Annotated in this window: 46 protein-coding genes (2 of these 46 only partly in view); 23 read left to right on the top strand and 23 right to left on the bottom strand. The window is 58.2% G+C overall.

The window, feature by feature from the left end; translation table 11 throughout:
- The 6 genes from VK574_RS04300 to VK574_RS04275 form a co-directional block, all read left to right on the top strand.
- Positions 1 to 3,197, top strand: the 3' portion of a protein-coding gene (locus tag VK574_RS04300) for a CHAT domain-containing tetratricopeptide repeat protein (RefSeq protein ID WP_472798576.1). Its footprint begins 208 nt before the window's first position; only the last 3,197 of its 3,405 coding nucleotides appear in the window; its start codon lies off the left edge, out of view; its stop codon occupies positions 3,195 to 3,197.
- A gap of 140 nt (positions 3,198 to 3,337) precedes the next feature.
- Positions 3,338 to 4,360, top strand: a complete 1,023-nt coding sequence (locus VK574_RS04295) for an acetamidase/formamidase family protein (protein WP_472798575.1) — start codon at positions 3,338 to 3,340, stop codon at positions 4,358 to 4,360.
- Between the two features lie 82 nt (positions 4,361 to 4,442).
- On the top strand, positions 4,443 to 7,781 hold the full coding sequence (locus VK574_RS04290) for a DUF3857 domain-containing protein (protein ID WP_472798574.1): 3,339 nt from the start codon (positions 4,443 to 4,445) through the stop codon (positions 7,779 to 7,781).
- Between the two features lie 88 nt (positions 7,782 to 7,869).
- The gene (gene hemE, locus VK574_RS04285; protein WP_472798573.1) at positions 7,870 to 8,952 is read left to right on the top strand and encodes a uroporphyrinogen decarboxylase; all 1,083 of its coding nucleotides are present in this window, start codon (positions 7,870 to 7,872) and stop codon (positions 8,950 to 8,952) included.
- Positions 8,945 to 9,907 (top strand): ferrochelatase, encoded by a 963-nt coding sequence (gene hemH, locus VK574_RS04280; protein ID WP_472798572.1) that lies wholly within the window; start codon positions 8,945 to 8,947, stop codon positions 9,905 to 9,907. The genes hemE and hemH overlap by 8 nt, the downstream gene beginning before the upstream one ends.
- Before the next feature lie 417 nt (positions 9,908 to 10,324).
- On the top strand, positions 10,325 to 11,185 hold the full coding sequence (locus tag VK574_RS04275; RefSeq protein ID WP_472798571.1) for an N-acyl homoserine lactonase family protein: 861 nt from the start codon (positions 10,325 to 10,327) through the stop codon (positions 11,183 to 11,185).
- 465 nt (positions 11,186 to 11,650) lie between these two features.
- Here VK574_RS04275 and VK574_RS04270 read toward each other — a convergent pair whose 3' ends face one another.
- Both VK574_RS04270 and VK574_RS04265 read right to left on the bottom strand, forming a co-directional pair.
- Positions 11,651 to 12,616: a hypothetical protein gene (locus VK574_RS04270; protein ID WP_472798570.1), complete on the bottom strand. Its 966-nt coding sequence runs from the start codon at positions 12,614 to 12,616 to the stop codon at positions 11,651 to 11,653.
- 113 nt (positions 12,617 to 12,729) lie between these two features.
- A complete protein-coding gene (locus tag VK574_RS04265; protein ID WP_472798569.1) occupies positions 12,730 to 14,694 on the bottom strand; it encodes a winged helix-turn-helix domain-containing protein in 1,965 nt (654 codons plus the stop codon).
- A gap of 236 nt (positions 14,695 to 14,930) precedes the next feature.
- On the opposite strand from VK574_RS04265, the gene VK574_RS04260 reads away from it, so the two are divergent.
- Positions 14,931 to 15,482 carry a cupredoxin domain-containing protein gene (locus tag VK574_RS04260; protein ID WP_472798568.1) on the top strand — a complete coding sequence of 184 codons (552 nt, stop codon included), beginning with the start codon at positions 14,931 to 14,933 and terminating at the stop codon, positions 15,480 to 15,482.
- 70 nt (positions 15,483 to 15,552) lie between these two features.
- Here the strand turns inward: VK574_RS04260 and VK574_RS04255 are convergent, their stop codons facing one another.
- Positions 15,553 to 16,479, bottom strand: coding sequence for a proline dehydrogenase family protein (locus tag VK574_RS04255; protein WP_472798567.1), 927 nt, complete (start codon positions 16,477 to 16,479; stop codon positions 15,553 to 15,555).
- Between the two features lie 149 nt (positions 16,480 to 16,628).
- Positions 16,629 to 18,014 (bottom strand): glycoside hydrolase family 27 protein, encoded by a 1,386-nt coding sequence (locus VK574_RS04250; RefSeq protein WP_472798566.1) that lies wholly within the window; start codon positions 18,012 to 18,014, stop codon positions 16,629 to 16,631.
- A gap of 185 nt (positions 18,015 to 18,199) precedes the next feature.
- On the opposite strand from VK574_RS04250, the gene VK574_RS04245 reads away from it, so the two are divergent.
- Positions 18,200 to 18,694 (top strand): c-type cytochrome, encoded by a 495-nt coding sequence (locus tag VK574_RS04245; protein WP_472798565.1) that lies wholly within the window; start codon positions 18,200 to 18,202, stop codon positions 18,692 to 18,694.
- Positions 18,695 to 18,762: 68 nt separating this feature from the next.
- Here VK574_RS04245 and VK574_RS04240 read toward each other — a convergent pair whose 3' ends face one another.
- Positions 18,763 to 19,287, bottom strand: coding sequence for a VOC family protein (locus tag VK574_RS04240; RefSeq protein WP_472798564.1), 525 nt, complete (start codon positions 19,285 to 19,287; stop codon positions 18,763 to 18,765).
- 1 nt (position 19,288) lies between these two features.
- Between VK574_RS04240 and VK574_RS04235 the strand changes: the two genes are divergently transcribed.
- The 3 genes from VK574_RS04235 to VK574_RS04225 are packed head-to-tail and all read left to right on the top strand — an operon-like array spanning position 19,289 to position 23,501.
- The gene (locus tag VK574_RS04235; protein WP_472798563.1) at positions 19,289 to 20,635 is read left to right on the top strand and encodes an alkaline phosphatase family protein; all 1,347 of its coding nucleotides are present in this window, start codon (positions 19,289 to 19,291) and stop codon (positions 20,633 to 20,635) included.
- Positions 20,636 to 20,642: 7 nt separating this feature from the next.
- Positions 20,643 to 21,560 carry an N-acetylglucosamine kinase gene (locus VK574_RS04230; protein ID WP_472798562.1) on the top strand — a complete coding sequence of 306 codons (918 nt, stop codon included), beginning with the start codon at positions 20,643 to 20,645 and terminating at the stop codon, positions 21,558 to 21,560.
- A gap of 60 nt (positions 21,561 to 21,620) precedes the next feature.
- On the top strand, positions 21,621 to 23,501 hold the full coding sequence (locus VK574_RS04225) for a VWA domain-containing protein (RefSeq protein ID WP_472798561.1): 1,881 nt from the start codon (positions 21,621 to 21,623) through the stop codon (positions 23,499 to 23,501).
- Positions 23,502 to 23,518: 17 nt separating this feature from the next.
- On the opposite strand, the gene nagA is transcribed toward VK574_RS04225, so the two are convergent.
- Positions 23,519 to 24,676 carry an N-acetylglucosamine-6-phosphate deacetylase gene (gene nagA / locus VK574_RS04220; protein ID WP_472798560.1) on the bottom strand — a complete coding sequence of 386 codons (1,158 nt, stop codon included), beginning with the start codon at positions 24,674 to 24,676 and terminating at the stop codon, positions 23,519 to 23,521.
- Positions 24,677 to 24,795: 119 nt separating this feature from the next.
- Between nagA and VK574_RS04215 the strand changes: the two genes are divergently transcribed.
- The 7 genes from VK574_RS04215 (at position 24,796) to VK574_RS04185 (ending at position 34,923) form a co-directional block, all read left to right on the top strand.
- Entirely contained in the window at positions 24,796 to 27,624 is a 2,829-nt protein-coding gene (locus VK574_RS04215) for a beta-propeller fold lactonase family protein (protein WP_472798559.1), read from the top strand.
- 311 nt (positions 27,625 to 27,935) lie between these two features.
- On the top strand, positions 27,936 to 29,312 hold the full coding sequence (locus VK574_RS04210) for a Gfo/Idh/MocA family protein (RefSeq protein WP_472798558.1): 1,377 nt from the start codon (positions 27,936 to 27,938) through the stop codon (positions 29,310 to 29,312).
- Positions 29,313 to 29,499: 187 nt separating this feature from the next.
- Entirely contained in the window at positions 29,500 to 30,354 is an 855-nt protein-coding gene (locus VK574_RS04205; protein WP_472798557.1) for a deoxyribonuclease IV, read from the top strand.
- Between the two features lie 70 nt (positions 30,355 to 30,424).
- On the top strand, positions 30,425 to 30,850 hold the full coding sequence (locus VK574_RS04200; protein WP_472798556.1) for a TA system antitoxin ParD family protein: 426 nt from the start codon (positions 30,425 to 30,427) through the stop codon (positions 30,848 to 30,850).
- Positions 30,850 to 31,428 carry a zeta toxin family protein gene (locus VK574_RS04195; protein WP_472798555.1) on the top strand — a complete coding sequence of 193 codons (579 nt, stop codon included), beginning with the start codon at positions 30,850 to 30,852 and terminating at the stop codon, positions 31,426 to 31,428. The genes VK574_RS04200 and VK574_RS04195 overlap by 1 nt, the downstream gene beginning before the upstream one ends.
- A 28-nt stretch (positions 31,429 to 31,456) precedes the next feature.
- Positions 31,457 to 33,964, top strand: a complete 2,508-nt coding sequence (leuS, locus tag VK574_RS04190; RefSeq protein ID WP_472798554.1) for a leucine--tRNA ligase — start codon at positions 31,457 to 31,459, stop codon at positions 33,962 to 33,964.
- Positions 33,961 to 34,923, top strand: a complete 963-nt coding sequence (locus tag VK574_RS04185) for a hypothetical protein (protein ID WP_472798553.1) — start codon at positions 33,961 to 33,963, stop codon at positions 34,921 to 34,923. The genes leuS and VK574_RS04185 overlap by 4 nt, the downstream gene beginning before the upstream one ends.
- Positions 34,924 to 34,942: 19 nt before the next feature.
- On the opposite strand, the gene VK574_RS04180 is transcribed toward VK574_RS04185, so the two are convergent.
- The 4 genes from VK574_RS04180 to VK574_RS04165 all read right to left on the bottom strand — a co-directional run bounded on the left by VK574_RS04180 (position 34,943) and on the right by VK574_RS04165 (position 38,011).
- Positions 34,943 to 35,527 (bottom strand): DinB family protein, encoded by a 585-nt coding sequence (locus tag VK574_RS04180; protein ID WP_472798552.1) that lies wholly within the window; start codon positions 35,525 to 35,527, stop codon positions 34,943 to 34,945.
- Positions 35,528 to 35,544: 17 nt separating this feature from the next.
- The gene (locus tag VK574_RS04175) at positions 35,545 to 36,183 is read right to left on the bottom strand and encodes a cytochrome P460 family protein (RefSeq protein WP_472798551.1); all 639 of its coding nucleotides are present in this window, start codon (positions 36,181 to 36,183) and stop codon (positions 35,545 to 35,547) included.
- 86 nt (positions 36,184 to 36,269) lie between these two features.
- Positions 36,270 to 37,346 (bottom strand): MlaD family protein, encoded by a 1,077-nt coding sequence (locus tag VK574_RS04170; protein WP_472798550.1) that lies wholly within the window; start codon positions 37,344 to 37,346, stop codon positions 36,270 to 36,272.
- Positions 37,347 to 37,627: 281 nt separating this feature from the next.
- Entirely contained in the window at positions 37,628 to 38,011 is a 384-nt protein-coding gene (locus VK574_RS04165; protein WP_472798549.1) for a holo-ACP synthase, read from the bottom strand.
- Between the two features lie 242 nt (positions 38,012 to 38,253).
- Here VK574_RS04165 and VK574_RS04160 point away from each other — a divergent pair, with 242 nt between their 5' ends.
- Positions 38,254 to 38,565 (top strand): hypothetical protein, encoded by a 312-nt coding sequence (locus tag VK574_RS04160; protein ID WP_472798548.1) that lies wholly within the window; start codon positions 38,254 to 38,256, stop codon positions 38,563 to 38,565.
- A 5-nt stretch (positions 38,566 to 38,570) separates the two neighbouring features.
- Here the strand turns inward: VK574_RS04160 and recG are convergent, their stop codons facing one another.
- Complete coding sequence (gene recG / locus VK574_RS04155; RefSeq protein WP_472798547.1) at positions 38,571 to 40,886, bottom strand: ATP-dependent DNA helicase RecG; 2,316 nt, start codon at positions 40,884 to 40,886, stop codon at positions 38,571 to 38,573.
- 119 nt (positions 40,887 to 41,005) lie between these two features.
- Here recG and VK574_RS04150 point away from each other — a divergent pair, with 119 nt between their 5' ends.
- The gene (locus VK574_RS04150; protein WP_472798546.1) at positions 41,006 to 41,722 is read left to right on the top strand and encodes a DNA alkylation repair protein; all 717 of its coding nucleotides are present in this window, start codon (positions 41,006 to 41,008) and stop codon (positions 41,720 to 41,722) included.
- Positions 41,723 to 41,742: 20 nt separating this feature from the next.
- On the opposite strand, the gene VK574_RS04145 is transcribed toward VK574_RS04150, so the two are convergent.
- The 12 genes from VK574_RS04145 to VK574_RS04090 form a co-directional block, all read right to left on the bottom strand.
- Positions 41,743 to 42,186, bottom strand: a complete 444-nt coding sequence (locus tag VK574_RS04145) for a Crp/Fnr family transcriptional regulator (RefSeq protein ID WP_472798545.1) — start codon at positions 42,184 to 42,186, stop codon at positions 41,743 to 41,745.
- A gap of 274 nt (positions 42,187 to 42,460) precedes the next feature.
- Positions 42,461 to 44,041, bottom strand: coding sequence for a hypothetical protein (locus VK574_RS04140; RefSeq protein WP_472798544.1), 1,581 nt, complete (start codon positions 44,039 to 44,041; stop codon positions 42,461 to 42,463).
- A gap of 92 nt (positions 44,042 to 44,133) precedes the next feature.
- A complete protein-coding gene (locus VK574_RS04135; RefSeq protein ID WP_472798543.1) occupies positions 44,134 to 45,033 on the bottom strand; it encodes a Nif3-like dinuclear metal center hexameric protein in 900 nt (299 codons plus the stop codon).
- Positions 45,034 to 45,094: 61 nt separating this feature from the next.
- Entirely contained in the window at positions 45,095 to 46,006 is a 912-nt protein-coding gene (rfbD, locus tag VK574_RS04130; RefSeq protein WP_472798542.1) for a dTDP-4-dehydrorhamnose reductase, read from the bottom strand.
- The gene (gene rfbC, locus VK574_RS04125; protein WP_472798541.1) at positions 46,003 to 46,548 is read right to left on the bottom strand and encodes a dTDP-4-dehydrorhamnose 3,5-epimerase; all 546 of its coding nucleotides are present in this window, start codon (positions 46,546 to 46,548) and stop codon (positions 46,003 to 46,005) included. The genes rfbD and rfbC overlap by 4 nt, the downstream gene beginning before the upstream one ends.
- Entirely contained in the window at positions 46,545 to 47,441 is an 897-nt protein-coding gene (gene rfbA / locus VK574_RS04120) for a glucose-1-phosphate thymidylyltransferase RfbA (RefSeq protein ID WP_472798540.1), read from the bottom strand. Before rfbA ends, rfbC begins: the two co-directional genes overlap by 4 nt.
- Positions 47,438 to 48,526 (bottom strand): dTDP-glucose 4,6-dehydratase, encoded by a 1,089-nt coding sequence (gene rfbB / locus VK574_RS04115; protein ID WP_472798539.1) that lies wholly within the window; start codon positions 48,524 to 48,526, stop codon positions 47,438 to 47,440. Before rfbB ends, rfbA begins: the two co-directional genes overlap by 4 nt.
- Positions 48,527 to 48,733: 207 nt before the next feature.
- Positions 48,734 to 49,801, bottom strand: coding sequence for a tRNA preQ1(34) S-adenosylmethionine ribosyltransferase-isomerase QueA (queA, locus tag VK574_RS04110; RefSeq protein WP_472798764.1), 1,068 nt, complete (start codon positions 49,799 to 49,801; stop codon positions 48,734 to 48,736).
- Positions 49,802 to 49,806: 5 nt separating this feature from the next.
- Entirely contained in the window at positions 49,807 to 50,472 is a 666-nt protein-coding gene (locus VK574_RS04105; protein WP_472798538.1) for a lysophospholipid acyltransferase family protein, read from the bottom strand.
- A 481-nt stretch (positions 50,473 to 50,953) separates the two neighbouring features.
- Positions 50,954 to 52,201: an ABC transporter permease gene (locus VK574_RS04100; RefSeq protein ID WP_472798537.1), complete on the bottom strand. Its 1,248-nt coding sequence runs from the start codon at positions 52,199 to 52,201 to the stop codon at positions 50,954 to 50,956.
- Positions 52,194 to 53,096 (bottom strand): ABC transporter ATP-binding protein, encoded by a 903-nt coding sequence (locus VK574_RS04095; RefSeq protein ID WP_472798536.1) that lies wholly within the window; start codon positions 53,094 to 53,096, stop codon positions 52,194 to 52,196. Before VK574_RS04095 ends, VK574_RS04100 begins: the two co-directional genes overlap by 8 nt.
- A 128-nt stretch (positions 53,097 to 53,224) precedes the next feature.
- The gene (locus VK574_RS04090; RefSeq protein ID WP_472798535.1) at positions 53,225 to 54,160 is read right to left on the bottom strand and encodes a hypothetical protein; all 936 of its coding nucleotides are present in this window, start codon (positions 54,158 to 54,160) and stop codon (positions 53,225 to 53,227) included.
- Positions 54,161 to 54,624: 464 nt separating this feature from the next.
- On the opposite strand from VK574_RS04090, the gene VK574_RS04085 reads away from it, so the two are divergent.
- The 3 genes from VK574_RS04085 to VK574_RS04075 form a co-directional block, all read left to right on the top strand.
- Positions 54,625 to 55,143, top strand: coding sequence for an A24 family peptidase (locus tag VK574_RS04085; RefSeq protein ID WP_472798534.1), 519 nt, complete (start codon positions 54,625 to 54,627; stop codon positions 55,141 to 55,143).
- Between the two features lie 91 nt (positions 55,144 to 55,234).
- Positions 55,235 to 56,434 (top strand): AAA family ATPase, encoded by a 1,200-nt coding sequence (locus tag VK574_RS04080; protein WP_472798533.1) that lies wholly within the window; start codon positions 55,235 to 55,237, stop codon positions 56,432 to 56,434.
- A 52-nt stretch (positions 56,435 to 56,486) separates the two neighbouring features.
- On the top strand, positions 56,487 to 57,671 hold the 5' portion of the coding sequence (locus VK574_RS04075; RefSeq protein ID WP_348262200.1) for a CpaF family protein. The gene runs 87 nt beyond the window's last position; the window shows 1,185 of its 1,272 coding nt (coding positions 1-1,185); its start codon is at positions 56,487 to 56,489; the stop codon falls past the right edge of the window.

The raw sequence follows: 57,671 nt of genomic DNA, 5'->3' as shown, positions 1-57,671 counted from the left end.
ACGTCGCAACCGCGCTGAACAATCTGGGATTGCTCTACGAGAAACAAAGCCGGTATTCGGACGCCGAACCATTGTTCCAGCGCGCACTGATCATCCGCGCGAAGGCGCTTGGGCCAGATGATCCGCAGGTTGCGCGGTCGATGAGCATGCTGGCGCAGGTGTTCGAGGCTGAGGCGAAATATGACGATGCTGAGGAGCTTTATGAACGCGCCTACGGCATCGACAAGAGGACCCTTGGACTAAACAACTCGGATGTTGCCACAATCCTCACTAATCTCGGCAATCTTTTAAGTAAGGAAGCGAAGTATGCAGATGCGGAGCCATTTCTGCAACTGGCGCTCTCCATCGATGAGAAAGCCCTCAAGCCAGATGATCCAGATATTGCTGCAGACTTGAACAATCTCGCCGAACTCTACGACGCCCAGGGGAAGTTTGCGAACGAAGAACCGCTCCTCGTGCGCGCACTTGCAATCAACGAGAAAGCGTACGGCCCCGACCATCCTTACGTTGCCAAAGCCTTGAACAATTTGGCCGAGGACTATCAACAGCAAGGCAACTACGCAAAGGCAGAACCACTTTTGCTTCGCAGCCTCGCGATCAAGGAGACGAAATTTGGTCCCCATAACCCCGAAGTCGCAGAAGCTCTGAATAACCTGGGGGAATTCCGCATCGCACAAGGGCGGTACACAGAAGCGGAGCAGATACTGAGGCGCGCTCGCGAGATCGATGAACAAGCTCTTGGACCGGACGATCCCACTGTCGCAGTTGATCTGAACAATCTAGCAGAGTTATACCAAACGCTTGGTAAGTTCGCTCTTGCCGAGCCATTGTTTCAACGTAGCATTGCAATTCGCGAAAAAACGGACGGGCCCGAACACCCGGATGTCGCGACGGCGCTGAACAATCTGGGCGATTTCTACGTACAAGAAGGTCGCTATAAGGAAGCACGGCCGCTGTTGATGCGCGCTCTCGCGATCGACCGCAAGATGCTGCAGCCCTACGCGCCCGAGATTGCTACCGACCTCAATAACCTGGCGGAACTCTCTGAGAACCAGAGCGACTACGTCGATGCCGAAGAGGGATTCAAGCTCGCGCTCGAGATCACCGAAAAAGTATATGGTCTCGAGCACCCCGTTGTTTCGACAGCGCTGAACAATCTTGCCCTGGTCGAGGTCGATCAGAACAAATACACCGAGGCGGAGCCGCTTTACAGGCGTAGCCTGAGCATCGATGAGAAGGCGCTAGGGCCAGAACATCCTGACTTGGCGCGAACGCTGAACAACCTGGGATCACTGCTCGATGATGAAGACAGATACACCGATGCCGAGCCACTGTTCGATCGCGCTTTAAAGATTGATGACGATGCGCTTGGGCCCGACCATCCCGATAATATCCTCACGTTGAACAATTTCGCGGGGCTATACGAGCACGAAGGCAAGTATGACAAAGCTGAACCGCTTTTTGACCGAGCGCTCAATATCCTGTTCCAACAATTCGAATACAACTTCACCTTTATGACCGAGAAGCAGAGATTGGACTTTCTGGGTTCGGTCGACTACTACTTTCCAACCTACTTCAGCTTCGTATATCGCAATCACGATAAGGACCCGAAGCTTGCAGGAAACATGTATAACCTTTTGCTCTGGGAAAAGGGATTCATAGCCGGCAGCATCACAGACATGCGCCGCAGAATTGAAGCCTCCGGAGACAAAGTGGCTCTGAAGTTGCTCGAAGATCTGGGCGCCAAGCGGACAGAAATTGCAGCTCTGCTGAATGCAAAGCCGTCAGATCGCAGTCTATGGCAGAAGCAGATCGATCAACTACGAACCGAGGCCGACGAACTGGAGAAGCATTTGGTGGAACGGTCCGCAGCGTTCGCAGAGAAAACCAAGCTCGACCGAGCTACCTGGCAGCAAGTGCGTGATGCATTGACTCCCGGCGAGGCCGCAGTTGAATTTGCGCGCTTTCGCTATTTCGACAAGGAATGGACACCGAAATCCTATTACGTTGCGCTCATAGTTACGAGCGAGACAAAGGACGCACCGCAATACATCGTGCTGGGCGACGATAAACAGCTCGACGGTGATGCCCTGACGCACTTTCGTCAGCAGCTCCAGACGCGCGGACTAGCTGCGGAAGAGGAAGCAGCGTTGCCGGGTGCAAATGAGTGGGACCTAGTCTGGAAGCCTCTTGAAACTGCGCTTGCCGGTACCAAGCGTGTTTATCTCTCGCCCGACGGCGCGCTGAATGAGGTCCCGTTGGGGATTATCGCCGCACCCGATGGCAACCTGGCAATGGAGAAATACGACCTGCGAATTCTTTCGAGCACGAAGGATATTCTCCGGAATGCATCTCCTTCGCGAGGGAATGGAACGGCACTGCTTTTAGGGGATCCCGCATTCGACCTCACCGGGGAGCAGGAATCGGCAGCAATGAACAAACTGGCGCTGAAGTCGAGCAATGCACAATCTAGCGTTGAATTGACATCCCAGATGGGTATCTCGCCGGGCACGGAAAGCGCTGCCGAACTTCCACGCTTGCCGGGAACAGGCGCGGAGATTGCTGCAATCGCAGACCTCATGAAGTCCAAAGGCTGGAAGACCAATCTCTACACCCGGGACGCTGCTTTAAAAGTTGTGGTTCAGCACGCAGAGAGTCCAGTTGTCGTGCATTTGGCCACGCATGGATTCTTCCTGCCCGATCAACAAAACAAGATCTCCAGAGGGGGCGCCGCCCAAAATCGAAGCGCAGCGCTCGAAGACCCGATGCTGCGTTCCGGGCTTTACTTTGCTGGTGCGGATCGCACACTTGCCGGAAGGTCAACTCCCGTCGGGTTAGACAACGGCATCCTTACCGCGATGGAAGCCGGCAATTTGAATCTGAGCGGCACGGAACTCGTGGTACTCAGCGCATGCAATACGGGCCAGGGCGACGTGAAGGCGGGCGAAGGCGTATTCGGCTTGAGGCGCGCGTTGCAGGAGGCTGGCGCGAAAGCGGTGCTCATGTCGATGTGGTCTGTGCCCGACAGGGAGACCACGGAACTGATGCAACGCTTCTACGCCAAGTGGCTTGCGGGAACAGAGATGCACGAGGCTCTGAAGCAGGCGCAAATGGAAATTCGTGAAGAGGTCAAGCGCGAGCACGGCGGCAAGGATCTTCCGTATTACTGGGGTGCTTTCGTTCTGGTGGGCCGCTGACCATTACGTACCGCTCTTCATCCTGAAGTGGATTCAGTGCAACTTCGGGTATGATTCCATTCTCGGCACTATTCAGGTCCGTTAAACCCAACGAAGATGTCCAGAATAAAATTGTCAGTTCGTGAACCGGAGGTGTGCGCATGAAATATTTTTCCCTTTGGGCAATGGCGGCGATGTTTGCAGCCGTCGCGGCGGCGCAGGCTGGACCGGTGTTCCTGCCGGCGGGTCCGTCAACAGTCGCGTGGGGCTACTACTGGTCGAAAGCAAAGCCAGTTCTGACGGTCCACTCCGGCGATGTGGTCCGCATTCAAACGCTCTCAACCTGCGGACCGAACGAGCGTCTCGAAGCTGGCGGAGTCGCAGCCAAGGACATTCCCGCCTACAACGCAACGATCTACGACCAGGTGAAGGACCGCGGCCCAGGCGGACACATCCTTACCGGTCCGGTCGCAGTCACCGAAGCCGAGCCCGGCGATGTGCTGGAGGTCCAGATTGAGAAGATTGACATCGACGTGCCTTTTGCCTGCAATGGGTTCTCAGTAGGGCGGGGATTTCTCCCCAATGATTTCCCCTATGGACGCCGCAAAATCATTCCCCTTGATCGCGAAAAGATGCTTGCACATTTCGCCCCGGGCGTTGAAATTCCATTGCATCCGTTTTTTGGAAGTATGGGCGTAGCTCCTCCGGAATCGGCCGGAAAGTATGACAGTGCTCCGCCATGGATGCATGCCGGCAACATCGACAACAAGGAACTCGTGGCCGGGACCGCGCTGTTTATTCCCGTTCATGCCCCGGGCGCACTATTTGAGGTGGGCGACGGCCATGCCGGCCAAGGCAACGGCGAGGTCGACATCACTGCCATGGAGACGTTTTTGACCGGGACTTTCCGCTTCATCGTTCATAAGGATCAGCATCTGCTATGGCCGCGTGCCGAAACACCGACCAGCTACATCAGCATGGGATTCAGCCCCGATCTAAAGACGGCGACCGAAATGGCGGTGCGCAACATGATCGAGTTTCTGGTGACGGAAAAGCACTTGTCGCGCGACGACGCCTACATGCTTACCAGCGTGGCCGTGGACGTTGACATTACCCAGCTAGTAGACGGCAATGTTGGCGTACATGCAATTTGCCCCAAAGGAATCTTCGTCGAGGCTCGATAGATTGAATTCCTATAACTAAGGTTAGGTTCGGATTTGAATAGATTGCAGCGAATTGATTCCGAATGGTATTAACATTCCCGGTATGCCTTCACCTGTGTGGTTTCTTGCCCTGGTTTCCGGTGCATTCTCTCTCTCGGTCCCGATGTTCTCTCAGGCCAAGCCGTCGCTACCCGATCCCTATGCGAATGAAGCGATTGTCTTTGAGCGTCTGCAGACGGTTTACAAAATGCACGGCGATGGCACAGGCGAGCGCGACCTGCTTGTCAAAATGCGCGTCCAGTCGGATGGAGCCGCACAGCAATTTGGCGTGATGTCGTTTCCATATGCTTCAGCCTACGAGACTCCAGTGATCAAGCTGATGCGTGTTCACAAGGCGGACGGCTCAATCGTCGACACCCCTGCATCCGATGCGGTGGACATGCCCACCGCAGTCTCGCGCGAGGCGCCCCTCTACAGCGATCTCAAGGAGAAACACCTGCCAGTTCGCTCGTTGACACGCGGAGACACACTTGAATACGAGGTGGATACCGCGATCACGAAGGCTGAAGCGCCGGGACAGTTCTGGGGTGCAAACCATTCGACTCCGCCAGGCACAATCATCGTTCTCGATGAAGTTCTCAAGCTGGAGGTTCCGGCTGACAAATACGTCCAGGTATGGAGCCCGAACCACAAGTTCACGATAATCGAACATGACGGACTGAAGACGTATTCCTGGAATTCGTCACAGCTGCAGACCGCGCCCAAGCCCACCGGGGACGACGATGCAAAACCGAAGCCGCCGAAGGATCCGGATGAAGATGCGGAGGGCCGCAAGTTGCCGTCAATGGCGTGGACGACGTTTCACAACTGGCAGGAGGTTGGAGAATGGTATCGCAATCTTGCCGAGGCGCAGGCAAAACCAACAGCGGCGGTAAAGATGCGTGCGGAGGAATTAGCCAAAGACGCGAAAACACCCGAAGAGCAGATTCGCTCGATCTACGCTTATGTCTCGGGTCATACCCGCTATGTGGGAATTGATTTCGGCATCGGGCGGTACCAGCCGCACAGTGCCGCAGATGTGCTCGCGAACCAATACGGCGATTGTAAGGATAAGGACACGCTGCTGGAGTCGATGCTGCAAGCCGAAGGATTCACAACGTCCCCGGCTTTGGTCGGAGCAGGAATCGCCGTGGTACCGGATGTGCCATCTCCGGCTGTGTTCAATCATGTCATTACCACTGTGAATTTGCCGTCAGGGCGCATCTGGCTGGACAGTACACCGCCGGCAGCTCCCTATCGGTTCTTGAGTGCACTCATTCGCGATCAGAAAGCTCTTGTAGTACCGGCGGAAGGAAAGGCGGAGCTTTTGGACACGCCGGCAAACGTTTCGTATCCCTTCACCGCTCGCTTTGAAGCGAATGGAGTTTTGGACAAAGACGGAAAAATGTCGGCAAAAATGGTTGCGACATACCACGATGATGACGAGGTGATTGTGCGTGCTCTGGCGCGGACGGTAGCCCCCGCGGAGTGGGACAGAGCCTCGCAATACCTGTCGTCGATAACAGGGTTTGGCGGTACTACGAGTAAGACCCAATTCCAAAACGCCGACGATCCCGCGGTGCCGATCGCGATGACCTATGACTACTCGCGACATCCCTATGGCGATTGGGACAACCTTCGTATCGTGCCGCTGTTTCCGAGCCTGGATTTTGCGGCTCTCGATAGTGACAAGAAAGAACCGGATGATGACATCCAACTAGGCGCTCCGCGAACTCTGACCGCCGTTACACATATCGAGTTGCCGGATGGTTATCGGCCTGATTTGCCCGATCCGATTCACGTCAAAACAGAATTCGCCACGTTCGACAAGACGTATCGATTCGAAGGCAAGACGATCATCTCCGAAAGAACGGTCGTGGTCCTGAAGAACAAGATCCCCAAAGCAGACTGGAAGAAGTACCAGAGTTTTACCAAGGACATCAGCCTTAACAATGAGAATTGGATCCAGTTGATGGCTCCCCCGAAGCCGATCACAATTTCAACGGCCGGCTCCAAGCCATCGCAATCCACGGTCGTGAAGAAAGAAGGGAATATAACGATCGTCCAGCTTCCGGTGCAAAGAGATGACGAGAAGACGAACGCAGCCGCCGGGAGCAATGCCGCGGCCCCTACCAATGCATCCGCCGCTGAGTTGATGGAGATGGCGCAGCAGAAGATGAAGTCAATGGATTGGGGAGGTGCGAAGCAGGCGCTGGACGAGGTAAAAGCGAAGAACCCTGATCAGAGGGGGTTATGGGTCAGCTATGGATACATTGCCGAGATATCGCACCGGGATTTGGATGAGGCGAAGACTGACTATCGCAAGGAACTTGCGATTCAGCCGGATAATGCATGGATAGCTCAACGTATCGTCGCGGTTCAGATGAGAACCGGGGACAAGGATGGGGCACGGCAAACTTTGCAGGAGTTCCTGGGCAAGCATCCCGATAATCTGCAGATTGCGATGTCCCTGGGATCGATGCAGTCGAATGGCGGCGACTACGCGAGTGCGTTGAAGACCTATGAAGACGCAACCGAGCACAACCCCGATAACCGGATTCTGCGCGTACAGGAAGGCGAGGCTCTTGTGCGTCTGAATCGTAATGACGAGGCAGCTGCCGCAGCGAAGAGTGCGCTTGATGGGGCGGATGACGCCAACGTACTCAACGACGCTGCGTATGTGCTGAGCGAATCCGGCATGAGTCTCGATGTCGCAGAAGAAGCATCGCGCAAGAGCATCACGAAGCTTGAGGAAGAGAGCGCCACGATTACGACCGCGCAAGTAAACAGCAAAGCATTTGCGGATGCCAACCTGCTGGTTGCGTCGTGGGACACGCTCGGTTGGATTCTCTATCGCGAAGGAAAGGTGGACCAGGCGGAGCCATTGCTCTCCGCCGCATGGCGTGCCGGGCTCCGTGCCGAAGTTGGCGATCATCTGGGTCAGGTGTACGAGGCAATGGGGAAGAAGGACGAGGCGCTAACGACTTACATTCTGGCCGAAGCCGCGAATACGCCCCCGGCACCACAGGAGGTGAAGGATCACATCAGGGAGAGCATCGCGAAACTGAGGGGCGCCCCGGCCAAGCCAGACAGCACGGGCGGGGGAACAATGGCCCTGCAAAACCTTAGAACCTACAAGATCGCAAAGCCAGAAGGGGCGAGCGGCTGGGGGACTTTCCGCCTGGAGATCACTACTGCGGGAGTAATTGAGTCGCAAAAGATGTCAGGTGAGCAGCACATTGAAGCTGCGAAACCGGCAATTGACGCCATGAAGTTTCCCGAGCTGATTCCTTCGGGATCCAAGGCACACCTGCTGCGCAGTGCGGTAGTGAGTTGTTCGATGGGCAAGACCTGCGAGGTGGTTCTGGTACCGGACGGCGGCCTCCACACCGAGCAGCAATAGAGCTTCATCGTTTCGACGCTTGACTCAATGCGATGGTTTCGGCCGATTTTCTCATCGCATGCCTCGGCGCCCGGTAAAATCAGCCCATATGGATATTGCTGAGAACAAACTCGCCGGCGAGGAGACGATCCTCGAGGGCACAAGGTTTGTGCGGGCATGCCTGCGCAAGCCCGTAGATCGGACACCCGTGTGGTTTTTACGCCAGGCCGGGCGTTATATGCAGGAATATCGCGACGTTCGTAAACACCACACGCTCGTCGAGATTTGCAAGCAACCTGAACTTGCCGCCGAAGTGACCATCACCGCAGCCGAAAAGCTTGGTGTCGACGCCGCCATTATCTTTGCCGACTTGTTGCTGCCGCTTGAACCGATGGGCCTGCCGTTCGAATTCCAGGCGGGAGAAGGCCCTGTTGTCCATCACCCGTTGCGGACAGCAGAAGATGTAAAAGCTTTGCGAACAGATCGTGCTGGAGATCTTGCCTATGTGGCACGCGCAATCGAGAAAGTGGCCGCGCACTTTGGCGATCGGCTCGGCGTGATTGGATTCTGTGGCGCTCCTTACACGCTGGCCAGCTACATGATCGAGGGTGGCGGGTCGCGGAATTATATTCACACCAAGCAGATGATGTACGGCGACACCCTTGCATGGAACGGTCTTCTCGATAAGTTGGTTGTGGTGCTGACGGAGTATTGCCGGCTGCAGGTGCAGGCAGGCGCCGATGTGATCCAGATATTCGACAGCTGGGTCGGTTCGCTGGGCCTTGAGGACTATCGCGATTACGCGTTCGAGGCATCGAAGCGGCTGGTTCGCGCGGTGCAGGGGATGGGGGTCCCCGTCATCTATTTCGGGGTTGAGACGGCGGGGCTGCTGTCGCAGATGGCGGTTACCGGGGCAGATGTCATCGGTCTTGACTGGCGGCAACCGCTCGATGTGGGCTGGCGCGAAGTGGGCCACGCGCATGCTGTGCAGGGAAATCTGGATCCGATCACATTGTTCGCACCCCTTGAGGTGATCGAGCTTCGCGTGAAGGAGATTCTGCGCGCGGCGGCCGGACGGCCGGGACACATCTTCAACCTCGGACACGGAATCGTTCCGGAGACGCCTGTCGAAAACGTGCAGGCAGTCGTTCGCATGGTGCGAGAGTTCCGGCTGGAGAATCAGAATGCCTAAGAGAGCGGTCCTGCTCCTTGCGCACGGCACGCCGGAGACGATTGAAGAGATTCCGGACTACCTACGCAACGTGGTCAGCGGGCGACCGCTTCCCGCGCAGGTCATCGAGGAGATCAAGCACCGGTATTCGCTGATCGGACATAGTCCGCTTACCGAGATCACTCTGGCGCAGGGGCGGCTTGTCGAAGCGGAACTCGTTGCAGAGGGCATTGACGCGCAGGTCTACGTGGGCATGCGGAACTGGAAGCCTTACATCCCAGACGTGGTTCGCAAGATGCGGGTTGATGGCGTGACACAGACGGCAGTTATTTGCCTGGCGCCGCAGAATTCACGGACCAGCGTGGGGCTTTACAAGCGGGCAGTGCAGGCCGAGGCCGGCTCGGTGAAAGTCGATTTCACCGAGGCATGGGCGCAGGATCCGCTGCTTGCAGATGCATTCGCCGAGCGGTTGCGGACAGCCCAGACGCGCATGATTCAGGAAACTGGTGCGCCGGTACAAGTGCTTTTTACGGCACACAGCGTGCCCTCCAGAACAGTGGAGGTGACGGCCGCGACCGAGGGACAGCCGAAGCTGTGGCCAGGCGAAGGCGCCGATCCTTACGCGGAAGAAGCCAAGCGAACAGCGGAACTTGTCGCAGAGCGAGTTCCCGAGATTCCAAAGTGGTGGTTTGCCTTTCAGAGCCAGGGCGCGAGCGGTGGTCCCTGGATCGGGCCTACGGTTGAAGAGACTCTTACTGCTATCGCCAGTGAAGGCGTGACAACAGTCCTGCTGCAGCCGATCGGCTTTCTGTGCGACCACGTCGAGATTCTGTACGACATTGATATTGCATTCAAAGCCTTTGCCGGGAATCTGGGGATTCGCCTGGAGCGGCCAGAATCGCTGAATGCATCGCCCACGCTGGCGCGCGCAATCGCAGGACTTGCAAAACGTGGGCTCAGTCGGTTAGAAGAATAAGGAATTCTAGATCGTAAAAATTGAGCACTGGTTTTAGCCGTCAGGGCTTCGTCTCCTCGAATGCCTTCCCGCGCGAATGACTGTTGTGCGATGCGATGAAGGCCAGTCGATGTCGTTTGATGATTTTTCCAACGAAACGAATTCCTCTCCCGGACCATGTCCAGACTGTGGGAGGTCGCAGATGCGGCGTGTTCCACGCGCAGGCTTTCTGCAACTGCGGGTTCTACCGCTGTTTGGGTACTATCCGTGGGAGTGCCCGATCTGCAGAAAGCTGAGGTTCGTGCGGTATCGGGGACGGCGGGCAAAGCGCCCAGACACGGCCAGGTCCATGTAGGTGCTTCCCGGGTCGCGAGAGAATCGTGCAATTCCTGCCTCTCTATAATTGCTTGAACGTATCTTCCTTTCGCTGGAGGCGGCTTGATCTCGTCTACTGCTGCTGCAACCCGACTCTCCGCAATGTTCGTGCTCGCCTGGGCAATGTTTTCGGGCAAGGAAGCGCGGGCACAGGCACCCGAGTATTCGATTGAGGCGATCCGCTATGCGACTTCACCGGACGTTCCGGTTGCCGAACTAGTCGTGAACGGGCCGAAGGATCAGAAAGTCGATGTCGCGATGGTGGTGTGGCTGATTCGGGGCGGCGGACGCACCATCCTTTTCGACAGCGGATTTCATCGCGACACCTTTCTCAAAGATTTTCCGATGAAGGACTACTTGCGTCCGGACGAGGCGGTGAAGACGGCCGGCGTAAATCCACAGGACGTGACCGACATCGTGATCAGCCACGCACACTGGGATCACATGGGCGGGATTGATCTATTCCCCAAAGCCACAGTGTGGATCCAGCGCGAGGAGTACCGCTACTATACGGGCGACGCCTGGCAGAATAACGGCAAGCATGGCGGCATCGATCCGGCCGACGTCCAGGAACTGGTGAAACTGAATACCGAACATCGCGTGCGCTTCGTGGGCGGCGACGATGTTGAGATTTTTCCGGGCATCCGTACGTATACGGGTTCGCGGCATACGTACGCTTCGCAGTATCTGCGCGTGCAAGGGACGCCGACGTATGTGCTGGCTTCGGACAATGTCTACTTCTACCTCAACCTTTCCGAGCATCTTGCGAGCGCGACATTCAGCGATGCGGATCATGCGGCGAACATCGCACAGCAGAAACGGATGATCGAACTGGCGGGCTCTGTCGATCGGGTGGTGCCGGGGCACGACATTCTGCAGTTTCAGAAGTTCCCGACAGAAGGACGTGTGGCGAAGATCAAATAGGCGCGGCGTCGAGACGCGATCGAATTGTACGTATGCGGAGACCCTCCCCCCCACCCGGAATCTGGTGGTAGATTCCTGCATGGATTGATGTTAAGGAGGAGGGGTGGCGGCAAATTCTTCCAACGATTAACGATGGCCGTAGACTCGTCTGCCGATTAGGCTTAGCGGCGAGATAGGGGTGCCGGCGGGGTTAGCGTGCGCGAAGCACACGTTGGCGGAGCTGGCGGGTTCAATCACAATTCAATTGTGCGCCGGGAGGGGATAATTACCTGCAAAACGGCGGAAGTTTTTTGGCGAATGGAATGAGGGGGTTGGCGGGAATTTTAGTGGGAGCGGGGTTGACAGGCAGCGACCGGAACGGGAAATGCGCGTTCTCAGGAGAAAGCTGAGCCGGAAGCCAGTCGGGATTTTGAAACGGGAGACATTAACGGATCACGGCAAAGGCTCCCCAGTGGCCAACTGTTCCTAGTACTGCTGGTCGAGTTTGACGGCATAGATCTGGCAATCGAAAGAGAAGTCAACCTTTCTGCAATTGGGAAAGTAGAGGGTGGCACCGTCTTTCGACCACTTGGGCGCTGTCGCACGGCCCTCGCTATTTGCGATCTTCCGCACCCCGGTTCCATCCGGATTCATGATGTAGATTTCGTGATTGCCCGCGCGGTTAGAGGCAAATGCGATCTTTGTGCCCTTGGGAGACCAGGCAGGCCAGCCATCGAACGCGGGATTGTTGGTGAGATTTACAGCGGCAGATCCATCGCTGTTGGCGAGGAAGACCTCGGAATTGGTGGTTTCCACCATTCTGCGGAAGGCAATTTTCTTTCCGTCGGGCGAGACAGCCGGATAGGTGTTCACGCCTCCTGAAATGAGTTTTGTAATCTTCCTCCCGGCGAGGTTGATGGAATAGATCTCGGCGTCGTTCTTTGCGGGCGGACGCAGGTCGTCGTCTGTGCAGTACAGGATGTTTTGGCTATCCGGTGTCCACGAGGGGTGTATGGTCTTGTGTTCGGCAGGCGAAATGGCTTCGACACCGGATCCATCCGGATTCATGATCTGAATCTGCTCGAGCCCCGGGCGAATGAGGACGAAAGCTATTTTGCTGCCATCGGGAGACCATGCGGGGTCTTCGTGGTCTGCATCATCCCTGGTGATCTGAACGGGATTACTGCGGTCCAGTCCCATGCGAATGAACTGTTCCTTACCGGCGATCACAGAGATGTAGACAAGCTGTTTGCCGTCGGGCGCAAGGGAGAGGTCGGAGTTTTCAGAATGCGTGAATTGGTATGCAAGGCCGATCGGTCCGGATTGTGCGAGAAGGGTTGTCCTCGCGAGGAGCGTTGAGGAGAGGCAGAGCGCAGCAATGCGGAGTTTTTTGAATGTTGAGCACATGAATGCTGCAATGCTTAGCAGCTTCCATGCAGCTTCGTCCAGCATATGGTGACGGAATGCAGAACTGTGGTGGCGACTATTTCGGAACAGGCTCTTCGCGATGAAGAAACACTGGCGGGGACATCCCGGGGAGGGACATGGTTTAACGTTCGTCCGTTCTATCGAGCGATGCCCATCTTCTGCGATAGGGTCTGGAACCGCGGGTCGGAGCGGAGATTGTCGATGCGCGGGTCGGCTTTGAGGTGCCACGAGATATCGAGGGATCTCTCGTTAGACGCCTTTTCCAAGAACTGCATTGCTTTTTCTTTTTCGCCAAGTCCCGCGTAAACGGTTGCGACGATATACGGCGAAACTTCATTATCTTTCGATCTGTTCTGGAGGTCACGAAGGATTTGTTCCGCCTCGGCTCTCTTTCCGGTTACAGCGTACGCGTGTGCGAGCGAGGCGTTGGCGTCTTGATCGCCGTTCGATAGCTCGACGGCTTTTTGATATTCAGAGATCGCTTCAGAGAGCTTTCCGGTGCCTTCATAGCCGATGCCGAGATCCTGGTGTTCGACCCATTCATTGGGATTGGAGGCGACGCCTCGCTTCGCGGCATCGACGAGGGCGGAATAATCGCGAAGCTGGTAGTAGACGCCTGCCTCGGTCATAGCGGCGCTTGGGCCGAGATCGATCTGGTTGATCCGGGCCATTTCTGCCATGGCTTCGGCACGGCGGCCGAGAAAAGCCAGAAACTCAGCACGATCTTCGTGGGCGCAGGGATAGCTTGGGGCAGTTGCGATAGCACGGTTGAATTCTCGTTCGGCTTCATCTAAATTCCGGTCATACCGCCAACTGATTACGCCGAGCGTGTCGTGTACTTCGCCGATGCTGTCGTCGAGCTGCTGCGCTCTGCGGAGGGCTTCGTGTGCAGATTGAAAGGCGGTCTTCAGGGGTACATGGCGGAAAATCGCGAGATACAAATAAGCATCTGCCAAGCCGGAATAAGCCTCGGCGAAGCCCGGATCTTTGCGGATGGATTCTTCGAAATAGCTCTTTGCCTGCAGAAGCGGCTGCCCCATGGTGAACTGGGTCGAGAGGTTATATCGGCCTCTGAGATATGCATCAAATGCCTCGGGATTCACGGAGCGCGCTGAGCCGACCCTGGCCTGCTGTTCCGGGGTCAACTGAATGCGGATCTGGCGAGTGACCGCCTCAGCCACTTCGCGCTGCAAGTTGAGAACTCCATGGAGGGGGCGCTCATACGATTCGCTCCAGATGTGGCGGTCGTTGGGGCCGTCGAGCAACTGCACCGTGACGCGCACCTCGTCGTTTTCCCGGATGACGGATCCCTCGAGGACGCCGTCGACACCCAATTCATGCGCAATCTGGGGCAGGTGCTTCTTCGTGCCTTTGTACTCCATGACAGAGGTGTGGGAGATGACGCGCAACGACTGAATACGGGAAAGCTCCGTGATCAGTTCTTCGGTCATGCCATCGGCGAAGAAGTCCTGGGCCGGGTCTCCGGAGAGGTTCTGCAGGGGGAGCACGGCAATGGAGCGTATGGGGCTGCCCGCGCCTGCACCGTAGAAGTGATGCCATCCAATCCATGCGACAAGCAAGATGGCGCAACAGGAAAAGAGTGCAATCCAGAATCTGAGTTTTTGCCAGTGTGGCGCGGCAAGGGCCACTACCGGCTGATCCGTTTTGTAGCTCTGCTCAGAAACCAGATGCGGCCGCAGGGACACTTGTTCAGGGTGCTGCGCGGGCGTGCCGGCGGCCTGCGGCGAAACCGGCACACCATCGAAGACAGGAGCGATGAATCTGTATCCCCTGCCTGGGAGCGTTTCGACATAGCGCGGCTGCTGAGGATCGTCCTTCAGAGCCTGGCGGATTTTGCGGATAGCGCTGTTGATACTGTTGTCGGTATCGAGAAAGACGTCTTTGCCCCAGATCTTCCCGGCAATTTCTTCGCGAGTAACGAGCTGGCCTTTCTGCTCGATCAAGATGACCAGGACCTGCAGGGGTATGCGCTCGAGTTTCAACGCGCGGCCGAGATGGCGAAGCTCGAAGGCTCGTAGATCGATCTCGAAGTCCTTGCCAAATCTGACGGATTCGTGGGTCCCGGCTGGACTTGTTCCCACAGCAATACCCCCTGGAGGAGTGGACAGATTTTACACCGTGCGCTGTTTTTCCGTTATCCCTTTGAGGCTGTTGCATTTGAGAAGACAGGAAAAATTAAGACGCCCGACAGGTGTTCGCTATTGAGTGCATGGGCGGGTCGGCGCAAGATTCGCTTCGTCGCGTGCTCTGCCTTGTATATCGCGACTGGAAGGCGACATCCGCCAGCACACCATTTTCACCCCGAAGGAGATTCCCGATGAGAACCAACTTTGTATGCCGCATCGCAACCCCCCTGTTTGTCTCTGTCGCACTTGCCTTTGCGCAAGGTGCGCCGGCTCAGGAAAAAGCGCCGAGTGTTGTTCAGGTTGTGGCCCTGGATGAATGCGATCCCACCACATTTAATGGCGCTCTTGGACCTGACTTCTGCAAAAACGTGACGCTTGGAGCCTTCACGACGATTTCGGACTTGTTTGCCGCTGCAGCGGCGGGGAATCCCGACCCGGGCTGGGACTTCGAGCCTGATTCAGCCAAAATCAAGGACGGTACGATTCTCAGCGTCGTCGATCAGGGCGGCGAGCCACACACGTTTACTGAGGTTGAGCGATTCGGCGGCGGTTTCATTGCGCCTCTTAATGCGCCGGGAGAGGACACAGTCCCAGAATGTGTGGGCGGCTTCAAGAATATCAAGGTCGCGAGGACGCGCATCCTCCAGGGAAGCCAGCTGCAGATCACGAATCTGTCGAAAGGCGAACATCTGTTCCAGTGCTGCATTCATCCGTGGATGAGATTCAAAGTCACGGTGAAGTAAATCCTGATCGCAAGCGAGACAGCGGTGCGGCGGTAAGCGCTCGCTTTCTCGCTGAGCAGGCCCCGCTGACTTATTGCCGGAACAGTTGTTTGGCGATGAAGAAGACGTTGGCGGGGCGTTCGGCCAATCGGCGCATGAAGTAGGGATACCACTCGCGGCCGAAGGGAATATAGACGCGGACGTTGAATCCCTCGGCGATCAGCTTGCGCTGCAGATCGCGGCGCACGCCGAAGAGCATCTGAAATTCAAAGTGGCTGCGGTCGATGTTGCGCTGCGCGACAAATGACTTTGCCGCTGCGATCATGTTTTCATCGTGGGTGGCCAGCCCGTGGTAGATGGGGCTTTGCAGCAGCATGTTGGCGAGCTTGCTGTAGTTGGCGTCGACGTCCGATTTTTTTGGGAATGCAACCTCGGCCGGTTCCTTGTAGGCCCCTTTGCAGAGACGGACGCGGATGCCGTCGGCGATGAGTTGCTCAATGTCGGCCTGCGAGCGGTAAAGATACGACTGGATGACGATGCCGGTTGAGCCGCGCAACTCGGGCTGCGCATTGATGCGTCGCACAATGTCGAGCGTGACCTGGGTGACAGGGGAATCCTCCATGTCGATACGCAGGAAGTTGCCGGTCGCATGCGCGTGCTGGGCGAGGCTGGTGGCGATGGTTTCAGCGATGACGGGGTCGAGCGCGAGGCCCATCTGGGTGAGCTTGACGCTGATGTTGGAGTCGAGTTTGCGCGCGGCGATCTGGTCGAGGAGCTGGTGATAGATGTCGGCGGCCCTGTGCGCTTCTTCCGCGGTCGAGACGCTTTCGCCGAGCGAGTCGAGCGTGACGTGCATGCCCTGCTGGTTGACCTGCGCACAGACGCGCAGGGCGTCTTCAATTTCGAGTCCGGCAACAAACCGGGAGCTTAGCTTGCCTCCGATGGAGGAGTGCTCGGCAAATTTGCGGAGAGAACGGTTGCGGGAAAGTGCGATAAATGCGGAACGAAGAACGGGCATCGGTTAACCTTGCCGGGCGACCGTCGTGGGGAGAAGGGATTCGCGCGGGACACTTCAGTTTCGCACAGCAGGGTAGCGGCGGATAAGCGCCCAGATCCGAGGCAACGGGCTGAGTTCGCGTCGTTCCGGTGCCGCGGGATGGGAAGGTCTTACTCGATGCGGAAGAGCGCGCAGCCGTGTGCGGGTAGAACAACGTGCAGTGTCTTTGCGCTGGGGATGTGCTTCTGGTTCCAGACGTCGTAAATGGCGTGAGGTTTGTTTTCGAGGTGGAAGAGCATCCAGGGAAGGTTGGATGAAGTTGTTGCGTCGGCGAGGTTAAACACGGCGATGTAGCGCTTTGGGTTTGGTCCGCTTGTGTGCGCGTACCAGTAGCGCTGCGGGAAGGATGCCGAGTTGCCATGACTCTTAGGCAGGAGGCCCGGCGCGGATTCAACGGCTTGCTGGTTGATGTCGGTGACTTCCTTGTTAGTGATAAGGGAGCGGGTGAAATCGTCCAGCCTGGTGAGGTTGGCGCCGAGGATGAGCGGCGAACGGGAGATTGCCCACAGGGTGAATTCGGAGCGCTGCTCGTCGTGGGTGTAGTTGGACGGTCGGGGCTGGTCCTTGCCCGGGTGCGGGCCTAAATAGCCTTCGGGGAGCATGTCGGGATCGGGCCAGCTGCCGGGCTTGACGTACGGCGCCCACTTGGCAATGCGGTCGAATTCATCGTGGAGGCCGAAGGGGTATTCGGCCGTCGGCGGATTGTGAGGGAAGGTCCAGCCGTCCCAGTGGTCGTCGGTGATGCGCCACATCTGTGCGTACTTGGCGACCTCTGCGGCGTGCTCGAGTTGAGTGGGACCGGGGGAAAGGCTCAGCACGATGGGGCGGCCGGTCTTGCGGATGGCTTCGGCGATCTGGCGGATCTCGCTGGGCCGGTAGGGGTGGTCACTGATGCAGTCGACCTTGATGTAGTCGAGTCCCCAGTCGGCGTAGAGCTTCAACATCGAGTCGTAGTACGCCTGTCCGGCGGCGTTATCGGCTACGCCCCAGTTGCCGGCGTCCCACGGGCAAGGGGATGCGGTATCGGCGGCTTCGGCGGCGTGGAAGCTGGAGGCGGCGATGGGGAGGTTCTGCACGACGACCTGGCGGGGAATGCCGCGAACGATGTGGATGCCGAATTTGAGTCCCTGGGCATGGACCCAGTCGGCGAGGGGTTTGAAGCCTGCGTTATTAGTGGCGTCGGGGAAGCGGGCCGGGTCGGGGATGAGAATGCCGTTCTCGTTCCAGAGATATTTGCGGGCCTCGAGGGTGCTACCGAAGGGATCCTGCATATACCAGCCTTCGTCGACGACGGAGTATTCCCAGCCGAATTGGCGGATGCCGGCGAGGACCGTGGTATTGGCGCGGAAGTCGGCTTCGCTGATGGTGAGGCCGTAGGCGTCCCAGCTGTTCCAGCCCATGGGGGGGGTGGGGGTTGGGCCCTGGGCGAAAGCGAAACGAGCGCAGCCGGAGAGAAGGGCAAGACAGACGAGCAGGATCGAGCCGAAACGCAACATGTGGAAACGTATACCACAACCAGACGCGAAAACGGGGAGTGCGATGGGAGGCAGAGAGAGGCGTGAATTGTTCCGGCAAAACAACGTGATGCACCTCACTTTCAAATGCGCCTATAATGCTGTCGAATCTAAACAGAACAGCTGCACGATGCCAAACCCCGACACCTGCAACTGAGGAGACGATTATGCTCAAGTCCTTCTTGCTCTTCACGGCGGTTGTTTTGCTAGTGACTGCAGCCGCATCCGCGCCGGCCCGCCCACCGCAAGACGCATCTGCGAACGTCAAGAGTGGGGCCAAGCTTTCTCCCGAAGCACATGCCAGGGCCAAGAAGCTCTATGAGCTGGATTGCGCGCTTTGCCACGGTTCGTCTGGGGACGGCAAGACTGACCTGGCGAAGGACATGCAACTTACCCTGATCGACTGGACCGATCCGAAGGCACTGTCAGGTATGTCGGACCAGGCGCTGTTCGACGCGATTCGCAAGGGTAAGGGCAAGATGCCTCCCGAGGATGAAGGGCGCGCCAAGAACGACGACATCCACTACCTCGTCAATTACATTCGGAAATTTGCCCAGGATCGACCGGCTACGACGGTGGCGCCCGCAGCGCAACCTGCTGCAGCGCCCCCGACTGAGACTGCCCCGGCCACGCCGCCGGTGACTCCCTCACCCAGCAGATAGGTTTGGCTGCCCATCCCAGCGGTTGAGTCATGCCGCCCGGACAGGAGAATCACGGAGCAGAACTCAGGTCATGCCAGCGGGGTTGTGATGGTTGCGCCCCAGGCATCCGGGCTCACGTCGCTTGCGTGGCGCGCGAAGAGCCAGTGATGGCCTTCGAGGTCCAACACCCCATATTGGAATTCCCCGTATTCGGTTTCGTGAGGCGGTTCGACGATTCGGGCCGCGTCGCGGGTACGCGCGTAGTGGGCTTCAACGTCTTCAAGAAAGATGGTGAGGCTTTGCGTTTCGCTGCCGAGTTCAGCGGGGCTTGACCTGCCGGAGCGCGCGGAATTCACCATGATGAAGACGTTTCCGATGTGCAGTTGCGCACCCTGAACCGGATCGCCATAGCGAAAGTGTTCGACGAAACCGAAGGTTGCGGTGAGCCACTCAATCGCCTGGGCAAGATTCCTGTAGGTGACGTGGGGAAGCACGGTATCGACGGGAACGGAGCGATTCTTCAACATGGCCGTAAGATACGCCGGCTGGATGTCCGCATCAACGCAGTGCATGCGAAGGTCGGTGCTTGCGGTAAGCTGATGCAGGAGAATCAAGATGTTTCTCAGTGTCTTCAAGCGGGGCGCAACGGCGTGCCTGGCGTTGGCGCTGCCCCTGTTTGCGCAGCAGGCTGAACCGATTGCCGGCGGCAATCCGGCGTTGCCGCTGGTGCATGTTGAGAGCGAACCGAACTCAGCGGCAGCGCAGAAGGCGCACTATGTGGTGCTGGTTTCGCTGGATGGATTTCGCTGGGATTATGCGAAGCATGATGGGGCGGTGAACCTTCTGGCGCTGGGGAGGAAAGGCGTCTGGGCTCCGGAAGGGATGCTGCCGAGCTTCCCATCGCTCACATTTCCAAACCACTTCACGATTGTGACGGGGCTGTATCCCGAACATCACGGGCTGGTAGCCAACAGCTTTTACGATCCTGCCAAGCAGGCGCGCTATGGGATCTCCGATGCGGAGGCCGTGCGGGATGGAAGCTGGTATAGCGGCGTGCCGTTGTGGAGCCTGGCAGAGAGCCAGGGCATGCATGCAGCGTGCCTTTTCTGGCCGGGTTCTGAAGCGGAGATCGCGGGGCACAGGCCGACGTGGTACGCGGTGTTCGACAACAAGACGCAGGCTACCGATGATGTCGAGCAAGCGCGCATCGATGACGCTGTCGCCCTGTTGAAGATGCCGGAATCGGACCGTCCCCACTTCATCACGATCTATTATTCGGAGCCCGATCATGAAGGGCACGAATTCGGGCCGAATGCGTCGGAGACGAGAGCCGCGGTCCTGAAAATGGACGCGATGATCGGCAAGCTGAAGAAGGCCCTGGATGCAACAAAGTTGCCAATCGATCTTGTCGTGGTGAGCGATCATGGCATGGCGAAGGAGCAGGGCGGCTGGATCAACCTGGATGAGTTTGCCGATCTCAGCGATTTTGAAACTGCCGGTCCATTGCTTTACGGCAAGACGGAGGAAGATCGCGTTCAGGCATATGACAAGCTGAAGCATGCTTCTTCGCAGTTTGTGGTTTATCGGCGGAAGGACGTGCCGGCAGGGCTCGACTATAACCAGAATCCTCGCGAGGGTGACCCAGTTGTGATTGCGACGGGGCCGTATGCCATTCGCGCGCACAAGCCGCAGGGCGACCGGCCAGATGGTCCGCCTGAACCGGGGATGCATGGATTCGACCCGCACAGGATTGCGGAGATGAAGGCAAGTTTCTTCGCCATCGGACCGGATATCGTTGCCGGGAAAACCGTGGCACCGTTCGAAAATGTGAACCTCTATCCGTGGATCGCTCACATGCTTGGATTGCAACCCGGAAAGACCGACGGCAGCCTGAATGTGCTGGCCGGAACGTTGCGCGACGGCGGAGAGACGCCGGGCGCCGGTGAATCGAAACAGGAGTAAGGACACGATGAGCGCAGTGTTAGGAATCGATGGCGGAGGTACAAGAACGCGTGCCTCCATCGTCGATGGCGAGCGGGTACTGGCGTTTGGGGAAAATGGCTCGATCAAAAGGCTGCGCGTGGGCGCGGAGATTGCAGAGGAGAATCTGCGCGCGCTGCTGAAAGACGTTTTTGCGCAGGCGGGATTGCACGGCGTGAAGGCCGCGTCGGCGGGTGTGGCGAGCGCAACAATGCCCGGGGTGAAGAAGTGGGTCACCACAGTATTCGACGACTTTGGCGTGGAGCGATCCGAGGTGGTGGGCGACGAGGTGATTGCGCTGGACGGAGCCTTCAAAGGCGGCCCAGGCATTCTGCAAATCGCGGGAACGGGTTCAAACTGCATTGGCCGCGCACCGGATGGTGGGCGGGAAAGCGCCGGCGGGTGGAGTTCGCGTTTAGGCGATGAGGGCTCAGGGTATTGGATCGGATTGCACGCGGTGCGGCGGGGGCTGAGGGCGCTGGATCGCGAGGAGCCGACGCGGATTCTGGACGCTGTAAGTGGGCTCTGGGGAACGAAGTCGATTGAGGAATTGGTCAATCTGGGCGATAGCACACCTGGGCCGGATTTTGCGGCGATTGCCCCGGCGATCAGCCAGCTTGCCGAAGAGGGTGATGCGGTGGCGAAGGGCGTTCTGCAGCAGGCTGCTTTGGATCTTGTCGAAAGCGTGTTGCTGGTGCGCGCGAAGCTTCGGAGAAAGCGCAATCTCACAGTTGAAGTGCCGGTGGCGTGGATTGGAAGCGTGATTGGGAAGTCCCGGCTGGTACGCGAGCAGTTTTTCGCGGGATTGCACCAGGCGGCGCCGGAGATGGCGATTGGTAAAACCGAGGTTGCTGGAATCGAGGGCGCGGTGTGGCGCGCACAGCAACTGGCCAAGTCGGCTCGATAGTCGTCACACGCTGAAGACTTCCGCGCGGATTACAATGGCTGTCCTGATGGGAGGATTTAGATGGAACTCTTCCGATTTTTCCCGGCAAGGATTTTCGCCCGCTCAATCCATTGCGTTGTCTCGTTGCTATGCGCGCTCTGTCTGTGCAGTGTGGCGGTTGCGCAGGACGCTCCCGCTGCCGCTGCGGACCAGGCACAGCCGGCGGCGCCCGTCATTTCTGTTACCACGCACGAAGTTTTGCTCGATGTTGTGGTGACGGATGGCGGACGCGCGGTGACCGGGTTGAAGGCATCCGATTTCACAGTGCTGGAAGACGGCAAGCCGCAGGTGGTTGCGAGCCTGGAAGAGCACACGCCAATGGGCGCGGCGTTGAATGCGCAAGCGGCTTCGTTCCCAACGTTGCCTTCGAATACTTTTACGAATTTTGTGCCGGCAGCAAATACAAACGCGTACACGGTAATACTGTTGGACGCGTTGAATACGCGGCTGGATGACCAGATGTCGTTGCGACTGGCTCTCATCAAGTATCTGAAGAAGATGCAGCCGGGTCCGCCGGTGGCGATTTTCGAGCGCGATACAAAGATGCACCTTGTGCAGGGGTTTACTTCGGATCCTCAGGTGCTGCTGGCAGCGGCGGCGAGCGAACGCGACAAGCCCGCAGTGCCGAACGTGGTGCGGGTTACGCGGGAAGAGTATCTGGTATACAAGCTTGACGAAGTCTCATTGGGCTTCCAACTGCTTGGTCGTTATCTTGCGGCGTTTCCCGGGCGCAAGAACCTGATCTGGTTTACGGGCGCGCTGCCACAATCGAACATCCTTACGCCGATGGGCGATCCGTTCAACGACGATTTCAAAATCCTCGAAGGTGACCCTCACGATCTGACGGCAGCGCTGACGCTGAGCCGGGTTGCGGTTTATCCCATCGATTCGCGTGGGCTGCAGGCTGCGCCGCAATACACGGCGGCGGTGAAGGGGCCACCGGCTGCAAATGCGCCTGTTCAGTTCGAGACGGGGCAGGCATTCCAGCACCTGGCGCTGGACTCGATTGCGGAATCGACGGGCGGACGCGCGTATTACAACTCGAATGGATTGGGCGCGAAGATTACGGAGATTGAGGAGAACGGTTCGAGCTACTACACGCTGACGTACGCAACCACAAACAAGACGTGGAACGGCGAATTCCAGCATATCAAGGTGGCAGTGGACCGGCCGAGCGTGAAGCTGCAGTACCGGCAGGGCTACTACGCGGTGGATCGGACGAAACAGGAAAAGGCGCAGCTGGAGGACATCCAGAAGACTGGGAAGGCGGCGGATGCTGGCGGTCGCGAAACCGCGCCAAGCGCGACAACTCCGCTGTCAGTTCCCAATGAGAAAGTGCAGACGCAGACGATTCCCGCGTCGACGGCAAATGCGAAGTCTGCGACTCCGAAGGAAGGATTTGAGGAGGCGATGCAGCTTGGAGCCGTGCCGCCGACGGAGATTATCTTTATAGCGCGCGTGACGGAGAACGACAAGGTCGAGCAGTTGAAGAAGGAAGATGCGTGGCCGAAGGACAACTACCTGGCCGCGGACTGGAAGTACAAGCCATTCCACACCTATACCGTGGAATTCACAGCCGATGCGAAGACTTTGAAACTGGTGAAGGGGCCCGATGGATTGTGGCATGGGAGCATTGCGTTTGTGAGCGTGCTCTACGACCAGATGGCGCAGAATGTGAACTCCCGGCTGACCACGATCAACATGGACATCGACGATGCGCAGTACCAGGAGATTCTGGCGCATGGGTTGACCGAGCACCATGAGATTGCCGTCCCGGCGAAAGGGAATTACTTTCTGCGTCTCGGTTTGCACGATACGGCGAACGATCGGATTGGCTCGCTTGAAGTGGCTGTGGATCGCGTGAAGCCGGAGGTCCTGGGCGCGGTGGCGCAGGGTAAGTAGATTGGCTGGGCGGAATTTTACTTCGCCAGAACTCCACCGACAATTGAGCCGACGAGTTTTCCGGCGGAATCGATTGCAACAAGATTGGCAGCCTTGCCTGCTGCCAGGGTTCCTGCGCGATGCGCAAGACCGACCATCGCGGCGGGATTTGTAGAGAGCAGGCGCAGGCCCTGGTCAATGGTCGCGCCAGTGAAGCGCACAAAGTTTGAGAGCGCGCGATCGAGTGTGAGCACGCTACCGGCGAGAACGCCGCGGGCCGTGGCACGTCCATCCTTGACCTGTACGGGAAATCCACCGAGCTGATATTCGCCGTCGGGCATGCCGGCTGCGGACATGGCGTCGGTAACGAGGATGGCGCGTTCGGAGCCCTTGGCCCGCCACCAGAGGCGGACAATCTCGGGTTCAGTGTGGATGCCGTCGCAGATCAGTTCTGAAAAAAGTGTATCGGTGGTAAGGACGGTGCCGAGGATGCCGGGCTCGCGATGGTCGAGCGGACGCATGGCGTTGAAGGTGTGTGTGGCGCTGACGGCGCCTGCTGCAATTCCAGCACGGGTTTCGGCGGCGGTGGCGTTCGAGTGGCCGACGGAGACACGGACGCCGCGACTGGTGGCATGCGCGGCAAGCTCGACGGCTCCGGGCAACTCAGGCGCAAGCGTCATCAGGCGCACGTGGCCATGTGCAGCTTCGACGAGGCGATCGAAGGTAGCGATGCTTGGCGCGAGGAGATGTTCGGCAGGCTGCACACCGCGTTTTTCGTGCGAGAGGAATGGACCTTCAAGGTGGATCCCGAGAGGGCGCGCACGGCCGGGCTGCGGCAGCTTGGCGATTTCGTTGGCCAGGCCGTCTAGCGCGCGAAGCGTGGCATCTAGCGACGCGGTGACGGTGGTGGCGAGGTAGGCGCTGGTGCCCCGCGAGGCGAGAAACGTGCCCATGGTGTCGAGCGCCTGCGGCGTGGCTTCCATTACGTCGTGGCCGGCGGCGCCGTGGATGTGAACGTCGAAAAATGCGGGGCCGAGGGTGGTGCCGGGAAAGTCGAGCACCTGGGCGCCGGCAGGAAGCTGAGACGAATCGCGCGTTGCGATGGAGTCGATCTTGCCGTCTTCGATCAGGATGAGGGGATGCTGATGGAGGCTGGTACCGTCCCAAAGGCTCTCTGCAGTCACAACCGTTTGCATGGCTACCCATTATTGCAGGTGAGTCTGAAGACGCGCGCTTGTGGCATGCGGCGGTTTGGGACAGGTGCTTGTCATCGGAGTGTAACGCGCGGATAGGGCTCGTTTGTTATCGTTTTGCCATGCGAATTTCGGCGTTGTTTGTGATGGCTGGCGGTTTGTGGTTGGTTGGGGTGCAGACGAACGGGGCGCAGACGATCGATCTGCCCTCGAGCAAGCAACTGTTGGAGCCGGTCCCGGGCAGCCCGCAGCGCTTGAATAGCCTGCCGATGTCGATGGCGATCTCGCCGGACGGCCGGTATGTGGTTACTGTGAATTCCGGCTACGGGACCTACGAATCGAAGTACGAGCAATCGCTGGCGGTCTTCGATACGCAGACGGGAAAGCTGACGGATTTTCCGGATGACCGCACATCGCTGCGCGCAAAGCAGACGCTGTACTCCGGGCTGGCGTTCAGCCGAGATGGCAGCCACGTCTACGCGAGCATTGGGTCGGAGACGGATCCTGAAGGCAAGCTGCCGCCTTCTCGCGGTCTCGCCGACACGGGAAGCGGGATCGTGGTGTACCGGTTCGCCGAAGGAAAGATCGAGCCGGAGAGACTGATTCACCTGCCGCTTGATCCACTTGCGCCTGGCCACACAACGAAGCTGATTGGAGAGGTCGAGGGCAACCAGGGAGTGCCGTTTCCTGCGGCGATTACGGTTGTTGAAACTGGGGGTACGGAAAAGCTGCTGGTCGCGGAGAATCTGACCGACGATGTGCTGCTGATTGATCCTGCGACGGGGAAGATCGAGCATCGCTTTGATCTCACGGAGAGCGAAGTTGTGCCTTCGACATACCCAATTGCGCTCGAGGTATCGAAGGATGGACGACGCGCGTTTGTCGCGCTGTGGAACGCGTCGGAGATTGTGGAACTGGATCTCGATAAAGCTGCGGTCGGACGCAAGCTGGCACTGCTGAAGCCGACGAGCACCATCAAGCCAGGAACGCATCCATGCGCGTTTGCGCTGAGCGGAGATGGCAGGACGCTCTACGTGGCGCTGGCGAATCGTGATGCTGTGGCAGCGGTCAATGTGGGCGCGGGGCAGTTTGCGGTTAAGGGATATTTTGATACGCGACTGCCGGGGCAGAGTTACTTTGGCGCAGAGCCGGTGGCTTTGGCGTTGAATGCGTCAGGAACCCGCCTGTATGTGGCAAACATGGGCTCCGATGCGGTTGCGGTAATCGATACGAAAAAGCTGACGGAGAAGACGTCCAAAACAGGGATGGTGGAACCGGAGGGATTTGTTCCGACGGAGTGGATGCCGATTTCGATGGCGTATCAGAATGGAAAGCTTTTTGTCGCCACAGACAAGGGTAAGGGGACGGTGCCGAATCCGAATCCTCCGAAGGATCAAAAACCAGAAGAGGGGATGCCGAAGAAGACGAATTACATTGCGACCCTTCTCCACGGTTCCTTTGCCGCGTTGAACGAAGCGGAGATCGAACACAACCTTGCGCAATCGACGCAGGCGGTGCTTGAGACCAACCGGATGAAGGCAGCAGCGGAAAAAATCACTTTTGGCGACGGGACGCACAATCGCATCAAGCACGTGATCTATATCATCAAGGAGAACCGCACCTACGACCAGATCCTTGGCGATCTCGAGCAGAACGGAAAGCCGGTAGGCAATGGCGATAAGAGCCTGACGATGTTTGGCGCGGAGGTGACGCCGAACGAGCACAGGCTGGCACTGCAGTTTGGCGTGCTCGACAACTTCTACGATTCGGGCGAAGTTTCAGGCGACGGACACGTGTGGTCGAATGCGGCGATCGGGACCGATTACCTGGAAAAGACCTGGCAGCAGGCATATCGCGGCGGAGAACGGACGTACGATTTTGAAGGCGTTGTCGCGGAAGGATTGCCGCTCGAGCAGAAGATTCCCGACGTGAACGAGCCTGCAAGCGGGTATCTGTGGGGCAACCTGGCCGCGCACGGAAAGACCTACTACCACTTTGGCGAATTCATATCGAGTGTCTTTTGCGACGAGAAGCAAACGACCAATCCGCAGCAGGGGCCGGTGTTGCCGGGGCAGACGTGCGCGCGGGAGGCGATTGCACCGGGCCAGGAGTTTCCGGCAGAGTGGGGCGGCGGCGCGAACAAGTGGCCGTGGCCTGTTCCGCTCATCGCTTCGAACACGGCGACGAAGCCGGAGCTTGTGGGGCATTTTGCGAAAGAGTCGCCGGATTTCAATCTTGCCATTCCAGACCAGATTCGCGTGGAGATATTCCTGCTCCATCTGAAGCAGTGGGAAGCTGATTTGAAGAATGGCAAGGATACAATGCCTAACTTCATCCAGCTTCGACTACCGGACGATCACACCAATGGAACGGCGCCTTTCAAACCCACACCCAAGGCTAGCGTGGCCGACAACGATCTGGCGGTGGGGCGGGCTGTGGATGCCATTTCGCATTCGCCGTTCTGGGACGATACGGCGTTCTTTATTCTCGAAGACGATGCGCAGGCCGGCGCAGACCATGTGGACGCGCATCGCAGCGTTGCGCTCGTGGTCAGCAAGTATGCGCCCAAGGCGAAGGACGGGCGCGCGATTGTCGACAGCCGATTCTATTCGACGGTGAGCGTGATTCGCACGATGGAAACGCTGCTCGGGCTGCCCCCGATGAACAACAACGATGCGTTCAGTTCGCTGATTTCGATGCTGTTTACGGGGCCGGGTGACCAGCCGGCGTATTCGGCAGACACCATGAACCGCGACAATGGCCTGATCTATGCGGCGAATCCCAAGAAGGCCGTGGGTGCGGAAGAGAGTATGAAGATGGACTTCCGGCATGCGGACCGCGCGCCCACGCAGAAGCTCAACGTAATTCTGTGGAAGGACACGATGGGCTCGAAACCGGTTCCGGCGATGCTGACGGAGAAGCGCAAGCTGAAGAAGGATGATGACGACTAGTGCCGTTATTCTTTTTGGCGCCGTTATCCCAGGTCCAAAAAGCGGGACCTGAGGAATCCGCCAAAGTGCGCGGATTGGAAGGGCACCCGTCGGTTGAGGCCATCCAGGCAGAAGAGCAACTGCAGGTTCCTCCACTCCCCGTCGCTGCACTCAGGGTCGGTCGGAATGACAGATCTTGTTAGCCAGAGATACTGGAAAGTCGCGCGCGGGTTGAGCGTGGTCGAATGCCGCTGGGTTACCAATCGTGCAAGTCCCTCGACAGAGCCGTGTATGGTTATATGCGGCGTGAATTTGCGCCTTCGGGGTGAGCTGTGCAGATCTGGAATCGTCGAAATTTTCTTAAGGTCGCAGGAGCAGTTTCGGCCGCATCGCTGGCGGGGGCGGCGCGCGCTGGTGCCGAGACGGGCAAACGGATCTTCACGCTGAGCGCCCAGGACGAGCCTGCAAAGCCGGTGGCGGCCAACGATCATATTCAAATTGCGCTGATTGGCGCCGGAGGGCAGGGCATGGGCGATACCCGCTCTGCCGTGCAGGTGCAGGGCGTGAAGCTGGTGGCCGTGGCCGACTGCTACGACGGGCGGCTCGCGCGCAGCAAGGAGGCGTGGGGCGACGACGTCTTTACGACGCGCGACTACAACGAGGTTCTGGCGCGCAAGGACATCGACGCGGTCATTATCGGGACGCCGGATCACTGGCACAAGCAGGCATCGGTGGACGCGATGAAGGCCGGCAAGGACGTCTATTGCGAAAAGCCGATGATCCATCTCTACAAAGACGGGCCGGAGATGATCGAGACGGCGAAGGCGACGAATCGCATCATCCAGATCGGCAGCCAGAGGGTCAGTTCGGTTCTGTATGCGAAGGCGAAGGATTTGCTGGCATCGGGCGCGATCGGCAAGTTGAACATGGTGACGGCGAGCTGGGATCGGAATTCGTCGATGGGCGCGTGGAACTATACGATTCCGCCGGATGCTTCTGCGGAGACCTGCGACTGGCCACGGTTCCTGGGGACGGCTCCCAAGATTCCCTTCAGCGCGGAGCAGTTTTTTCAATGGCGCAAGTGGAAGGCGTATGGCAGCGGCGTTGCCGGCGATCTGTTTGTGCATCTCTTCAGCGGAACGCATTTCGTGACCGGCGCGCTTGGACCGACGCAGGGTATGGCTACGGGCGCGATTCGCTTCTGGAATGATAGGCGCGATGCGATGGATGTGATGCTGGGGCTGTTCGATTACCGCGAGGGATTCAACTTGAGCCTGCGCGTCAATTTCGTGGATGGCGGCGAAGAGAGCGAGAGCCTGATCTTTACTGGGTCTGAAGGGACGATCCAGATCGGATGGACCGGCTTGACGGTGAACCGCGTTCCACGCGAGACGGAACCGGGCCTTACCATCGATACATTTCCCAAGGCTATGCAGGAACAGATCGAGACGGACTACCGGAAAAAGTATCCACCGCACTCCGGCAGCGCGGCTCTTGCCGGCGAAGAGAAGTACATGCTCCCGAAGGGATACAGCGATCAGTACGACCACTTCAAGAACTTCTTTGCCTCGGTGCGATCGCGGAAGACGGCGGTCGAGGATGCGGTGTTTGGATATCGTGCGGCGGGAGCCGCGTTGCTGAGCAACTTGAGCATAGAGCGGAAACAGATTGTGCGCTGGGATCCGGATGCGATGAAGCTGCTGTCGTAGGAGAGGCAGCGGGGCTAGCGCGCTTCGCGCTAGTTAGCGGCGTCAGGAGTTCGGGTGGAGGGGTTAGGTTCGTTGCTTTCCCACCCAAGCCGCAAAGAGCGCGACTTGGATGGGGCACCCGGCAGCGGAGTCAATGCGCTTCGCATTGTTCGCAGAGCGACCCTCTCGCGCCGGTTAAAATCGTGGAATGAAAAAGCGGATCGGAGTTCACCTCGGGACGGCGGGCGGTGCCTCCAATGCGGTGGAGCGCGCGAAAGAGATCGGCGCGAGCACGTTTCAGATTTTTTCGTCGAGCCCGCGGATGTGGCGTTCACCGAAGATCGATCCCGCGCAGGCCGAGCGGATGCGGACGCTGCGCGCGAAGCTCGACGTGGGACCGCTCGTGATCCATACCAGCTACCTGGTCAATGTTTGCAGCCAGACGGCGGAAATTCGAGACAAGAGCGTGGCGGCATTTCGTGGGGAGATCGAGCGGGCGTTGACGTTGGGCGCGGAATTCCTGGTGCTGCATCCAGGTTCGTGGAAAGGGATGACACGGAATGAGGGACTGAAGCTGGCGGCCGAGTCGATCGCGAAGGCCATCGATGGACTGCCGTGGCAGGGCACGGATTTCTCGATCCTGATTGAGAACACGGCGGGTTCAGAATGCTCGCTGGGCGGTAATTTCGAACAGGTAGCGGAACTGGTGCTCCGGCTCAAGACGCATGCGCCGGTTGGAGTTTGCCTCGACACTTGCCATACGCATGTTTCTGGCTACGACATCGTAACCGCCGAAGGTTACGCCGATACCATTACGCAGGCCGACATTACGTTTGGCGTGGATGCGGTGCGGGTATGGCATTGCAACGATGCCAAGGCCGCGCGCGGATCGAAGCTGGACCGGCATGAGCATATCGGGCAAGGGAATATCGGCGTGGAGCCGTTTCGCTGGCTGCTGCGTGATCCACGGTTTGCGGATTGCGCGTTTATTGCGGAGACGCCGAACGATGAGCCCGGCGACGAGGAGCGGAATGTACGGGTGCTGCAAAGCCTTGTGAAGTGAGAGCAGACCGCCGGAATCTGCCTGACCGAGCGAGGTAGCATTATGCTACCATAGGTATATGAGTCAGCCGGTGAAGCTCTCTGACGCTTTGGTTTTGGATGCACGGATCGTGGGAGACGCCCAAGAGCGCTCCATCGCCGGGCAGGTGGAGTTCTGGGCTAAGCTGGGCAGGAGTGTCGAGGTGCTGCTCGATGGTCGACAGGTGCTGGCGCTATGCCGCAGCGTGGCGGCCGCACCGTTGGCTGCGTCAGTCAGCGAGGTTGATTCGCCCGCTGGTCGTAAACGGCTGAGGAACTACCTCGAAAGCATTCCCTACCCGCATTATGAACCGCATCCGAAGCGGCCCGGCATTCTTGTTCGAACCGAAGAAGACGGGACAGAGACGGTCGGCAGGTTTGTGAATCGCGAATTCGTTGCGGACGCTCGAATTGCACCCCAGCGGGCCGTGGGCACCGGATCGCGAACATCACGCACGCGGAGATTCTCTCGGGCATAATGGATGTTCTCGATCGACGGCGTATTCTCGTCGCGTTGGCGGGACCCAACGGCGCAGGCAAAACGACTTTCTATCGCGCTTTTCTTGCGTCCTCGGGACTTTATTTTGTAAATGCAGATGTCATCGCCGTGCAATTGAACGTAGACCCTTATCGCGCCGCGCAGATGGCGGGGGTTTTTCGACGGCAGTTGCTTGAGCAGCGTGTCAGCTTTGTGTTTGAAACCGTCTTTTCCGATCCCGTCGGAGACAAGCTTGGGTTTATGAGGCAGGCCGAGGCGCTCGGCTACACGGTTGTACTTTTCTTCATTGGGATTGGAAGTCCGCAAATGTCGGACGAACGAGTAGCCATGCGAGTGTCGCAAGGAGGTCTTGATGTGCCCGCGGACAAACTGGTCGACCGCTATCCGCGCGTGATGGATAACCTGCAAAGAGCGCTGCTTGAGCTCAGCAACGTTCGGGTGTATGACAATAGCGACCTATCTCAGCCCTATCGTCTGGTTGCACTTCGTGAAGAATGCGGCGGTCTCCATTTATTGAAGCCGGTTCCCGATTGGCTTTCGCCGCGACTGCCTTCCTGATGGCCTTTCCCATTTACACTGAAGAGTGATGGCGGAAGATAAAGAACTTCGATACGACCCGGCGATAATTGAGACAAAATGGCAGGCGCGGTGGGCGGCGGACCCAGGGATGTACGCGGCCGAGCCCCACTCGTGCGGCAAACCGAAGTACTACGTGCTGGAGATGTTGCCGTATCCGAGCGGTGCGCTGCACATGGGCCACGTGCGCAACTACTCCATCGGCGACGCGCTGGCACGTCACATGTGGATGCGCGGCTACAACGTCATGCACCCGATGGGGTGGGACGCGTTCGGGCTCCCGGCGGAGAATGCCGCGCTCAAGAACAATACGCCGCCGCGCGAGTGGACACTGTCCAATATCGCGGCGATGAAGCGCCAGTTCGATCGCCTCGGCATGGGCTTCGACTGGGCGACCGAGGTTACAACCTGCTTTCCCGACTACTACAAGTGGAACCAGTGGTTCTTCCTGCGCATGTTCGAGAAGGATCTGGCCTATCGCAAGAAGAGCAAGGTGAACTGGTGCCCCGAGTGCGCCACGGTGCTGGCCAACGAGCAGGTGATCGACGGGCGCTGCTGGCGGCACGAGGACACGATTGTCGAGCAACGCGACCTGGTGCAATGGTTTCTCCGCATCACGGCGTATGCACAGGAATTGCTGGACGGGCTCGACAAACTCGATGGCTGGCCGGAGAAGGTCCGTACCATGCAGCGCAACTGGATCGGGCGCAGCGAGGGAACGGAAGTTGATTTCGGCGTAGAAAACCGGTCGGAAAAGATTCGTGTGTTTACCACGCGCGTGGATACGATTTTTGGAGCGACAAGCGTGCAGCTTGCGCCGGAACATCCCCTGGTGAAATCGCTGGCTGAAGATGATGGGGGATTGCGGGAGCAGGTTGCGAAGCTGCTTGACGAGCAGAAAAAGGCGCGTGAAGCTGGCGATATCGGCGAGATTGAGAAGCATGGAATACCGACGGGCAAGTTCGCGATCAACCCGTACAGCGGCGAAATGGTGCCGATCTGGGTGGCGAATTACGTGCTGAGCGATTACGGCACGGGCGCCATCATGAGCGTGCCGGGGCACGATGCGCGCGACTTTGAATTCGCGAAAAAGTATGCGATTCCGGTTCGCCGCGTGATTGCGCCGTCTGATCCAAGCGCCGAAGAGCCGGAGTTGCCGTACCTGTCAGAAGACGGCGTGCTGGTGAATTCGGGCGAGTTCAATGGGTTGAGTTGCCACGACGCGCAAAAGAGGCTGCAAGAGGTTGCGGCGAGCAAGAATTTCGGCGAAGCTACGGTAACGTTTCGCTTGAAGGATTGGGGCGTAAGCCGTCAACGGTATTGGGGCACACCGATTCCGATGATTCACTGCGAACGGGATGGCATTGTGCCGGTGCCTTACGATCAGTTGCCGGTGTTGCTGCCAGAGAAAATCGAAATCACGCAGCAGGGCGGCTCGCCGCTGGCACGCGTTCCGGACTTTGTGAACGTGACGTGTCCCAAGTGCAAGGGGCCGGCGAAGCGCGAGACGGACACGATGGATACGTTCGTCGATTCGAGCTGGTATTTCTACCGTTATACGGATGCGAAGAATGCGGTGGCGCCGTTCAATTCGGCGACTGTGCAGTATTGGTTCCCCATCGATCAGTACATTGGCGGCGTGGAGCATGCGATTCTGCACCTGATCTATTCCCGCTTCTGGACGAAGGTGATGCGCGACCTGGGAATGATCACGAATGATGAGCCGGTCAAGCGCCTGTTCACGCAGGGAATGGTGATCAAGGACGGCGCCAAGATGTCGAAGTCGAAGGGCAACGTGGTTTCGCCTGATGATATGGTGGCTCGCTACGGCGCCGACGCTGCGCGCATGTACGCCTTGTTTGCTGCGCCTCCTGATCGCGATCTTGACTGGCAGGAAGATGGCGTCGCCGGAGTGACCCGGTTCCTGGGCCGCGTGTGGAGGCTGGTAACGAAGTATGCGCCGGTTTGTCGATCAGCCGTTCGAGGTCAGTCCAAAACGCAGGACAGCGGAGCAGTTGCGCTGAGGCTGCTGCGCAAGCTGCACCAGACGACGGCAAAGATTACGCAGGATTTCGAGGGCCGCTGGCATTTCAACACATGCGTCGCGGCCATCATGGAATTGGTGAACGAGATACAGGGGGCGGATGCGCAATTGGCGGCGGGCGAGGTGCCTGCTCCGGTGATGCATGAACTGCTGCAGACGCTGGTGCTGCTGCTCGCGCCGTTTGCGCCGTACCTTGCGGCGGAGTTGTGGGAGGAGCTTGGCGGCGAAGGAGCGGTGCTCAGACAGCCGTGGCCGAAGAGCGATCCGGAATTGGCGAAGGAAGACGAGATTGAGATTCCGGTGCAAATCAACGGAAAGCTGGTGAGCGTGATTCGCGTGCCGGCAGGATCCGATTCCAAGGTGATGGAAGCTGCAGCACTCGAAGAGGAGAAGGTAAAGGCGCGGATTGCCGGAAAGACGCTGGCCAAGGTCATCGTTGTGCCGGGACGCGCGGTCAACCTGGTGGTCAGGTGATTACGGGCAGCAGGGCAGAACAGATTCGAGGAACGCAAACGCTGGTCGATCAGATGGGCTGGATGCTGAAGCGCCCCCTGGTCGTTGCTGTGGAAGTAAGCTGGCGATGGCTGTTCGGTGTGCCGTTTCTGCTGGTTTGCTGGTCGCGTCTGCAGCATGTGTTCGCCGTACTCACGCCGGAGGACTCCGGTCTGAGCAACATCGACCCTTCCAATCCGTGGCTCGCGGCCGGGGCATTCAGCCGCGCGGTTACGAAGTATGATCCGCTGATTGCACACGAACTGCGCTGGCTGGTGCCGATCGCAGCCGTAGCATGGATCGTAGTCTCGGGACTTGGACGCAGCTTTGCCTTCCGGCTCATGCAGGCTGGGTTGCGCTTTCGTCCCCTGTCGATGATGGCGCTTCAGACCGTCTGGCTGATTCTGTTTGGAGGCATCTGCTGGGGCTGGTTCAGGTCTGTCGCCTGGGTGGCGACAACTCATTTTCCCGCCAACAGCGACCCGGACCTGATCGGTTTCTCCATCTGGCTCATCTTTCTTTCGCTGGGGTTCTTCACGCTGTGGGCGCTGGTGGGGTGGATCGTCTCGGTTGCGCCTGTACTAATGCTGATGGAAGAGTGCTCCGCACCTTCCGCTCTTGGATTAGCCCTGAGACTGGGACGCCCGTTCACGTCAGAGCTGTTCGAGATCGGGATGGTGATGGGAATCGTGAACCTGGCACTGATGGTGGTGGCGATGGTGCTGTCGGCTGCGCCGCTGCCGTTCAGCGATCAGCTTGGTAGCGATGCGCTGCACGTGGTGTGGACCGGGGCGACGGTGTTTTACCTTATTGCGCACGACTACTTTCAGCTGGTCCGGCTGAAGTGTTTTCTCCAGTTCTGGAAGATTTTTCGCAGCCAGCCGGATGGATTTCGCGCGGTAGGTTGGAGTCATTGCGAACACCGTCGTCATCGATTCTGAGCGCCCAGCGGAAACTCCATCATTGTGCCGTCGGACGGCCACTCCCAGCCGTGGTAGCTGCGCCGGCTTGCGGCCAGCGCGCATGTCGCCGGATTCTCCCCAATTGGTATCTGTGGTGTCGCACGTGTGCTGCAAGAAACATGATGGCTTGCAACACGCTCATCCATCCGCTCACCGGGTGTCGAAAGCCAGCATAGCCGGTTTGGTTTTCGCGGAGTTCACTGGCCCACTGCTCCAATTGCGTTTGAGATTCGTTCCAGGCTGCAATCAACTCCACCAAATCGATTTCATTGCCTGGGAGAATTACACGGGATACCAGGCCCGGTACTTTCACGCGTGCCGGAGAACGCATCAGCAGAATGAGAAGGTCGCTTTTGACGCGATGCACGAAGGCCACGCGGTCACATTGCCGCACGTTTTTCTGGATCTCAGCCAGGATGCCGCGCTCGGTTCGGATGACGTGATCGAGCACTTGAAGCGCCGACCACGAACCAGGTTTGCAACAGAGGCGAAGCTGCGCAGGAGCCCACGTAGCCACGTTATTCAGAAATAAGTCCTTCTGCTGCTGGAGCAAGCGAAACTCACTTACGGCCAATTCGCCCATGCAGTTTGCTCCGGTGCCTACTTCGAGCTTGCTGCGGCTTCTTCTTTCAGGTAGCCGGCAGCGAGCGTTCCCTTTGCTTTCGCAACGGGCAGCAGAGTCGGATAGAACTGCACGAATGTAGTGTCCACAGCCGCGTGAGCTGCGTGGCAAGTGTAACAGGGCGCGCCCTGGGGGACGAGCGTTCCGGTCTTATCGGGAGAATCAAATTCGAAAAAAGCCCACTTGCCGGGGAAGCGCGCTTCATCCTTCACGTGGACTTCGATGCCCATGATCCCGGTGTCCTGGAAATGGCCGCGCTGGTTGATCGACCCTTTGGTTTTCGCTCCGCGCACTTCAAGAACCATGAAAGTCTTGTCGGGCCAGATTCCGGTTGCCACAAAGCTGCGCCAGGCGGCGGGATTTACGAATACATTGTCGAAGACGGGTTGGCCCTGCATGTCCATCGCTTTCGGCGAGTAGCTCATGTCGATGCCGGATGTGAGGTAAATCCACTCGCGATAATCCCGAGGCGGCAGCAGATCGCCGTTGGCGGCATAGGCTGGGGCGTCGGTTGTTGCCGCGTGGGCTATCGCGGCTGGATGCCGACAGAGCGACACGGCCGTTGCGAGCGACAGAAGGCAGACCACGGCTGCCAGGTTTCGAGTTCCAGCGAACACAAGGACCTCCGATGGGATAAGAATCAGTTTCGAACGACCGGAAGTTCCGCAAAACGGATGGAGTTAGTGGTGCCGGCAATCCCGAGCTAAAACAATTTCAGGCGGATGACGAGATATTTTTTAGGATCGTCGCGGATGCTTTTGACCAGTTGCCGAGTCTGGTCCATGGTCTGGTCAGTGTGGTCGTAGAGAGACCGGTTCTGCATCAACTGTCCGATGGTGCCCTTGCCCTCGTCGATACTGGTGAGAATGCCGTCGAGGCGCGTTACCGTGTCATCGAGTTTTTTGGCAAATTCCGGATCCTTCGCTAGCTTGCCGATCGATCCCTTCCCTGCGTTTACGTCGGCAAGGAGTTGATTGGCGCTGGTGACCGCAGTGTTCAGATTCTTGTAGAGCGTGTCGTCCTTGACGAACTTGCCGGCCGTGCCCTGGCCATCCTGAATGCCGCTTGCAATCTGGTCGAGCTTATCAATCACGGAATTGGCGTGGGTATAGAGCGTGTCGTCATTGACAAGTTTGCCCAGCGTTCCGTGTCCATTGCTGATGGCTGCCGTTAACCTGTCGAGGTTGTCAGCAATGCGGTTCAATTTGGAATAAAAGACCGGGTCATTGATCAGACCGCCAAGTGTGCCGCGCCTTGAATTCAGAGTCTCGACCAGCTTGTTGGAGTTACGCATCAGCCGGGTGATTTCTTCGATTCCTGTCTGGCTGGCGCTGATAACGCTCTGTAAGTTGGATGCTTCAATCGAGACGAGTTCGGCGTTGTTGGCTGGCTGAGGGCCATTGGCGTGGGCGGAAGTGATATCGACATAGCTATCGCCGAGGACGCCTGCCTGGACAATCGAGGTTGTCGAGTCAACATGCAGATCATGAATATACTTGCCGCCAACCCGCATGCTGATCTCAACTGGCTTGGGGCCGCGTTCGGGCACGACGCGTATCCGCGTGATGTTGCCAATGGTGACGCCCTCAAGGGTTACCGGAGCGCCTGCCTTCAGGCCGCCTGCATTATCGAAATAGGTGCGAAGGGTGAGCTTGTTGGCGAAAAGGCCTCCCTCGGAGGAATTCATGAGGAGGATGACGAAAACCAGAACGGCCATGGCCGCCAGGACTAATGCGCCAACTCTCAGCTGGGACCACTGAATCTCTTTGCGGCTTGGCACGCCTACCTCATGAAGAAGCTGACCCGACCAGTCTGCGTCGTCGCCTTGAGAATAGCAGAAAGGGCAGGGGTTACCGAGCAGTTTGGTGAGGAGGCTGGAAGGTGAAACGAACGGGGTTTCTGTGGTTGGACCACGAAGGAGGAGCATGTTCTTTCGTTGCCAATGTGAATCAGGTGTTTTTGCGGACAAGGATACATGGGCAGCTCTTTAGCATTTAGATTCTGACATTTAGCAAAGGACGGCCGATGGATGGCGTGGCTGCTTTCGATTGGCTCGGGATCTCAGCCCTGGTTTTCCAGAATCACGTTGGCCATCGAGAGGCTTGCGGTATGCGTGATCGAAAGCGCGGCGTGAGCTACGCCCAGTTGCGCGGCAATCTCGGCGGCGCGGCCATGGAAGCGCAGGTTGGGGCGACCGCCGGGCTCCCGCACCACTTCGATCTCCAGCCAGTTCACGCCTCGGCTGATGCCTGTTCCGAGGGCCTTGGCGCCGGCCTCTTTGGCGGCAAACCGAGCGGCCAGGCTTTCGGCCGCATTGCGTTTGCGCAGGCAGTAGGCCTGCTCGGCGGGGGTGAAGACGCGATCCAGAAATCGCTTTCCGTAGCGCTCAAACGATTGCTGGATGCGCGCGATTTCAACCAGGTCAATACCGCTGCCGACGATCATGCTGTGTACCAAACTAACATCCGGAACCAGGGGCTGTAGAAATGCGAGCGTGCAGTGGATGGAAGGGATTCTGCTATTGGCTGGCGAACCGCTGCCTCGCTACGGCACAGCTTGAACCTTCCATCCTTCCCGCCGATAAAGCGGACATGAGGCAGGCTCAAGATTTAGGCAATCCGCTCCCGACAAATGCGATTCCATGGGCATTGCAGATGCGGGCAATCTCGCGGGAGGAGCCGTGCCGGATGGTCAAATCTCTGACCGGCGCGATTCTCGGATGCGGAGGCTGGGTTCTGAGCCGGAGCGCAAGCGATGCGGGTCTGATCGAGATCCTGTTTGAATTTGAGCGGGGCTCCTGCCTGGAAATCTACAGCATTTTGATTGCCGCGGGACTGGAACTCAGCCAGGGTGCCCACATTCGCTTTACCGAGCTCTGCCAGTGCACGAAGATGGTGCGGAAAGATTGCCGGGAAGAAATTGTCAGCATCGATCTGGAGGTACAGACGTCGCCGCTTCCCGAAGCGGGGGACGACGGTTGTCTCTTGTTGCCGCATTAATGCTTTTAACCGGCTTCGACCAGTCCATAACGCCGCTGCCATGCCTCTTTGAGGCGAGCTTTGATGCGTTCCTGTTCGCCTTTGGGGTATTCGCCGGGGGTTGCGACGAAGTGCGCTGCTTCGCGCTTGGCGAGTTCGAGGAGTGCGCGGTCGCGGACGAGGTTGGCGACGCGAAAATCGGGGAGACCGGCCTGTCGGGTGCCGAAAAATTCGCCGGGTCCGCGCATGGAAAGGTCAAGCTCCGCCAACTCAAAGCCGTCCTGGGTGCGGACCATCGCATTCAGGCGCTCTTCCCCTTGCTCGGAGACGTAGGGACCAGTGATGAGGATGCAGTAGCTCTTGGCACTTCCACGGCCGACGCGGCCGCGAAGCTGATGCAACTGCGCGAGGCCGAAGCGCTCGGCGTGTTCGACGACCATGACGGTGGCGTTGGGAACGTCGACTCCGACTTCAACGACCGTGGTTGCGACGAGGACGTCAATTTCACCGCGTTGAAAACGGCGCATGATCACTTCTTTTTCATCGGAATCCAGGCGGCCGTGAAGCAGGCCGACACGCAACCCGGCGAGGGGGCCGGTGCGGAGCTTTTCGTGCATGGCGACGGCGGACTTGAGCTCTGCTCCTTTACTTTTTGGAGCGGGCTTTTGGCTGGAGATGCCGGAGAAGAGCTCCGCGGTTTTGCCTTTGCGTATCTTCTTTGCCGGTTGAGTTACGGGCTCCGCGATCGTTGCTGTTGATTCGTCGTGCGAGAAATCAAGTTCGGGCTGGTCGTCGGTACTGCCTTCAATGACGGGGTAGACGATGTATGCCTGCCGCTTTTGCGCGACCTGCTTGCGCACGAAATCCCATACATCGTCGGCGCGTTCCTCGGGGACCCGTCGCGTGACGATGGGAGTGCGGCCGGGCGGCAATTCGTCGAGGATGCTGACGTCGAGATCGCCGTAAAGCGAAAGGGCCAGTGTGCGCGGAATCGGAGTTGCGGTCATGACCAGCACGTCGGGCTCCGGCTGATTCGGCTTCTTCATCAGCTTGAAGCGCTGAAGCACCCCGAACCGGTGCTGTTCGTCGACGACCACCAGGCCCAGGCGATCGAATTCGACTTTTTCTTCGATGAGGGCGTGGGTGCCGATGACCAACTGGGCCTCGCCGCGATTGATGAGGCCGCGGTTGGTACGCTTGCGTTCCTCATCGAGCGAGCCGGTGAGCAACACGATGCGATACTTTCGCGAGGAGCGCTCGAGCAGCTTCCGAGCGGCGAGGAAGTGCTGCGTAGCGAGAATTTCGGTGGGCGCCATGAGCGCTGCCTGATAGCCGTTTTCGATGGCCACGAGCATGGCCTGGAGGGCGACGATGGTTTTGCCCGATCCGACGTCCCCTTGCAGCAGGCGCCGCATGGGATTGGGCGCACGCATGTCGGTAACAATCTCGCCAAGGGTTCGCTTTTGCGCGGCGGTGGGGTGAAAGGGCAAGACTTCCCGGATGGCATTGCGGACCTTGTCGCTGGTTTCGAATGCGATTCCGCTACGTTCGCGCATGCGACGGCGCTTGAGTTCAAGACCCAGTTCAAGAAAGAACAGCTCCTCGAAGATGAGGCGGCGATGTGCCGGCGTCGCCCAGGACTGCAGTTGCGTCAGCGAAGTTCCTTCGGGCGGGAAGTGCACTTCGCGGAGCGAGGCTTCGCGGTCGGGCATGTCAAGGCGCCCAAGCATCGTTGCTGGCAGGCACTCCGGCACAGTGCCGCGCATGCTTTCGAGCAAGTTGAAGATTACTTTGCGCTGCCAGCGGGAGGCGAGTCTTGCGCCACCGAGCGACTCGTATACGGGTGTGATGCGGCCAACCTCGAGCAGGCGGGTCTCCGCATCGTCGCTCGAGTCGGGCAGGATCTCGAATTGCGGCTGGATCATTTTGAAGTTGCTGGACGAGCGGGAGGGTTCGATCTTGCCATAGAGAGCGACGGTCTGCCCGGCGTGGAATTTGCCGTCGAGATACGTGGCGTGGAACCAGAGGCACTTGAGCACGTGGCGGCCCTGCCCAACGGTTACCTCAAAGAGCGGCATGCGGCGCGTCCGCAGCAGGGCTGCGCCGCGTACTTCGGCGATGACGCTGGCGGTTTCGCCGGGCTTGAGTTCGTCGAGACTGCGGGGGTTCTGGCGGTCCTCATAGCGAAAAGGAAGATGGTAGAGCAGATCTTCGGCAGTCCGGATACCTTTCTCGGCCAGCATCTTCGAGAGCTGCGGACCGACACCGCGCACAAACTGGATTTCACTTTCAAGGCCGGGCACACTCAGGATGCTAACGCATTCCGGCGCGGGCCATCCCATGTCGGCATCACGGGTCGCGAGGCAAGCTTGCAGATTCTTCGAAGGTATTGCGCTTTGGGCGGCCACATCGGATAATCCACGGCAACCCTAATGCGATGCCCGCGAGACTGGAGACGCAGATGCCTACCGTTGCCGCAATCATGTCGGAATTAAAAAAGAAGGGGAAGGAACAGACACGCAAGATTTATGCGCGCCACGGGATGGATCCGGAACGGCTGTATGGCGTCAGCGTTGCCGATATGAAGGTGATCGCGAAGACCATCCGGGGAGAGCAGGCTTTGGCGTGCGAGCTCTATGAATCCGGAATCATGGACGCGATGTACCTGGCCGGCATGGTGGCCGACGGATCGAAACTGAGCAAAGCCCAACTGAACAAATGGGCGAAAAGCGCTGTCGGTCTGCAGATGATCTCGGAGTACACGGTGCCGTGGCTTGCGGTCGAGAATGCCTCGGCGCGCGAGCTGGCGCTGGAGTGGATGAAAGCGAAGGACGCCGCCGTTGCCGCGTGCGGCTGGTCCACGTACGCGGGACTCTTGTCGTTGAGAGCCGACGAAGATCTTGATCTCAAGGAGATTGAAGTGCTACTCGGCAGGATTCCGAAGGAGATTGGCACTGTGCCCAACCGCGTGAAGTACACGATGAACATTTTCGTGATCGCTGCGGGAAGCTACGTCAAACCTCTGTTGCACCAGGCCAAAGCAATCGCCAAACAGCTTGGCACGGTCAAGGTTGATATGGGCGAGACTGAGTGCAAAGTGCCGCTGGCGGCTGCATACATCGAGAAGATCGAAAAGATGGGGCGAGTGGGGAAGAAGCGTAAGACATTGCGCTGCTGATGGCCCTGGCTGGAAGTACTCTAGAACTCGGAAATCGCGTGCCGCGCTGTGCGCACTTCGGCTGCGAGGACACGGAGCACTCTTAATGTAAGGGACGGATCGCTGAGCATAAGGCTGTTGAAATCTTCCTTGCTCACGAAGCCGAGTTCCGCATCCTTTTCGGCATTGGCCGTAAGAGTGTACGGTTCATTTCCAACGAGAGCCGGCAAGCCCAGCAGCGAACCAGGATGAAGCGCGATCGAAAGCAGGCTGCCCCCGGTAGGCGATTGCATTGTGAGCCTCGCCCTTCCCTTGCGGAGGATGTAGAGGCCGGCAGGGGCGCCTCCCTGCACGAAAAGGGAGCGCGGTTCCGTGCACACCATCGTCGAAGAGCGTTTTTCCAGAGCTTCGATCAGTTCCTTGTCCGCAATGAATGAGGAAGAATCAAAATTCACCGAAGCGCTCCAGAATGTATGTGTAGCCATACCGATCACGACCCTATCCAAAGAATAATTTCATGGATTCAGGCGCTCTCCTGTGATGTTAGTCACATGCGGGTGGTTGAGACCGGGTTTGAAGTTTTCCGTCGGGCGATTGTCAATCTAAAGTTAATGATCGCTTTTATGACGCAACGCAAAGCATCAATGAGGGTTATTGCCTCGTATCGAAGGCTTGAGCGGGGAGCGCCGGCGAGGGGTTCAGCACGTTCCATGGAGTTGCCGGGCTCAATTTATTTTCGCTGGCTCAATGCGATGAACTTCATTTTTTGGTCGGCTCAACGGTATTCAGGGCTGTCGCACCTGCGGGAGTTCCCGGCGTCCGGGCGAACATGACATAGATTTCTTTTCCAGTGGTTTCCCGTTCCACCTGGGTCCAACCGGGCGTGCGTTTCAAGAGGTAGGAGATCGGCATGGAGTCAGTTACGAGGATGTGGTCGATTCTGTACTTATCGAATAGTTCAAGGGGCCCGGCCAGGTACATGACCTGGAGATAGGCGGCAAGAACTCCGTGATGCTCGAAGATATCGAATCGCGAATCGATAAAGTCGGGCTTGGAATCGAAGGTCATCATGCCGCCGACATAGTCGGAGTTGAAGGTGCGCCACGAGGGTTGAATCGACGCCAGCGTTTGCAAGGGGAAGAAGGAGCTCAGCTTGGTGTCCAGTTTCTTTTCGGTTGGGAAGATGAAAAAGAAAGTGAGGGCGGCAGCGGTGACCATGAAGGCATTGGCTGCCGGAATTGTTTTTTCATCCGATCCGAGATTGAAAGCCCGGCGAAGATCGACCGCGAGAAAGGGCGTGGTGAGTATTGCGGCCATGAAGAGGAAGCGCATGTGGATGAGCGCGGCATACCAGGCGAAGAAAATGAAAGCCAACTCGTAGACCCGCCACTTGCGGCCTTGAATTGCGTTGCAGATCACCATGAGACACATGGCGCCAAATGCTGCTGCTCCGGCGACGGAAGTGAGATCCAGGGGCTTCCATTCCATCACGTTGGCGATGTTCAGTTTCTGGTTGAACATCATGTCGATGGGGTTCCAGACGAGGTGCCACCCATACGGATTGACGAAGAGTGCGCCGATGGAAAGACCGAGAACGGCGAGGAAGCGATTCCGTTCGGCAGGAGTGAAGGCCTCCTGTTCGACGACACCTTTTTTCACTCCGAACGCGCCGCAAAGGATGTACAGGACAAGCAAAGCCAAGCCGATAAGCCAGCTGCCGTGCAGATTGACCCAGATGCAAAAAAGGGGTGGCAACAACCAGAGGGCGCGTGTCTTTCCTCGTTCTGTTGCTTCAAGAATGCCAAGCTCGAAGGACATGGCGATGTAGGCCATTGCGATGGTACGGGGGCCGGCGTTTACAGAGATGAGCAGGAACGCGAGTCCGGCCGCCCACCATGCCGCCCCGGCGTGACCCGAGCGGCGGTAGCCGCGCCAGTACATGAAGGCAAGGTTGACGGCGGTCATCAACCATTCAACGAGATAGATGCCGCGAAGGTGAAGCGCCTGGTAGCTGAACCAGTAGGGAAGTTCGGCGAGCCATTCCGGGTTCTCCCACGGCTGTCCGCCGACGGTAAAGGAGTTGGTTTCGGTCGTCATGAAGTGATGCGTCGACATAAGCTGACGGGCATTCGCCAGATGCCACCAGATGTCGGGGTCGCGCAGGGATTCGAGAGTGGGATTGAGCGAAGTGGTGAAGATGACCGGCAGCACAATGAGGACAGAGATGCTCATCAGGTGCCGGGAGAAAATGCGTTTGAAGATGCGCAGCATCGGGCTGGTTGTCCCGACGGGCGCATCCTCGGCGTGCACGGGGCTCTCAATGGCGGAGGTGGAGTCCATTGTTCTACGTTACCCGCCGGACGATCTGGCGGGGAAGTGCAAGAGGGGGGGAGAGAATACACGGTGGTACTGTCAGGCCCCTCGGATCTCGATCACTTTTTCTGAATAGAGGTGTGCGGGACGGTCTGAAATGGTTCGCCTGCGGGGATGAACTGAATGGGCATTCCCGGAAAGATGGTGTGCAGCCATCGGGCGCACTCGTCCATGCCGGCTTCCTCTGAGACAACGTGACCGAGCAGGATAAGGGCTTTGGGTCGGCCCTCAGCGGCGGCATCGACGACGTATGGGACGGTTTCCCACTCGCGCGATTCACCAGCGACGAGAAGCTGAACGTCATCCTGCTCGAGCGTCTTGATCTGGCGATCGGCTCCGGAGGCACCGGGCATCAGCGCGATCTGCGTAACGGACATCGCCGGGTCTCCGACAATGCGGATGGCGCGGGCGCCAGTACTTTTCTGAAGCGAAGCGGCGACCTGGCCGACTGTCGTTGGGGGAAGCGTGAACAGGTTGGGATTCGCGCTGTTCTGATACTTTCTCCATCCAAACTGGTCGATCATGCCGGCGAGGATTCCGTCGGGTTTGCGTAGGTGCCAGGTGTCGTGGAACCGATAGACGACGAGGTGGTGCTCGCGGATGTAAGCGAGCTTCTGTTGGTAGACGGGATCAGAGACAAACTGCGACTGCTGGTCGAGATGGTTGTAGAAGGTCGGTTCGTGGGTGATGATGAGGTTCTTGCCGCTTGCCACGGCTTTTTCGAGTACCGGATAGGTATCCATGAACGTGGTGACGATGCCGGTAACCACGGTGTTGGGATCGCCTGCCTTGAGCGTATCGACGGTATCGGGAGGGGGTGTTGCTCCGGTGGCCGCGATGACGCGCTGCATTACTTCGGCGGCGGTGAGGCCTTTGCTGGGGCTTTGCGCCACGCAGGCGGGCAGAAGAAACATCAGCGACGCTAGAAACGTGGCGTGAAGGTTTCCAATTCGAGTCACAACTCCTCCAAGGAATCCGATTCGGAGGAAGTCTACATTGCCAGACTGCGAGCGTCTGTGATCAAAGCTTCGGATGCGCAGCGATCGCCACCAGAACTTCATCGAGCGCGGACTTCCAGGGAGCGAGGCACACGTTGAAGGTGCGCTGCAGCTTGTCATTGGAAAGTACTGAATTCAAAGGACGTTTTGCGGGGGTGGGGTAGTCACTGGTCGCGATCGGATTGACTTTGGGAACCTCGTCTTCAAGAAGCTTGTGTGCGCGCTTGAAGATGGTGCGCGCGAATTCGTACCACGAAACTCTGCCGGAGCAGGTCATGTGGTAAACGCCGGACCAGGACGGAGACGCACCAAATTTCTTTTCCAGTATGCCCCCGGAGATTGCTTGAGTCGCCCGTGCCAATTCCGCGGCGGTTGTGGGGGCGCCTACCTGATCGTCGACCACATTCAGGGAGTCGCGTTCGCGGCCGAGGCGCAGCATGGTGAGGACGAAGTTCTTGCCTTCAGGCGCATAGACCCAACTTGTGCGGAAGATCAGATGTCGGCCACCTACGCTGCGAATCGCTTCTTCGCCCGCGAGTTTGCTGGCGCCATAGACGCTGAGCGGATCGGTCGCGTCGTCTTCGACCCACGGTCCACGCTTCGAACCGTTGAAAACGTAATCGGTGGAGTAGTGAATCAGGAGAGCGCTGGCGCGCTGAGCCTCTTCCGCGAGTATGCCGGGAGCGCGCGCATTGATGGCGAAGGCGAGATCGCGCTCGCTCTCGGCGCGATCGACGGCCGTATACGCTCCGGCGTTGACAATGATGTCGGGCGCAATTTTGCGCACCTGATCGCGGATCTGGTCGGCGTCGGCGAGATCGAGGGAGGCGCGGTTGCAGCCGATCACTTCGGCGGACTCTGCAAAGCTCTTGAGCAGCGCCCGACCTACCTGACCGTCGGCACCGGTGACGAGAACGCGCGGCCAGATGCTCACGCGAATACCTCTGCGGTTGCGAGCGTTGCCCCTTTCGCGTCTTTCTCTGACACGATCGCTTCTTCTGGCACAACGGGCCATGCGATGGCGAGTTCCGGATCGTTCCACACAATGGTGCGCTCGCCCTGGGGGTTGTACGAATCAGTGACCTTGTAGGCGAACCCGGCGACTTCGCTGAGGACAAGGAACGCGTGGCCAAAGCCCTCGGGGATCCAGAGCATGCGGCCGTTTTCGCCGGTCAATTCAACGGCGACATGATCGCCGAAACAGGGTGAATTGCGGCGCAGATCAACTGCAACATCGAGCACGGCGCCGTGCGTGGCGCGGACCAGTTTCCCCTGCGGGTTGATGGTCTGGTAGTGGATGCCGCGAATTACGTTCTTCTTCGAGATCGAAAAATTGTCCTGCACCCAGGTGCATGGCAATCCCGTAGACTCGAATGCCTTGTGATTCCAGGTCTCCCAGAAAGCGCCTCGATTGTCGCTGTGAATCTTCGGCGTAATCAGGAGCACGCCGGGTAGGGAGGTTTCTTCGATATTCATAACTCGCTGATTCCTGCGGGAATTTGCCGCTCGTTGCGCAGCGCGAGGAGGTACTGTCCATATCCGCTCTTCGCCACGGGTTTGGCCAGTTCTTCAAGCTGTTCGGCGGTGATGTAACCGAAGTGATAGGCAATCTCTTCCGGGCAGGCGATCATCAATCCCTGCCGGCGTTCGATGGTTTGAATGTAGAGGCCGGCCTCGAATAGCGAATCGTGAGTGCCGGTGTCGAGCCATGCCATGCCGCGGCTCATGACCTGCACTTTCAACTTGCCGGCTTCGAGGTAGAGGCGGTTGAGGTCGGTGATTTCGAGTTCGCCGCGCGCGGAGGGTTTGAGGTCGGTGGCGAGCCTAACGACATCGTTGTCGTAGAAATAGAGTCCGGTAACGGCGTACCGCGACTTCGGCTGTTTGGGCTTCTCTTCAATGCTGATGGCCTTGCCCGCGTCATCGAATTCAACCACGCCGTAACGCTCGGGATCATGCACCGGATACGCGAAGACCAGCGCGCCGCTTTTCAATTGCGCCGCACGCTGCAGATCGCGCGAGAACGATTGGCCGTAGAAGATGTTGTCGCCGAGGATGAGCGAACAGGTATCGTTGCCGATGAATTCGTGCCCGATGGTGAATGCCTGGGCGAGGCCGTCCGGGCTGGGCTGCACGGCATAGGTAAGGTTGATACCCCAGCGCTTGCCGTCGCCAAGGAGTTGAACGAAGCGATGCGTGTCCTCAGGCGTGGAGATGATGAGAATATCGCGTAGGCCGGCGAGCATCAGCGTGCTCAGCGGGTAGTAGATCATCGGCTTGTCGTAGACGGGTAAAAGCTGTTTCGAAACGACGTGTGTGACGGGGTAGAGACGTGTTCCCGAACCACCGGCAAGAATGATCCCCTTCATTGCGCAATCCTCTCCTCGTAGTTCTGCTTGATCCACGTGAGATAGGCGCCGCTGCGCACATTCTCGATCCAGGATGCGTGATTGAGATACCACTCGACGGTGTTGCGAAGACCGCGCTCGAAGTCAACAGAGGGCGTCCAGCCAAGCTCCCGTGCGATTTTGCGCGCATCGATCGCATAGCGACGATCGTGGCCCGGCCGATCTGCGACAAACTTGATGAGATTGCGACGCGGGCCGATGTTTGCATCGGGACGGAACGTGTCGACCAGGTCGCAGATCGTATGCACGACATGCAGATTGTTGCGCTCGCTGTTGCCGCCCACGTTGTAGGTTTCTCCGAGTTTGCCGCGCTCGAGGACCGCACGAATGGCCGAGCAGTGGTCGTCGACGAAAAGCCAGTCGCGGACGTTCTGGCCATCCCCGTAAACCGGCAGCGCTTTGCCTTCGAGAGCGTTCATGATCATGAGCGGGATGAGCTTTTCGGGAAACTGGAAAGGGCCATAGTTGTTGGAGCAGTTGGTGGTGAGCACGGGAAGCTTGAACGTGTGGAAGTAGGCGCGTGCGAGGTGATCTGAAGCTGCCTTCGAGGCCGCATAGGGGCTATTCGGCGCGTACGGTGTTGTTTCGGAAAACGCCGGGTCATCGGGGGAAAGCGTTCCGTAAACCTCGTCGGTGGAGACATGCAGAAAGCGGAAGTGGGCTTTCGCCGCATCGTCGAGCGTTGACCAGTAGCGGCGTGCCTGTTCGAGCAGCGTGTAAGTGCCTTGCACGTTGGTGTGGATGAAGGCGCCGGGATCGACGATGGAACGATCGACGTGGCTTTCGGCGGCAAAGTGCACGATGGCGCGCGGACGATGCCCGTTGAGCGCCGCGGCAACTGCCTCGGCATCGCAGATGTCGGCGCGCACTAGTTGGTAGCGCTTGTCGTCTTCGAGGGCCGCGAGGTTTTCGGGGTTGCCGGCGTAGGTCAGCAGGTCGAGATTCACAACCGGCGTGCCGACCGTCTCGATCCAGCGCAGCACAAAGTTCGAACCAATGAATCCGGCGCCACCTGTAACGAGAATCTTGTTTTGGGTATCTGTCATCGACGAAGTTTTTCCTTCAATGTGAGGGAGTAAGTGAACGGCCCGCCGTGCATTGCCCACATGACCCGGCCGTTTCGCGTTTGGGCCCGATGCAACTACACCGCGTAAGTCTATCGTAATTCGTAGGATGGGTTTTCCGAGACTCTAGCAAAACTGCATTATGGGAAGACGTTTCCAGTGGCCGCTCTTGCATAGACTTGGATGCACTTATGCGAGGAACATGCAGTCGCCGTAGCTGAAAAATCGGTAGCGGTTATCCACCGCGTGACGATAGGCGGCCAGCACGCTCTCACGGCCCGCAAAAGCGCACACCAGCATCAGCAGGCTCGACTGTGGAAGATGGAAATTGGTCAATAAGGCCCCAACCAACTGAAATTCGAAGCCCGGTGCGATGAAGATATTCGTCTCCCCGGAGTGAGCGGCGAGCAATTCCGATCCGGTTCGCTTGGCTGCGGCCTCGAGGGTGCGCACCACGGTTGTGCCGACGGCGATGATGCGGCGTCTTTCGCAGTGTGCGCGATTCACGGCATCGGCCGTCTCGGCTGGGATGCTGTAGCGCTCGTGATGAAGGCGGACCTCATTGACGCGTTGGACACGCAACGGCGCAAAGGTGCCCAGACCGACGTGGAGCGTCACGCGGGCAATCTCAACCCCACACGCAGCGATCTGTTCCAGCATCAGCGGCGTGAAGTGCAGCCCGGCTGTCGGTGCGGCAACAGATCCTCGCTCTCGCGAAAACACAGTCTGGTAGCGCTCGCGATCGGCCGATTCATCTTCGCGATGGATGTAGGGCGGCAGGGGAATGTGCCCTATGCGGTCGAGGATTCCGAAGAAGTCTTCGACGGGTGCAAATTCGATGAGACGATCGCCATATTCTCCGCGCTCCAGCACCTCGGCTTCGAGCGCGATCTGGCCGTTAACGTCGGGGAAGACAAGGCGCTCACCGATGGTGATCTTGCGACCGGGGCGCACCAGTGCGCGCCAGCGGTTGTCGCCCGTGGGTTCGGTGAGCATCACTTCGATGCGGCCGGTGGGCTTTTCCTTTTCGCGGCGCAAGGTTCGCCGTGCATAGAGCCGCGCTGGAATCACCCGGCTGTCATTGAGCACGAGAAGGTCACCCGCGCGCAGCAGGGAAGGGAAATCGCTGAAATGGCTGTCGCGCAACTCGCCGGTCGTGCGGTCCATCGCCAGCATCCGGCTTTGACCGCGTTGGGTGGGCGGTTGCTGGGCAATCAATTCTTCGGGGAGTTCAAAATCGAAATCTGTGACCCGCAAATCCGTCATGATGCCTTCTGCCCGAGATGTGCGAGAGCCCGCAGCCTTGCGTGTTCGATGGCGGCGTTCAGTTCCCGACGCATGACCTCAAATTGCTCTGCAGGCAAATCGGGCGGCACGCGGGTCCACTGAGCCCAACTCACGACAATGCGCGTGAACGGCCTGGGAATGAGGAAACGATCCCACGAATTCAGGGTCCATGCATGCTCGGGCTGCAGGTGAAATGCGCCGATGGGTGCGCCTGTGGCTTGAGCCAGCTTGATCGGTCCAAGTTTGGTTTCGTAGATTGGCCCGCGGGGACCGTCGGCCGTAAAGATTGCTGTGCGTCCGGATTCGATCACGCGCTTCAGGCCCAGGAGTCCCTCGCGAGCGCCCCGCGAACTTGACCCACGCACAGCGTCGAAGCCGAACAACCGAAGTACGCGTGTGATGAGTTCGCCGTCAAAGCTGCGGCTGATGAGAATCACGGCGCCGGAACGGCGGAAATACATGGCGCAGGGAAGAACGCACTGATGCCAGAAACAATAAATTTCAGGCCCTGCTTTTTGCCCGAAGACGACCGGCGTTACGCCATCTTCCGCGATGACTTCGAAGCGCCAGGTCAGACCCACGATCCACAGGAGCGCCCATACACAGCGCGGCACAATGGCCAGCAGAATCCGCTGGCTCAAGGTAAATCTGGTGCTCTCCTGGTCGGTCACTTTCCTGATTTTACGCGTCGCGCGTTCTGCATTTCAGCAATGGGCGTCGAAGCTGAGGTATGCTCAACACGCGGCTATCAGAATGGCATGGGGAAAATTAAGCTACAGGTTGCGAGCCCTCTGGAGGAATTCACGCAACCTGTAGGATAGCCGCCCCCTACTTCTGGCATGGCAGCTAACGTCGAAACAGCGCTAACCAAAGGTCCAATGCGAACATCAAATCTGCGGTCAGCAGCCATTACTTAAGTCATGACAATCATATTTCGGAGAGCCGCAGATTCAATCACACGAATGGGTTAGTCACAAAAACGAATGGGGTGAGGGACTTCACCAGACGGTGACTATTACGCGTGTGAGATAGCCTTACGCGGATAAAAAGGGACACGCTGGAGGCTTGCGGCAATTGCGCCAATCGCACGGGTCGATCCGCGCGCGAATTGAGCGGACGCTCTCAGCTATAGCGCAGCCAGCGGACCAGTTCCGGCAGCGTGGCGCGCTTGCCGTACATGAGGATTCCGACGCGATAGAGCTTCGCGGAGATCACCAGAACCATCCAGATACTGACAAGCAGAAGCCCGATGGAGACCGCGAATTGCCATTTTGGCGGAGTCTCCGAAGCCATGCGCAGAAACATAATGATGGGCGCGGTGGGAGGAAAGAGTGATCCGGCAATCGCCCACAGCGAATTCGAATCGTTGATAACAACCAGAATCAGCGAAAAGCTCAGCCATGTCGGGGCAGCAGCGAGCGGCATGTACATCTGCAACTCCTGCTCGGTTTCGCAGGTGGCCGCGAGACCGGCGAACAGCGAACTGTAGAGCAGGTATCCGAGCAGGAAGTACACGGGGAAGAGCACCATTTCAAGTGCGGAGATGTGAACCGCATGATCACCGCTCAGGAACGAAGCCGCGTATGGTGTGCCGATCAGGATGGTTCCGGCAACCAGCCAGATCCCGATCTGTGTGAGGCCCACGGCGCCTACACCGATCAGTTTCCCGGCCAGCATATCGGAAGGACGGGTAATGGAGAGCATGACTTCGAAGATGCGCGACGTCTTTTCCTGGATGACGGAGCGTGCGACGTTCATGCCGTAGATCATCGTGGTCATTGAAAGCAAGAGGGCCATGACGTAGCCCTTCCAGAATGAGGCCGTGACATTGCTTTTTACTACGGTGCCGTCTTTTTTTACCTGGTAAGTCTGAACATGGATGCCGTCGACCAGCTTGTCGGCCGAGTCGTGGGCCATGCCGCCGCCTGTGAGCTTTGCGTCGAGCATCGCGTGATTGACGGCTTCATGAAGGCGGCCGCCCGTCATGAAATCGCCGGCCGACTGCGATGTATATGTCGCGATGGGAGGCTGGCCCGACGGTGTTTCCACCCAAAGGAAGCCGTCGATTGCTTTGGCGCGAACTTCGTTGACAAGTGTGTCATGATCGGCGGTTGAAGCCGGCGCCACAACATCGACTCGGGTTTTGGCATCCTTGTCTCCGAGCAATTGAGACTTGATCTCATTCGCGAGCACAGGATCACTCGAGGCGACCGCAAGGTGTCTTCCCGATCCAAGGCCGCGATTGGAGAGATAACCGATAAAGAATACGGCCGCAAAGATGAGGGGTAGGCCGAAGGTGGTCATTTTGAAAGCGCGCCCACGCACCTGTTCCAGGTACTCGCGTCTCGCAACCAGCCAGATGTTACGCATCGACCTTCCCTCCAACCGTCTGAATGAAGATTTCTTCGAGCGAAGGCTCGACCATTTCAAAGCGAAAGATCCGCGCGTTTGTCGAGGCTTCGTGTAACAGCTTTTGTGCATCACCGTGTTCCTTGAGGCGGATCTCGGCATGTCCGGAGAAGTTTTTGGCTTCGGCGATCTCCGGGCTTTTGAGAAATTCGGCGCTTCCCTCGAACTCCACGATGATGCGATTGCGCTCGTAGCGCGACTTGATGTCGCGCATGCGGCCGGAGAGGACCGCCTTTCCTTTATCAATAAGACAAATGGAGTCGCAGAGCTTTTCCACCTGATCCATGCGATGGGTGGAGAAGACGATGGCCTTTCCCTGGTCCTTCAGTTCCAGCAGAGTCTGTTCCAGAAGCTTGGCGTTGACGGGATCGAGGCCGCTGAACGGTTCGTCCATCACGATCAGGCCGGGATCGTGCAGCAGCGAACCGATGAATTGGATCTTCTGCTGCATTCCTTTGGAGAGTTCTTCGGTCTTCTTAGGTAGTGCGTCGTCAATGTCGAGGCGTTTTGCCCAATCGGTCGCGCGCTTGCGCGCTTCGGCGGCAGCGAGCCCATGCAATTCGCCGAAGAAAACAAGCTGCTCGATGACCTTCATTTTCTTGTACAGGCCACGTTCCTCAGGCAGATAGCCGACGCGTTCCAGGCTCGCGCGCTCAAACGGCTTTCCGAAAAGCTTGATCGTTCCTGAGTCGGGCATGGTAATGCCCATCATCATGCGGATGGAACTTGTTTTACCGGCGCCGTTCGGCCCCAGGAGCCCGAACATCTGTCCCGCGTCGATAGAGAGGCTCAGATCGCGTACCGCGACTTTGCTCTCGTAGGCCTTGGTGACTCCTGCGAGTTCGACGACTGGCATTCCTACTCCTGGAGTTTGGGGTTTGGGCCGGACCTTGGGGAGGGTCCAACTGAAGTGTACCTAAAGCTGCTTTGGCGGCACTTCCATGTCTTGCGCGTAGCAGGAGACGTTGGTTCAGTTACAAGCCCCTAGTTGTGCTTGTTGTATTCCGGGGGACCGGCTATGACGAGTGCGTCTTTATCTCCGTATACGTACCAGCAGCACCAATCGGTCTCATGGTTCGGCTGATCAAGGGGGGAAATGAGGTCGCGGTAGATTACGCGGCCAAAGATAAAGAGCTTCTCCTCCCATTTTTCAATGCGTCTGAACTGATCATCGGAGGCGCAGTAGGATCGAACGTCGGCGCGGCGGAAGGGGCGGATGCCTGCAGACTCTCCGGGGAGCAGGATGATGGGCTCAAACGGTGTGGCTGATTTTCCACTGTCATAGTCGGGCGTCGCAGGCAGTTTTGTCTCATCGGACGCGATTTTGACGCAGTCGGCCTTGGCGAGGATGCGGGCCGGCGTGCGGCCGCGGTTGGTAGCCATTACCTTGAAGCCGTGCTCGACCGTGAGGAAAGGTTCGATGGTGATGACGATCCAAGGCCGGCCGGAGTCGACGATCGCCTGGGAGCTTTCCAGCGCGGCGTTTGCACATTGCAGAGCTGCCTGCGCCGCGGCCACCCCGAATTCGGTCTGCCGCTGGATGTTCTGGAGGATCTTGAACGCCAGGATGACGCCGATGTAGCCCAGAATTACAAGAACGAGCAGCGCACCCCACAGCACCTTATCGTGCCAGGTCCAGACTGTAGGCTGTGTTGTCGGAGAAGTAACGACAATCTGGGGAGGGGTGCCGGTCGAGGGCTGGTCGGGGTCCGGGTCGCGGGGCGAGGTCTGGATGGATTTCGCGGGAGCGGAAGCGGACTTGGGGGTGACTCCGGTACCGGGTTTCGGTGCAGCCTGGGACGGCTTCGGTGGGGCACTTAATGGCCGTGGCGCCGATTCGGGATCTGACTGGGCATGACTGAAAGCAGGCGACAGTCCGCATGCCAGGATCAGAAGGAGAAAAGCGGGTCGCCTGAACATTAGAAGAAGAATACAACGGTCCAGAGCCAAACTGCCGGTTACCGAAGGAGTTCGCATGCAGATAGCAAACAGGACCCCGCAGGCGTCCTTCCGGTCAATCCTTGTCAATTGGCCTCCTTGGAGCGGTCAAAGGAGCGGTCAAACGGGGCGAAGCATTTCGAGGGGAGGCGAATCGAACAACCGGTCGCCGATGTTCCGATTCGAGAGAACTCATACAGGGAATGGAAGAGTGGGGCCAACCTCTATTTTTGGCCTGCACATAGCCCCATCTAGGCATTACTCCGGTGTATACCCGTTATTGCACAGGGGTACTCCCCATGTGCACTTCCGTGTACACTAGCCTCGATACCCCCAACGTAACGCATTGAATCCAGCGAGAGTTGACATGCGCGAAAATGAGGGCAGAATTGCTCTATCGGACAAGCCATCTTCGCGGGAGCGGAGAAGGAGGAAGTTGGCAGAATTTGCAACACCCTTATGCCTGGTGGCCGACCCTCGCCGTGCTTGTTGTGGCGACGGTTACTGACATTCGCAGCCGGCGGATTCCAAACTGGCTGGTGTTTCCGTTCTTGCTGGGCGGGCTGGTGGTATCAACCTGGGTCGCAGGGTGGAATGGCCTGGGACAGAGCCTTGGGGGGATGCTGCTCGGCGGCATGATTTACGGGGTACTGGCAATGATGGGCGGCATGGGGATGGGCGATGTAAAGCTCTGCGCCGCAATCGGAGCCTGGATTTGGTGGAAGCAACTGGTTTTCGCATTGGTATTTATCGCAGTAGCCGGCGGAATCATGGCCCTTGGCTGGGCGGTCGTCGGAGGCTTCATGGGAGAAATGTTTACGGGAGCTGGGGATTTGCTGTTTGGGTGGAAGAAGCGCGGTTTGCATGCGCCCGAAGACCTCCAGCTTTCCAACCCAAAGGCACGCAAGATGCCTTATGCTCCGGCGATTGCAATTGGTACTCTTCTTTCCTTCTTTTCTCATTGAGAACGAGCTTGAAAAACGACTAGAGTATGCTGACAACCCCGAATACGGTGTCTCTGTAACTCTGGCGCAAGAACTTGGGAGTTTTGATTCTGTGACTGACAACACGCACGACTCTGATCCCCTGGGCGGCAATGTACTGTCCATCGCGCTGATCTGCCCTAGTGAGCAGCGCAGGAGGACAATTGCGAGCGCATTGAACAGCTCGCATGCCGCGATTGTGCGGGAATACTCCTCTTATCCCCCGACGCTGAAAGAGATGCCCAGGATGCTGGGCGAAAAGGCGTTTGACGCGGTCATTATTGACCTTGAATCTGACGTTGAATATGCCCTGGAACTGGTGGAGTTTGTTGCTTCAAGCAGCGCGACCACGGTGATGGTGTACACGTCTCGGCTCGATCCGAACCTGATGGTTCGTTCGATGCGGGCCGGTGCGCGCGAATTTCTGTCGGATCCCATCGACTCGAATGCTCTCTCGGACGCACTGATCCGTGCGTCCTCGCGCCGCCAGGGAGGCAAGTCCTCAAAGAAGACAGGTGGGAAGATCCTGGTCTTTCTTGGCGGAAAAGGGGGCTCCGGCGTTACCACTGTGGCGTGTAATTTTGCCGTCGCCCTGGTGCAGGAGTGCCAGCAGACCGCAGTTCTGATTGATCTTGATCTGCCGCTGGGTGACGCGGCGCTCAGTCTTGGATTGACGACGCAGTTCTCCACGGCGGATGCGTTGCAAAACGCGGACCGCATGGATACGAACTTCTTCACCAAGCTGCTCACGACCCACAACTCCGGTCTTCCGGTGTTGGCGGCTCCGGGAAGATTTCCCCAGGTTCAGGCAAGTAACGACGCAATCGACAAGATGCTGAACGTGGCCCGGCAGGAATTTTCGTTTGTGGTGATCGATGCCGGATCGCGATTCGATTTGACAGACGCAGTGTGGTTCGAACAGGCCGATACGGCTTATCTGGTGATGCAGGCGGGGATTCCCGAACTGCGCAACTCGCACCGGCTGATATCGGAGTTTTTCAAGTCAGGAACTCCCAAACTCGAGATCGTGCTGAATCGATATGTAAAGAGTTCCATGGGCGTGGATGAAGAACATATCGAGAAGGCGCTCACCAAACCGATCGCGTGGAAGATTCCCAGCGACTACTACAACGTCCGGCGTATGCAGAACGAGGCAGTACCGCTGGCTCTCGAAGATTCAAGCATTTCAAGGGTACTTCAGGACATGGCACGAGCGGCTTGCGGGATGCCTCCCAAGCCGGAAAAGCGAAAAGGCTTCAGCCTTTTCAAATAATCCCCCGTTATTTGACGGAATTCGTAATTGAGGACGGCGCATCGTGGAATCAATGAATCTGGAAAACTTCAAAGCAGAGGTACACCGTACGCTGCTGTCGAAGCTCGATCTGGAGAAGCTCTCCCGCATCAACTCCAGTCAGGCGCGTCAGGCTGTCTCGAGCATTATCAGCGAGATCATCAGCGACCGTCGGGTGCCGCTAAGTTTCGATGAGCAGGAGAAGATCCAGACTGATCTGCTGGATGAGGTGTTTGGTCTCGGACCGCTCGAGCCGCTGCTCAAGGATCAGAAGATCTCCGACATCATGGTCAACGACAAGGACCATGTGTTCATTGAAAAAGGTGGACTGCTGACGCGCGCGGATGCTTCATTCCGCGACGACCGGCACCTGCTGCAGATCATTGACCGCATCGTGTCGCGCGTGGGACGCCGCGTTGATGAGTCTTCGCCGATGGTGGACGCTCGCTTGCCGGATGGTTCGCGTGTTAACGCGATCATTCCGCCGCTTGCGCTCGACGGCCCTTCCATGTCGATCCGCCGTTTCGGTACCGGTCCGCTGGCGGCGAATCAGTTGGTGCAGTTGAAGAGTATTTCGGCCGAGATGATGGAACTGCTGTCGGCCGCGGTCCGGGCGCGACTCAGCATTCTGATCTCAGGCGGTACGGGCGCCGGTAAAACGACCTTTCTCAACATCCTGTCGCAGTACATTCCTCAAAACGAGCGCGTTATCACGATCGAGGACGCCGCCGAATTGCAACTTGCACAGGAGAATATTGTTCGCCTTGAAACGCGCCCACCCAACGTCGAAGGCCAGGGCGCTATCCGACAGAGGCAACTGCTTATCAACTGTCTTCGTATGCGTCCCGACCGCATCATCATCGGTGAGTGTCGTGGCGAAGAAGCGTTTGATATGCTCCAGGCGATGAACACGGGTCACGAAGGGTCGATGACCACAGTCCACGCCAACACGGCGCGCGATGCGTTGACTCGTCTTGAGTCGATGGTGGCGATGACCAACCTGAACCTGCCGGAAAAGACGGTTCGTGCTCAGATCGCCTCGGCGCTCACCATCGTGGTGCAGGCATCACGTTTGAGCGACGGCTCGCGCAAATGCGTGAGCATTCATGAAATTACCGGCATGGAAGAGAACGTCATCAGCATGCAGGAAATCTTCGCGTTCCAGAAAAAGGGTATCGGGCCAAACGGCAGAGTGCAGGGCGCATTCGTGCCCAGTCGC

This window comes from Occallatibacter sp. (assembly GCF_035317045.1).
Taxonomy (GTDB): domain Bacteria; phylum Acidobacteriota; class Terriglobia; order Terriglobales; family Acidobacteriaceae; genus Telmatobacter.
This window is presented reverse-complemented; position numbering and strand designations above follow the sequence as displayed.

Bases quoted from the DNA above. Each gene is read 5' to 3' on its own strand.
- VK574_RS04245 (WP_472798565.1), top strand. From the start codon at position 18,200: ATGCTCAAGTCCTTCTTGCTCTTCACGGCGGTTGTTTTGCTAGTGACT.
- VK574_RS04255 (WP_472798567.1), bottom strand. From the start codon at position 16,479: ATGCCCGTTCTTCGTTCCGCATTTATCGCACTTTCCCGCAACCGTTCT.
- VK574_RS04270 (WP_472798570.1), bottom strand. From the start codon at position 12,616: ATGCTGGACGAAGCTGCATGGAAGCTGCTAAGCATTGCAGCATTCATG.
- nagA (WP_472798560.1), bottom strand. From the start codon at position 24,676: ATGCAAACGGTTGTGACTGCAGAGAGCCTTTGGGACGGTACCAGCCTC.
- VK574_RS04225 (WP_472798561.1), top strand. From the start codon at position 21,621: ATGGAACTCTTCCGATTTTTCCCGGCAAGGATTTTCGCCCGCTCAATC.
- VK574_RS04150 (WP_472798546.1), top strand. From the start codon at position 41,006: ATGCCTACCGTTGCCGCAATCATGTCGGAATTAAAAAAGAAGGGGAAG.
- VK574_RS04095 (WP_472798536.1), bottom strand. From the start codon at position 53,096: ATGCCAGTCGTCGAACTCGCAGGAGTCACCAAGGCCTACGAGAGCAAA.
- VK574_RS04215 (WP_472798559.1), top strand. From the start codon at position 24,796: ATGCGAATTTCGGCGTTGTTTGTGATGGCTGGCGGTTTGTGGTTGGTT.
- VK574_RS04140 (WP_472798544.1), bottom strand. From the start codon at position 44,041: ATGGACTCCACCTCCGCCATTGAGAGCCCCGTGCACGCCGAGGATGCG.
- rfbC (WP_472798541.1), bottom strand. From the start codon at position 46,548: ATGAATATCGAAGAAACCTCCCTACCCGGCGTGCTCCTGATTACGCCG.
- rfbA (WP_472798540.1), bottom strand. From the start codon at position 47,441: ATGAAGGGGATCATTCTTGCCGGTGGTTCGGGAACACGTCTCTACCCC.
- VK574_RS04145 (WP_472798545.1), bottom strand. From the start codon at position 42,186: ATGGCTACACATACATTCTGGAGCGCTTCGGTGAATTTTGATTCTTCC.
- VK574_RS04195 (WP_472798555.1), top strand. From the start codon at position 30,850: ATGGATGTTCTCGATCGACGGCGTATTCTCGTCGCGTTGGCGGGACCC.
- hemE (WP_472798573.1), top strand. From the start codon at position 7,870: ATGGATATTGCTGAGAACAAACTCGCCGGCGAGGAGACGATCCTCGAG.
- VK574_RS04260 (WP_472798568.1), top strand. From the start codon at position 14,931: ATGAGAACCAACTTTGTATGCCGCATCGCAACCCCCCTGTTTGTCTCT.
- VK574_RS04165 (WP_472798549.1), bottom strand. From the start codon at position 38,011: ATGATCGTCGGCAGCGGTATTGACCTGGTTGAAATCGCGCGCATCCAG.
- VK574_RS04295 (WP_472798575.1), top strand. From the start codon at position 3,338: ATGAAATATTTTTCCCTTTGGGCAATGGCGGCGATGTTTGCAGCCGTC.
- VK574_RS04160 (WP_472798548.1), top strand. From the start codon at position 38,254: ATGGTCAAATCTCTGACCGGCGCGATTCTCGGATGCGGAGGCTGGGTT.
- VK574_RS04100 (WP_472798537.1), bottom strand. From the start codon at position 52,201: ATGCGTAACATCTGGCTGGTTGCGAGACGCGAGTACCTGGAACAGGTG.
- VK574_RS04250 (WP_472798566.1), bottom strand. From the start codon at position 18,014: ATGTTGCGTTTCGGCTCGATCCTGCTCGTCTGTCTTGCCCTTCTCTCC.
- VK574_RS04180 (WP_472798552.1), bottom strand. From the start codon at position 35,527: ATGGGCGAATTGGCCGTAAGTGAGTTTCGCTTGCTCCAGCAGCAGAAG.
- recG (WP_472798547.1), bottom strand. From the start codon at position 40,886: ATGGGATGGCCCGCGCCGGAATGCGTTAGCATCCTGAGTGTGCCCGGC.
- VK574_RS04230 (WP_472798562.1), top strand. From the start codon at position 20,643: ATGAGCGCAGTGTTAGGAATCGATGGCGGAGGTACAAGAACGCGTGCC.
- VK574_RS04290 (WP_472798574.1), top strand. From the start codon at position 4,443: ATGCCTTCACCTGTGTGGTTTCTTGCCCTGGTTTCCGGTGCATTCTCT.
- VK574_RS04205 (WP_472798557.1), top strand. From the start codon at position 29,500: ATGAAAAAGCGGATCGGAGTTCACCTCGGGACGGCGGGCGGTGCCTCC.
- hemH (WP_472798572.1), top strand. From the start codon at position 8,945: ATGCCTAAGAGAGCGGTCCTGCTCCTTGCGCACGGCACGCCGGAGACG.
- VK574_RS04235 (WP_472798563.1), top strand. From the start codon at position 19,289: ATGTTTCTCAGTGTCTTCAAGCGGGGCGCAACGGCGTGCCTGGCGTTG.
- leuS (WP_472798554.1), top strand. From the start codon at position 31,457: ATGGCGGAAGATAAAGAACTTCGATACGACCCGGCGATAATTGAGACA.
- VK574_RS04090 (WP_472798535.1), bottom strand. From the start codon at position 54,160: ATGTTCAGGCGACCCGCTTTTCTCCTTCTGATCCTGGCATGCGGACTG.
- rfbB (WP_472798539.1), bottom strand. From the start codon at position 48,526: ATGACAGATACCCAAAACAAGATTCTCGTTACAGGTGGCGCCGGATTC.